The following is a 57,008-nucleotide window of genomic DNA, read 5'->3' as shown; positions in this document are numbered from 1 at the left end:
CTGGACCTCGAGGAACTCGTCGTCGTCGAGGATGCGACGGATGACCTCGTGCATGTCGTACGGCTGGTTGGCCGAATCCGGGATGAGTGTGTCGAGTTCGATGTCCTCGGCGGTCAGGCTTTCTTCGATCGAACCGACGATGGGGTCGGTGATCTCGCCGCGGGGAGCTGCTGCCTGGTTGTTGGACGGCAGGTAGCTGAGCAGGTCCTTGACGTAGTCGAGTGCGTCCTGCTCGCCGGAAGCGACGTAGTGGGCGACACCGGACTTGACCATGTGGGTGCGAGCACCGCCGAGGTCTTCCATCGTGACGTCTTCACCGGTGACCGTCTTGATGACGTCGGGGCCGGTGACGAACATCTGGGAGGTCTCGTCGACCATGACGACGAAGTCGGTCAGCGCGGGGGAGTAGACGTGGCCGCCGGCGGCGGGCCCCATGATCAGTGAGATCTGGGGGATGACACCCGAGGCCTGGACGTTGCGGTGGAAGATCTCGCCGTAGAGGCCGAGAGAGACGACGCCTTCCTGGATGCGCGCGCCTGCACCTTCGTTGATGCCGACGAGGGGGCGACCGGTGCGGATCGCGAGGTCCATGACCTTGACGATCTTCTCACCGTAGATTTCGCCGAGCGATCCGCCGAAGACGGTGGCGTCCTGTGAGAAGACACAGACGTCGCGGCCGTCGATGGTGCCGTAACCGGTGACGACGCCGTCGCCGACCGGGCGGTTGTCAGCGAGACCGAAGTTCACACTTCGGTGCCGTGCCAGTGCGTCGAGTTCGACGAAGGAGCCCTCGTCGAGGAGGGCGGTGATGCGCTCGCGGGCGGTCAGCTTGCCTTTGGCGTGCACCTTGTCGATAGCGGCTTCGCCGCTCGGTGCCTGCGCCTGGGCTTGGCGATTCCGCAGGTCCGCGAGCTTTCCCGCGGTCGTGTGGATATCGGGTGCGGCCGCCGCCTCCGGCGCGTTCGGCTCTTGGACAGTGGTCATGGACGTGAGCTTAACGAGAGTGTGTGGGGGGCTTCGAAGGCAGGTCCGATTGTCGCGGTTTCGCGGGCTCAAGCTACTGACCAGTACATTCTCGCCGTCGTCATAGGCTGGGGCTATGTGGACCGACTTGAACCGACCGCCCCTCGACGGCAATGCCCTACGCCGCGCACTCGTGCGCAGCGACAACGACGACGCGCGCGTTTTCTGGAACCGCCTCGACGTGGTCGCGGAGACCGGTTCGACGAACGCGGATCTCCTTGCGCGAGCGGCAGATCCGGATGCCGACCGTCATGTTCTGATCGCCGAATATCAGGCGAGTGCGCGCGGCCGGCATTCGCGCACTTGGGTGAGTCCGCCGCAAGCGCAGATCTCGATGTCGGTTCTGTTGTCGATGCCCGGAATGAATCTCGCAGACATGGGCTGGCTCCCGCTGCTGTCGGGAATCGCGGTCGTCGACGCACTGCGCAACGTGGCGGAAGTGCCCGCAGAACTCAAGTGGCCGAACGACGTTCTCATCGGTGACAAGAAGGTGGCCGGAATTCTCGCCGAGGTGGCCAGGACGGCGCCCGATCCCGCGGTAGTGGTGGGCATCGGACTGAACGTGAGCTTGGGTGTCGAGGAACTGCCCGTCCCGACCGCCACATCGCTCCTGATCGAAGAAGCATCGACAGTCGACCGTGACACCCTCGTTCGAGCAATCGCCCGCGAGTTGGCGACTCAATTCCGTGCTTGGGAATCATCGAAATGGGATACATCTGTGTTGGCTGCCGAGTACCGGCAGCGCTGCGGGACGCTGGGTAAACGAGTCCGCGCGGTTTTGCCGGGCGACAAGGAGGTGTTCGGTATCGCGACCGACGTCGACACTTCCGGCCGCGTCGTCATCGAAATCGAGGGAGCAGAAGGAGAGACCTTTGCGGTCGCAGCGGGTGACATCACACACCTTCGGGCCGCCCCGGTAACCGAATCGTGAGCCTTGCCGGATTTTCTGGCACCAAAGTGCTAATTTTTGGCCCGGACCTGTTTCGAACCAACCGTCCGTCCTTCATTTCACTCGACTGCGGGATTTACTTAGCTGCCTAGGGGCGTCATGACCACACCGATCGTTGTTCCGACCGAAGCCGAGACGGCCGAGAGCGCCCGCCGCGTACTCACCGGCGTGACGGTGCTGCTCGGTGTCCTCACATTGGGCCTGGGTATCGCGGTACTCGCGTGGCCGGATGCCACCCTGTTCGTGGTGGCGGTCGTCATCGCGATTCAGCTGTTCGGATTCGGACTCGTCCAGATCATCCGTTCGTTCGCAGACGTGACGGCTACGGGTGGAACCCGGACGTTGGTCGCGATCTCCGGAGCGTTGGCAGTGCTCCTCGGATTCCTCGTTCTCCGAAGCCCGTTGCAGACCGTGGTCCTGATCGCATTGGTGATCGGCGCGTGGTGGGTGTTCCGAGGCGTGCTCGACCTGGTCGATGCAGCATCCGGCCACACGGTCGATCGCGGCCTGTCGATTGTGCTCGGAGTCATCAGCATCGTTGCCGGTGCAATCGTCCTGTTGCAGCCGGAACTTTCGCTCGACGTCTTCCGCATCGTGGTCGGTGTGTGGATGGTGCTCTACGGCATCATCATCGTCGTGACCCCGCTGGTGCTGCGAAAGATCGCGCAGCCCTGAGCATCAGCCCGAAAGTCGGTGTGCCTGAAAGTCGGTGTGCCTGAAAGTCGGTGCGGGATGGCAGACTTCCGGTCATGGGATATCCCGAAGACGCCCTCGCTCAGGACGAGGAACTGATACTGCATCGCCATCCTCATTGGAAGATGTTGGTGCTTCCGGCGCTGACGTTCGTGCTTGCCACGGCCGTCGCCGGGTTCTTGTTGGGCCTCGCTCAGACGAGATTGGACGGCACGGCTCGGGCCGTGTCGTCCATCGCCGTCGGAATCGTCTGGCTCGCCGTCGTGGCGTGGAGATCGATTGCGCCGTTCACGGTCTGGAAGTTCACGCATTTCATCGTCACCGATCGACGTGTACTCATCCGCCACGGAGTGCTCACGCACACCGGTATCGACATTCCCATGGGGCGGATCAGCAATGTTCAGTTCCGCCACGGCCTGGTCGATCGAATGCTCAAGACCGGAACTCTGGTCATCGCTTCTGCCAGTGACGATCCGCTCGAATTCGACGACATTCCGGATGTCGAGCACGTTCACGCCCTGCTGTATCACCAGGTTTTCGATTCCACGCAGCAGCCACCACCGCCTCCACCACAGCGGCCGCCAGGTGAAAGCGACGACCCGAACGATCGAAATGGCTGGTAATCAACGTGCAAAGGCGTGTTGTCCGTAGTCTGTTCGTGTGACTGCCGTATTGCTAGCCGAAGACGACGAGGCCATTGCTGCACCCCTCTCCCGCGCATTGGGGCGTGAAGGGTATTCGGTGACGGTCGAACCGACCGGACCCGCTGCGTTGCAGCAGGCGCTCGAAGGTGATTTCGATCTGCTGATTCTCGATCTCGGCCTTCCCGGTATGGACGGCCTCGAAGTGTGTCGACAGATTCGTGCGCATCGCACCTCGCTCGCCGTGCTGATGCTGACCGCCAGAACCGACGAAGTCGACTTCGTGGTCGGCCTGGACGCTGGCGCTGACGACTACGTCAGTAAGCCGTTTCGTCTCGCCGAGTTGATGGCACGTGTGCGAGCACTCTTGCGTCGCCACGGTGGCCGCGAGGACACGATCGTAGAGGTCGGTGGCATCAGGCTCGAGCCGGCGGCGCGTCGCGTACTCGTCAACGGCTCCGAAATCGCCTTGGCCAACAAGGAATACGAACTTCTGCGAGTCCTCCTCGAGCATGCCGGGGAAGTAGTCTCGCGCGATACGATCCTTCGCGAGGTGTGGGGCGACGTCGAGCTACGTGGATCGAAGACACTCGACATGCACATGTCGTGGCTGCGCCGAAAGATCGGTGACGAAGGCCCGGCCGTGGAACGCAGAATCGCCACCGTCCGCGGTGTCGGTTTCCGAATCAACACCGATTAGCTTCTCGAGAATCAGGAACTGCCGGCATGCGGCGTCGCATATTGCAGTCGATTCTCGCTGTCGTGATCATGACGGCGTTGCTGCTGGGGGTTCCGCTGATCTACACGGCGTGGCTCTGGGTGGAGGACGTCACGCGGAGTGATCTCCGGGTGCGACTCGACCGGATGGCCGCTGAGGTCATTGCGCAAGAGGGGACCAACGGACTCGTCGAAGGTGCGTTGAACACCGATTCGCTCAAAGTCCTCACTCCCAACGACGGGCGCCTGGTTGTCGTGTATCCGACTGCCGTCGACGGCGCCGCGCGTGTCGACGTCGGCGAGGCGACGGTCAAGAACGCACTCGTCGAATCGCTCGCGATGGGCACCTCCGGCTCGTTGCGCCTCGAGGTGCCGTCGGAGAACCTGCGCACCCAGCAGAAGCAGGCGGTGATGGCGGTCGGCGTACTCGTGCTTCTGTCCATCACGGCAGGCACCGTGGTCGCCGTGGTCACCGCGCGTCGGCTTGCCGATCCGCTGCAGGATGTAGCAGACAGGGCGGCGCGCCTCGCCGAAGGTGACTTCCGTCCAGATCCTCGTCGGCACGACATCCCCGAACTCGACCGCGTTTCCGACGTCCTCGACGCGGCAACCGTGGAGATCTCCGTGCGGCTGCAACGAGAGCGCGCGCTGGTCGCGGACGTCTCGCATCAACTGCGCAGTCGACTGACCGCGGTGCGGCTGCGCCTGGACGAGTTGTCCGTTCACGAAGATCCTGACGTTGTGAACGAGGCAGAGGAAGCCATGGCTCAAGTCGACAGGCTCACCGACGGAATCGACGATCTGATTCGCTCGTCGCGTACCAGCGGGTCATCGGCGAGTTTGGTCTCGGTAGTCGGCGAGCTGGAACAGGTGACCCGCGACTGGCAGGCTCAGTTCGACGGAGAGGGGCGCAGGCTCCGCCTACGAGGCGACCGCACGGTGATGGCCGCGACCACCGGTTCGCGTCTGCGTGAAGCTGTTTCCGTTCTGGTCGACAACTCGTTCGAACACGGTGAAGGCACATGCACGGTGTCTGTCCGATTGATCGACGGTGCAGGGCGCAGTTCGTCTCGTCGTGACTCGATGGTGTGCGTCGAGGTCACCGACGAAGGCGCCGGCGTGGAAAACGATCTTGCGCCCCATATCTTCGACAGAGGATTCTCGGGCGCCGGGTCCACCGGCGTCGGGTTGGCGCTCGCACGCGCTCTGATCGAAGCCGACGGGGGGCGATTGGAACTGCAGCGGCGTAAGCCTGCCTTGTTCGCGGTCTTCCTGCCGGTGGCCAACACTGCTCCGCCCGCGGACGTCGTTCCGCACCGCGAACCGCGTTGACCGAAAACTCAGGAGTGTCCGAGTTCCTCTTCGGCATCCGGAATTACCGGGTCAGGCGCGGTGGTTTCCGATAGCGCTGTGGTTTCGGACAATCCTGTGGTGTCCGACAGTTCGAGCGGTTCCGGATTCTCGTCGGGAAACACGAACTTGCGGAAGGCCCAGAATCGGAACGCCATCTGCAGCAGGTTGCCGATGACGTACGCACTGATGAAGTCGGCAATGTTCTCCGTCGCCAAGCTCACTTCGGGTACGCGCAGGTTGAAGACGTAGCTGGAGATGTACAGCGGGATGAAGCTGATGACCACACCGATGGCGCTGATGATGAAGAACAGCGCAGCTTCGTGCGCTGGTTCACGGCCGCCGCGGTTCTTGAACGACCACTCGCGGTTGAGAATGTACGACGCGATGACCGCGACGACGCCGGCGATGATCTTGGCCGTGATCGGCTTGGATTCGAGGATCGACAGCTTGAGTGTGTAGAAGATGCCGGAGTCGATCAGGAAGGTCGTGCCGCCGACGATCGCGAATTTGATCAGCTCGCTGTGACGCAGAGCGATGTCACGAAACGGTTGGGGTATGCGGGCAATGACCCCGTCGACAAATGGCACAACAGATGAGTTTACGAAACGAAACCGCGTTACCACCAATTTGCCGCGGAATCATCAGCAGAATCACAGATTGGGAACGCTGAATGAACGGGCGAACGCGGCACATGACAACATAGAGAGCCGTGACCGGCAACAACGATCCCGCGCAGATCCCCGCCCGCCCGACCACCCCTCGACCGGCAAAAGCATCCATGCCCGTCGTCACCATGATCGGTGGCGGACAGTTGGCCAGGATGACGCACCAGGCGGCGGTGGCCCTGGGCCAGACGCTCCGAGTGCTCTCCGGGACCGCGGACGAACCGGCAGCTCAGGTCAGCCCCGACGTCGTACTGGGCAGCCACACCGACCTCGATGCTCTCCGCCGTGCAGCGGTCGGTTCCAATGCACTCACGTTCGACCACGAGCACGTGCCGACTGAGCACCTCGAGGTTCTTGTTGCCGAAGGCGTGAACGTTCAGCCGCCGCCGCAGGCTCTGATCTTCGCTCAGGACAAACTGCTCATGCGTCGCAAACTTGCCGAACTGGGCGCACCCGTACCCGCGTACGCCGAAGTGACGTGGGCGGAAGACGTCGTGCGTTTCGGCTCCGAACACGGTTGGCCGCTCGTCATCAAGGCAACACGCGGAGGCTACGACGGCCGCGGCGTCTGGATCACCGACGATCAGGACGAAGCAGAAGCCATCGTCACCGAGCAGCTCAACAAGGGTGTACCGCTGATCGTCGAGGAAATGGTCTCGATGCGTCGGGAGCTGTCCGCCATGGTGGCGCGGTCGCCGTTCGGACAGGGCGCTACGTGGCCGGTCGTGGAAACGGTTCAGCGCAACGGCCAGTGCGCCGTCGTGATCGCACCTGCCCCCGAGCTTTCGAGTGCCGTTGCCGAGGAAGCCGAACAGTTGGCGCTGCGCATCGCGTCGGAGCTCGGTGTGGTCGGCTCGATGGCCGTCGAACTGTTCGAGACGACCGACGGCACTCTCGTGGTCAACGAGTTGGCGATGCGCCCGCACAACTCCGGCCACTGGACGATGGACGGCGCCCGCACCTCTCAGTTCGAGCAGCACCTGCGCGCGGTTCTCGACTACCCGCTCGGCGATACGTCGCCGATCGCGCCGGTCACCGTGATGGCCAACGTTCTCGGTGCGCCGGAAGCTCCCGAGATGACGATGGACGAGCGCGTCCATCACCTGTTCGCGCGGATGCCTGACGCGAAGATCCACCTGTACGGCAAGGGTGAGCGCAAGGATCGCAAGATCGGGCACGTCAACATCGTGGGCGGCGCCGGATCCATCGACGATCCGAATTACGTTGCCGCAGTTCGGGAACGCGCCGAGCGCGCAGCACATTGGCTTTCGTACGCAGTTTGGACCGACGGATGGGATGTACACGGTGAGTGAGAGCGCGCAGGTCGGCCTGATCATGGGCAGCGATTCGGATTGGCCGATCATGGAAGCTGCAGCCGAAGCTCTTGCGGAGTTCGGTATCCGCTTCGAGGTCGGTGTGGTCTCGGCGCACCGCACGCCTCAGCGGATGCTCGACTACGCCAAGGAAGCTGCCGGCCGCGGAATCAAGGTCATCATCGCCGGTGCCGGCGGCGCCGCGCATCTTCCGGGCATGGTTGCATCGGCTACGCCGTTGCCCGTCATCGGTGTTCCGGTGCCGCTCAAGTACCTCGACGGTATGGATTCGCTGCTTTCGATCGTCCAGATGCCGGCCGGCGTCCCGGTGGCGACAGTGTCGATCGGTGGCGCTCGCAACGCCGGTCTGCTGGCTGCTCGGATTCTCGGTGCTTCGGATCCCGCACTGCAGCAGCGGATGGTGGCGTTCCAGGAGAGCCTCGAGTCCATGGTGCTCGACAAGGACAAGGCGCTCCGCGAAAAACTGCTGGGCTGATCTTCTCGTGTGTGCACGACGCGGGCTGCCGCTGATCCGAGCGAGTCGGGGCAGCGCGCAGTCCGCGTTCGTCACCCGCGTCGCCCTGCTGTACGCCAGGATTCTCGGCGCGGACATCCGCTTCGACGACGAGTCCGGAATCTTTGTCGCCTCCGGACTGCGCCGCGGGTTCGCCAGAGGCGGAACAACTCTCGGTGGTGTATATCTCACCCGACGGAACACGACTCGATCCGTCCTTCGGCACGAGGCCGTTCACGCAGACCAATGGGCCAGGTACGGAATCGCATTCGGGTTGTTGTACCTGCGTGAGGAACTGCGTCACAGGGGGCCGCGGAACCGATTCGAAATCGAGGCCGGACTCGAAGACGGCGGTTACCGCGCCTGAGTTGAAGTTGCCGAAGCTGAGTAAAAGCTACTGTTGGCGGCATGGCTCGTTTTCCGACTAGTGAGCGCTTCGTCCGTTGGAGCGCGGATCATGCTCGCGGTGTGGACATCTGCATTGCGACGGTTGCCGCACTCTTCAGCGTTGTCGTTGCGGTCGAGGCGAGTCCGCTTGCGGTGTTCATCTCGCTGGGCATGACCGTTCCGCTGGCATGGCGACGCTCACGGCCGGAACTCTCGGGGATGGTCATCGCGGCGTTCGCGGTTCTGCACGTGATCGTCATCGGCAATACGCTGCTCGCGTCCGCCGTCGTAGTTCCCATCTCTCTGTATGCACTTGCTGCCTACGGCGCACGGTGGAGTTCCCTCACAGGCCTGGTGCTGGCATTGCTCGGGTCGATCGCCGGGAGTGTTCGATACTTCAGCTACGACCGAATCACCGTGTCTTCGCAGGTCATGCAGTCCGTGGCCGTCATGATCTTCATGCTTGCTGTCTGGGCGTTCGGCGATCTGCGCCGAGTGCGCACCAAACAGTTGGAAGGTCTGACCGAGCGTGCTCGGCTTCTCGAACTCGAGCGTGCGCAGGAAGCGGAAATTGCGACGATCAGCGAACGGTCGAGGATTGCGCGCGAGATGCACGACATCGTCGCCCACTCGTTGACGGTTGTCATCGCCCAAGCCGACGGCGGACGCTACAGTGCGGCCAAAGATCCTCAGGCTGCAATTCAGGCACTCGAAACCATCGCCTCGACCGGGCGCCAGGCGTTGACCGACATGCGATCGCTTCTGTCCGTCCTGCGTGAGGACACACCACGCGATTTCTCGGTGATCCCGGGCGCCGGCGACATCGACAGTCTCTTCCACGAGTTGCGCAGCAGCGGACTCGATATCACCGTCAGGGTCAGCGGGGAACCGCGTGAACTCTCCGCCGGCGCGGGGTTGACGGCGTACCGCATCGTTCAGGAATCGCTGACGAACGTTCTCAAACATGCGGGGCCTGGAGCACAGGCGAGCGTCGAGATGACGTGGGCTGAAACCGAACTCGTTCTCGGTATCGCCGACGACGGACGAGGCGGCAGCGCCGCGCTGGTCGAATCGTCACCAGGCGGACAGGGACTGATCGGGATGGCCGAGCGAGCCAAACTGCACGGAGGCAAAGTAACCGCCGGACCGAAATCGGGCGGCGGATACAGCGTCCGGGCCGTCCTGCCGTACGAACGAACGTCTGGGTAGGTCTTGAAACGTCCGAAGGTCTTAAGGTGAGTGGCATGGACGAACACGTGGCTCCGATCGCAGTGGCACTGATCGACGATCAGCAGCTGGTCCGCGCAGGTTTTCGAATGGTCATCGACTCACAGCCGGATCTGTCGGTGGTTGTCGAGGCTTCGGACGGTCAGCAGGCGTTGACCGAGTTGGCCGCCCGTCATGTAGACGTTGTCCTGATGGATGTCCAGATGCCGAAGATGGACGGCATCGAGGCGACTCGTCGGCTCCTGGCCGACCCCGATGCGCCGAAGGTCGTGGTGCTCACCACCTTCGACAACGACGAGTACGTGATGTCGGCCATCAGGGCGGGCGCCAGTGGTTTCCTGCTCAAGGACGTGCCACCGGAGCAGTTGCTCGACGCCATCCGCACCGTGCACCGCGGGGACGCGGTGATCGAAGCCCGGGCCACTCGGCGACTGCTTCAGCACGTCGGACCGCTCCTGGAAGGCTCGGCGCCCGAAGCGCAGTTGCCCGAAGAGTTGACACCGCGCGAGGTCGAGGTGCTCGAGGCCATGGCGTACGGGCTGTCCAATTCGGAAATCGCCGCGAAATTCCACGTCTCCGAGACGACAGTGAAAACCCATGTCGGACGGGTTCTTTCGAAGACCCATTCACGCGATCGTGTGCAGGCGGTCGTCTTCGCTTTCCAGATCGGACTTGTCCGGCGCGCGGATCTCCTCGGTACCGAGGGCTGACGAGCAGCTCTTTTCAGTCCTACCTCGGGATGACTCCGGGCTTTCCAAGATCGCCCCGCGCTCCGACGCGGAGACCACTTGCGCTGCAATAACGTCGATTCCGTCATAGCGAGAAGCTTTACGGAGGGCAAAAGAATGCATGCGCACACCACGACGGAACCAGCCGAAGTGCCGGCGATCACTGCCCGCGGCGTCACCAAGGTGTACGGCACCGGTGAAACCACGGTGCACGCGCTCGGCGGAGTCGACGTGGACTTCGGGCGCGAGCGCTTTACCGCGATCATGGGCCCGTCCGGCTCCGGAAAGTCGACGCTCATGCACTGCCTTGCCGGACTCGACACGGTCTCGGGTGGGCAGGTTTTCCTGGGCGACACCGAGGTCACGAAACTCGGCGACACCGAACTCACCGAACTGCGGCGCGAGCGAATCGGGTTCGTCTTCCAGGCGTTCAACCTGCTACCGGTGCTCACTGCTCGGGAAAACATGCTGCTGCCGATGAAGTTGGCGAGCAGTGAGCCCTCGCCCGAGTGGATGGACGAGGTGATCGGCAAGCTGGGCCTGTCGCAGCGTCTCGATCACCTTCCGCACGAATTGTCGGGCGGTCAGCAGCAACGCGTAGCCGTCGCCCGCGCACTACTGCCGCAGCCCGACGTGATCTTTGCCGACGAGCCCACTGGCAACCTGGATTCTCGTTCCGGGACAGAGGTTCTGGGGCTCTTGCGCACCAGTGTCCGGGAGACCGGTCAGACCGTCGTCATGGTGACGCACGATCCGGTGGCGGCGTCGTACGCGGACCGCGTCGTGTTGATCGCAGACGGGCGCATTGCCGGCGAGATCGACGCTCCCACTGTCGACTCGGTGATCGGTGCCATGCGAGCCCTCGGTGCCGACGACCTGGCCGATGTTCCCGCAGCTTCGGGCGCACTGCGATGAAGGGTCTGGCGTTTGCCCAGGCGCGGGCGCATGCCGGGCGCTATGTGGCGTCGATACTTGCCGTGGTGATCGCGGTCGGATACATCGTCGCGACTTTGACATTGAGCTCGACGGTTGACGCGAGTGTGAGTAAATCACTTGCGTCGCAATACGAAACCACGGACGTTGTCGCCTCCGGTCCAGGCGTGACGGAAGCCCTCCTGAGCGCAGTGCCGGGTGTCTCGGCGGTGGCCGAGGACGTGTCGACGTACGTTCGTGTCGATTCCGAGGCGAAGGGTGCGTCCTACGGGGATGCGCTCTCGATCGCCGACAACCCCGAATTGCGTTGGGAGAAGCTGTCGGAGGGTTCGCTCCCTGTCGGTCTCGGTCAGGCGATGGTGAGTGCGGACTCCGGTATACCGGTGGGTGCCCGAATCACTGTCACGGCACGGGATTCGACGGTCGGTGCCGCAGCACCCACTGCGCAGGTTGTCGGACTGGTCGATCTCTCCGGTTCGGCGCAGCGCCTGGGCGGGATGAAAGTGTTCACCACTGCCGAGCAAGTGAGCGCGTGGGCCGGAGACAGCGCCGCACGTGAATTCCGCGTAGCCGGTGACGGCTCTCGCTCGCAGCAGCAGTTGGTGGATTCGGTTGAGAGCGCGTTGCCTGCGGACACCACGGTGCTGACCGGCGAAGAAGCTACCGACAACGCGGCAGCGAAGTACATGGGCGGCACCAAGATCCTCAGCACGGTACTGCTCGCCTTCGGCGCTATCGCCGTTGTTGTTGCCGCGCTGGTGATCGCCAATACGTTTGCCGTGCTCCTCGCGGCGCGCACTCAGGAACTCGCGTTGCTCCGGTGCGTCGGCGCCACGGCCAAGCAGGTTCGCCGGAGCATTCGCAGCGAAGCCGCGGCGGTCGGCGTGATCGCCTCGGTGATCGGCGTCGGGCTCGGTATCGGACTCGCCTGGGCGATCGGTCGCGTGGCCACGGCTGCGGATGTGCCGGTTCCACTTTCGTCACTCAGCGTCACTCCGTTGACCGTGGTGGTCGGCCTTGCGGTCGGCATCGTGATGACGTTGCTCGCTGCATCTGCGCCCGGTCGGGCGGCAACGAGGCTCTCCCCGTTGGCAGCACTGCAGCCGATGGAGTCCAAGCCCGAGAGCGTTCAGGTATCGGTGGTCCGACGGGTTCTCGGCATAGTGATCCTGCTCGCGGGCATCGCGATGACCGTCTTGGGCGTGACGAATCAGCAGGTGCTGGCGGCAACCGCCGGTGGACTGTTCTCGTTCCTGGGGATTGCAGCCCTGTCCGGTCGAATCGTGCCTGCACTGATCAATGCAGCCGGCGGAGTGTTGGCGAGGGTGATCGGTCCGGTGGGAAGCCTGGCAGCAGGCAACGCCGGCCGGAATCCACGCCGGACCTCGGCAACTGCCACGGCGCTGCTGATCGGAGTCGCATTGACGAGCACGCTCGTCGTGGGAATCGCGACGGTCAAGGAAGCTGCACCCGCGGCGATGGACAGCCAATTCCCCGTCGACGTGATGGTGAGCAGTTCCGGTTCGGCGCCCCTTCCGGCCGGTTTGGGGACCGACATCGCCGCCGTCAACGGGGTCGGCGCAGTGAGCGGTCTGGAGAAAGCCGAGCTGACGATCGACGGGCGCGGCTCGTTGGCCGGATTCGGTGTCGACGCTGCCCAGGTGAAAGATGTTCTGCGTACCGAGATCTCGGTACCTGCTGCCGGTCAACTGGTGCTCTCTCCGGCCGATCTGAGCGGATACAACCTCTCGGCGGGCGATACGGCAACGGTGCGCGGGGATCGCGGCGCCGTGAACGTCAGCGTGATCGAAGGGGTGAAAGGTCAACCAGCACTGCTGGATCGAGGGGATCTCGGTGCAGCGGCCTCCGCGCCCACCACCGATTCGTACTGGGTCAGGTTGGGCACGGACACTGACGAACAGGCTTTGGCCACCACCGACCGCATCACCGAACTCGCACGCCAGGAAGCTCCGGGGAGCGATGTTCAGGGAATGACCGAAATGCGTTCGGCCCTCGATTCGATCCTCGACACCATGCTCATGGTGGTTGCCGGGTTGCTGTCGGTAGCGGTGTTGATCGCCTTGATCGGCGTCGGAAACACCATGGCGCTGTCCGTTCTCGAACGGCGCCGCGAATCCGGACTGCTTCGCGCACTCGGACTGACCAAGAAGGGAATTCGAGCCATGTTGATCTGGGAAGCACTGCTGGTGGCAGGAGTTGCATCGGTGATCGGAGTGCTGTTCGGGATGGTGTTCGGTGTAGCCGGTACCGCTTCGGTGTTCGGGATCGAGGACGTCGCCCTCAGCGCAGTCCCGTGGGTGCAGTTGGTGGCCATCGTGTTGATCGGCGGAATCTGCGGGGTGATCGCGTCACTGCTCCCCGCTCGGCGGGCGGGATTGGCCTCGCCGGTGACAGCTCTCGCGAGCTGACACTCAGAACTGCTTCGTGACCTTTTCGGTGCCCACTCGGCGCGCGGTAGCTTCCGCGTCCGGGTGGGCCACCTGCACGAGTGAGGCGCCTGCAGCGAGAACTGCCAGAAGTCCGTCGATCATCTCGTCGGCCGTCTCCCACGTGCGGCTCGAGAGGACACGATCTGTCGATGCCAGTGCGGAGTTCTTCGCCGATTCCCGGGCCGCATCGATCGTGTCCGCGACAGACCGGCCTTCCAGTGCCGAACCGGCTCCGGCGCTACGGAATTGGTCGCCGTGTACTCGAATGGAGGTCGCGTAGTCGGCAACACCGAGCGGAAGATCGCTCAGGCCCTTGCCGAACGCGTCGAGCGAGAGCGCGGCGACTTCGGGTACGTCCGCAACATCTTCCAGGCGGTCGGCAGTGACAAAAGCGAGTTCGGCATCAGCGTCGGGGGAGAGGACCACCTCGCCGCCTGCCCACCACACACCCAACAGCACAGCGACGCTCTGCCAGTGCGCGGGAAGCAGCACGGCAACCTTGCCGCCGGGCTCGAGAGCGAACTCGTCTCGAACCATGTTCGCTGTCTTTGCCGCCCAGTTGGCCAGCGTGCTCGCAGACAATTCGATGCGCTCGCCGGTGGCGTCGTCGTAGTAGGTCACGCGAGGCCCGGCCGGGTCGGCAGTCAAGATCGGTCCGAGAAGGGCATCGGTCAGGTTGTCTACAGGCGAAGGCACCCGATCAGCTTACGCAGCGGTTCAGTTAACGCAGCGCGGGCCGTTGGAGGCTGCGTCGATCGGGGGACCGGGAGGGGCCGGGGTGGGGCTGGTCTCGGTGGTGCTCGCCGATTCAGTGGTGGTTGACACCCCGCCGGACGGGGACACCGCGTCCGCGGACTGCGGTCCGCTGTAGTCCTCGGCGATGACAACACGAACCTTGCCGGAGGACAGTGACGAATCGGCCTTGACCGTCAGGCCGCCGAGTGCCTCGGCGACTGCGAGTGCAGCGTCGTCGTCCGCAGACTTTGCGAACACCGTGGACTCGGTGACGTCCGCTCCGGTGTTGTTGCCGACCTGACCCTGCTTGTACCCGAGGGCGCTCAAGGCCTCGGAGACCCCACTGGCCAATCCTGCGATGTCACTGGCGTTTGCGACGTCGACCGTGATCGAGGACGCATTCACCGTGGTCGGTGCCTCGGAGGTCTCGTCCGAGTCCTCGCTGTCGGCGCCGACCAATCCGGCGATGTACTTCTTGACGGCCTTGGGGTCGACCTTGACGATGGACTCGCCGTAGTCCGTCATGCCGTTGATGTCGAGGACGGGAATCGTCTCGAACTGCACCTTGCCGCCGGCCAGATTCTGCAACTGCTTGGCGAATTCGATGATGTCCCAGTCGTCGTCGATCACGACGGAACGCTGAACGGCAGAGGTCAACTGACTGAGCTTGCCGGGGTCACTGAGGGTTTTCGCGCTGAGCACCTTGCTGACGAGGGACGCCATGAACACCTGCTGGCGCACGATCCGGTCGAGGTCGCCGCGGGGGAGGTCGTGTCGTTGACGGACGAAGCTCAGCGCGTCGGCACCGTCGAGTGTCTGTTTCCCGGCTGCGAAGTTGGCTCCGGACATCGGTTCGTCGACCGGCGCGTTGAGGCAGACGTCGACTCCGCCCACTGCGTTGGTCAGCAGGACGAATCCGAGCAGACCGACTTCGGCGTAGTGATCGACGGTGATTCCGGTCAGATTCGCCACGGCTCCGATGAGCGCGGTCCGGCCGGCTTCCGTCGACTTCTTGTCGGCGTCGCTGTCGGACGACCCGTTGTTGACTAACTTCAGTCGCTCGGTTTCCTTGGTGGCACCGAACGCGGCGTTGATCTTCGACATACCGATACCGGGGACGTTGACGTACGCATCGCGGGGAATCGAGATCGCGGTCGCGGAACTTCCGTCGTTGGGGACGCGGATCAAGATGATGGTGTCGGTGTTGGACGCAACTTCCTCGCCAGCGCGCAACGAGTCGAGTTCGATTTGTGAGAGCGGGTTGCCGTGTGCGTCGGTGCGACTGTCGGTTCCCACCATCAGGATGTCGATGGCGCCGTCCTTGCCGCCACCGAGGCCGAGGCCGCTGGCAGTGGCAAGGCTGTTCCTCAACGAGTCCACACCCCGCCATGCGAACCCGGTGACCAGCAGTACGAGCACGGAGAGCACCGCGACCGCTATGCGAGCCGGGCTCGTCTTGGTCCGAATCGGCGCAGGTCGTGGACGCGCGCGGCGCTGCGGTTGCTGGTGGGACACCCCTTCAGGTTACTGGTCCGATGCTCGGCCGCGGGTACCTCGACGCGGCGTGCCAGACTGAACCGTGTGACGAATATCCTGCTCACCGGCGCCCGAGGGCAGCTCGGGACCCGTGTCGAAACCCTCGCTACCTCGGCGGGTCTTCCCGTCACGGCCGTCGGATCCGACGAGCTGGACATCACCGACAGCCATGCCGTCGACGAATTCGTCTCGCCCGGTTCGGTGCTGATCAACTGCGCCGCGTACACGGCCGTCGACGCCGCCGAGACCGACCAGGAGGCAGCGAAGGCCGTCAACGAGATCGGACCGCGGAATCTCGCGCAAGCCTGTGCGCGGGTGGGTTCGCGATTGATCCACGTCTCGACCGACTACGTGTTTCCCGGCGACGCGAGCACACCGTACGACGTCGACGCAGCGACCGGTCCGGCGACGGTATACGGACGAACGAAACTGGCCGGCGAGGTAGCTGTCCGGGAGTCCGGGGCAGACGTGGCGGTTGTCCGTACCGCGTGGGTGTATTCCGGTGTCGGCTCGGATTTTGTCGCCACGATGCGAAGGCTCGAAGCCGAACGTGAATTCGTGAACGTCGTGGACGATCAGGTCGGGTCACCTACTTACAGCTTCGACCTGGCGGGCGGGATCGTCGAACTCGCGCTGCGGGACTTCACGGGTTCGTCGACATTCCACGTGACCAATGGTGGGCAGGCAAGTTGGTACGAGTTGGCGCGAGCTGTTTTCGAGGAGATCGGCGCAGACCCTGCTCGGGTGCGCCCGTGCAGCAGCGCGGAGTTCGTACGCCCTGCCCCGCGCCCGGCATATTCGGTCTTGTCCGAGCGCGCGTGGGTTACCGCGGGAATGACACCGCTGCGTCCGTGGCGAGAGGCTCTGCACGCCGCTCTGGCGTGAGCATTGTTCGGGGCAGTGGCCGCGGACGGCTAGGCTGACCGGCGTGAGTCCCAAGCTGGCCGTGGTAACGGTGACCTACTCGCCAGGCGAGCATCTCGAGAATTTCTTGAGCACGCTCGCTGTGGCGACGACAGAAAAACCCCAGGTCATCATGGCCGACAACGGGTCGACCGATGGTGCCCCCGAGGCCGCCGATGCCAAGTACGAGCATGTCCGTCTGCTTCGAACCGGCGGAAACATCGGGTACGGGGGAGCGATAAATCGGGCTGTAGCGGAGATCGATACGTCGATCGAATTCGTCGTGATTTCCAACCCGGACGTCCAATGGGCACCCGGTTCACTCGACGAATTGGTGGCTGCGGCAAATCGGTGGCCAAGGGCCGGTGCACTGGGGCCGAAGGTCCTCGAACCGGACGGCAGTGTCTATCCGTCGGCGCGAACGGTGCCCGACATCACCTCGGGCGTCGGGCACGCGTTGCTCGGTACCGTGTGGCCGAAGAACCCGTGGACTGCTCGTTACCGTCAGGAGAACGAGGCCGTCACCGAGCGTGCAGTGGGATGGCTTTCCGGGTCGTGCCTGCTGGTGCGACGCGACGCCTTCGACACCATCTCCGGTTTCGACTCTCGTTACTTCATGTACATGGAGGACGTGGACTTCGGTGACCGCCTCGGAAAAGCCGGGTGGCTCAACGTATTCGTCCCCTCTGCCGTCGTCACCCATGCCAAAGGCCATGCGGCAGGACGTCATCCGGAACTGATGTTGCCCGCCCATCATCGCAGTGCGTACCAGTTCCAGGCTGATCGCCATCCGCACTGGTGGCAGGCTCCGCTACGACTCGCGTTGCGCGGTGGCCTGGCCGTGCGGTCCAAGATCGCCGTAGCTTCTGCTGTTCGCGAGCGCGCTCGCACTGACAACTCCACCGACAACCCATCAGTTTCGAACCACGGGGGAAAATGATGTCCGATCCGAATCCGACCGACGCCGTAATCCTGGTAGGCGGCAAGGGCACTCGGCTGCGTCCGCTGACGCTGTCGGCACCCAAGCCGATGCTTCCGACCGCCGGCCTGCCGTTCCTGACACACCTGCTCGCCCGTATCGAGGCGGCCGGTATCAAGCACGTGGTGCTCGGAACGTCTTTCAAGGCAGAGGTATTCGAGGACTACTTCGGCGACGGCTCCAAGATGGGCCTCGAGATCGACTACGTCTTCGAGACCGAACCGCTGGGCACCGGCGGCGGAATTCGCAACGTTCTGCCGAAGTTGCGCGGTGACAACGTCATGGTGTTCAACGGCGACGTGCTCGGTGGCACCGATCTGAACGCCATTCTCGCGACCCACGAGAAGACGGACGCCGACGTCACCCTGCATCTGGTTCGCGTGGGAGACCCACGTGCATTCGGTTGTGTTCCGACCGACGAGGACGGACGAGTCTCGGCATTCCTGGAGAAGACCCAGGATCCGCCGACGGATCAGATCAACGCCGGCTGCTACGTCTTCAAGCGCGAGATCATCGAGCAGATCCCCGAGGGACGACCGGTGTCGGTCGAGCGCGAGGTGTTCCCGAATCTCCTGGCCGAGGGCAAGCGGGTGTTCGGCCACGTCGACTCGTCGTACTGGCGCGACATGGGAACCCCCGAGGACTTCGTCCGCGGTTCCGCCGACCTGGTGCGAGGTATCGCGCCCTCACCCGCTCTCGAAGGTCCGCGCGGCGAGTCGTTGGTGCACCCCGGAGCCGGAATCGCACCCGGCGCCGTCCTGATCGGCGGCACGGTTGTCGGTCGAGGCGCAGAAGTCGGCGCAGGTGCGCGCCTCGACGGTGCGATTCTCTTCGACGGCGCCGTAGTGGAGGCCGGTGCGGTGGTCGAGCGATCGATCCTCGGATTCGGTGTCCGCATCGGACCCCGAGCGCTGGTCCGCGACGCCGTCATCGGTGACGGCGCGGACATCGGTGCGCGGTGCGAATTGTTGCGCGGCGCACGCGTGTGGCCGGGGGTGACGCTGCCGGACGGTGGCGTGCGCTTCAGCACAGATGTGTGATCGTTAGCTGACCTACTGGAATACTGGCGGGTATGACTTCTCTTCCGAGCCGTTACGTTGCCCTCGGTGACTCGTTCACCGAGGGCGTCGGCGACGCCGACGAACGATTCCCCAACGGTCTGCGCGGGTGGGCAGACCGAGTGGCCGAACAGTTGGCGATGAACAACCCCGAGTTCCGCTACGCCAACCTGGCGATTCGTGGTCGCCTACTCGGACCGATCATCGACGAGCAGGTGGAACCCGCTCTGGCGTTGAAGCCCGATCTGGTGACCATCTACGCCGGCGGAAACGACATGATGCGTCCCAAGCTCGACATCGACGCGGTTGTCGCCCGCTACGATTCGGCAATCGGCCAGCTCACGGCTTCCGGCGCGCGGGTTCTCATGTTCACCGCGTACGACACCGGATGGTCCGCCTTCTTCGGCAAGCTCCGCGGACGTCTGGCGATCTACAACGAGCTTGTTCGCGAGGTGGCGGACCGCCACGGCGCGACCCTCGTCGACTTCTGGCGATTCTCCGAATATCAGGACCTACGGATGTGGGACTGGGATCGCCTCCACATGTCGCCCGCCGGGCACGAGAACATGGCGACGCGGGTGCTCGACGTACTGGGCGTCGAACACGGATTGATCCCACCCGATCTGGGGCCGGCGCCGGTTCTCACCAAAGCCGAAACTCGCCGCGAGGATCGTCAATGGGCGCGAGAGTTCTTGGTGCCGTGGGTAGCTCGGCGAGTGAAGGGAACGTCCTCGGGTGACGGCGTGAGTGCCAAGCAACCCGAACTGTCTCCGTTTCAGTCCTGATTCTTGCGCTGATGTGCGAGCGCGACCAGGTGGTCGATGGTCTCGCGTTCGGCAGTCGGCGGCAGCGCGTCCACCGGCCACCATCGGAGGTCGGTGGACTCCGCGCTCCGGACGATATGCGAATTGTCCGGTGCCACAACAAGAAACCGTAGATCGAGATGGCGAGTCGGAACCCCGAGCGAGCACGTGATCGGATGTGTGTGGGCGGAGAGTAGGTCCGCGTCTATCCGAACGTCGTGGATACCTGACTCTTCGCGAGCTTCACGCAAGGCCGCATCGACCACCGACTCGTCGTCGGGCTCACAATGACCGCCGAGCTGAATCCACCTGCCCACCTTGGGATGCAGGGTCAACAGGACGTGGCAGCCACTCTCGTCGAGAACCAGAGACGACGCGGTGATGTGTCCCGGTGCATGGCGACGAAGGCATCCGTCCGGAGCCGAATCGAGGAACGCGAGCATCGTGTGCCGCAGTGACTCGTCCGCTTCGGAGGATGTCGCCCAGTCCTCCAGAACGCCCTTGGCCGAGGCGTGCAGCGATTCGGCTGACATGACTTACAACTCCACCAACGCGTCCCCGGGGGCGGAGACGGTGCGCGGAGTCAGGGGCTCGAGTGGGTGCCCGATTGCGACCGCGCCGAGTGGCTGCCAGTCCGCCGGGAGATCGAGCTGTTCTCGTACGAGTTCGGCGGCGAATATGGTCGAGCCGATCCAGCAGCTTCCCACGCCGCGTGTTGCCAGCGAGACCAGCAGGCCCTGCACTGCCGCGCCGGCGGCAACCGTGAACATCGTGGACTCCGAGGCGGTACGTCGCGCATCCGGATAACTGTGTGCGCCGTCGGGCACGCAGAAGGGAATGACGACCTCGGGGGCGTCGAACAGGATGTTTCCGCGTGCAACTCTGGCGTCGACGGATTCGGCACTGCGACCGTCGGCGCGGAGATCGGCGGCCCACTGCTCACGCATCTTCGCGAGGAGAGCCGTGCGGACGGACTCGGTACGCAGCCACACGAATCGAACCGGTCTCGTGTGGTGTGGTGCTGGAGCGGTCAGTGCCTCGGCGATCGAGCTGCGAATGATCTCCGCGTCGACGGGGTCAGCTGCGAACTGCCGAACCGACCGACGCAGCAGCAGTGCCTGGCCGCGGCCCATCACCGTGGCCTCCTCGGTGCCCAGCCAGAACAGATCGTCCGGGCCGCGGCGGATCAGATCCTGGCCGCTCGAACCGTCGTCCTCGAACCGAAGCCCGCGAACAACGGCGACGGGAACGCCGCCCAGCTTGCCCTTGACGAGATCGCCGGCAGCGGCGATCTCGTCCGCGATCGCGATCTCGGTGACGATCAGATCATTGCCCTGGCTGTCCTGTGCTCCGAGATAGCCGTGCAAGACCGCAATGCCGGACGAACCGATTGCGGCGTCGGTCTGCCCGTTGCGCCACGCACGACCCATCGTGTCGGTGACGACGACCGCGACGGACTTGCCCGAGCTCTCGAGGATCCGGGCGCGCAGACCCGCAGCGCTTGCATCGGGATCCACGGGGAGCAGAGCCAACTCGGCACCGTCGACGTTGGAGCCGTCGATGCCCGATGCGGCCTGCACGATCCCGAGTTTGTTCTCGGTGATCAGAGTGCGGCCCTTGCGCGCCACGACGCGGACGGCTTCCTGATCCACCAGGAGGCGCCGCGCTGCGTCGCGCTCTTCCGGATCGGTCGGCGAGGAAACGATGCGACCCTCGACTTTGGAGAACACCTTGCTCGTGACCACAACGACGTCGCCGTTCTCGATCCACGGCGTCGCGTCGACGACAGCGGCGGCCAAGTCGTCTCCGGGCCGGAACTCGGGAAGGCCGAGCACGGGAATGATTTCGATTGCGGCGCCGGGGGAGTGATCTCTGTCCTGGTTTGCTCGAGCTCCGGGTTCGGTCACAGTTCGACTCCGGCGATCTCGAAAGCAGTTCGAACCATTTTTGCGGTCTCTTCGGGGGACGTCATCAAAAGTGGGATGCTTCGCACGTCCACCCCGTCGATGTCGGCCGTGTCACCTTCGTCGACGAGCCAGCCGTCGAGAATGCCGTTGATCGAACGAGCTCCGTAGTGGCGGCCGATCGCCTCGGAAGTCGTGTCGACCCCGATTACGTCGAGGCACTCGTCAGCCATGCCGCGCAACGGTTTTCCGCCGATGACGGGGGAGAGCCCGACAACCTTCGCTGCAGTGGTTCGCAGGGCTCCGCGAATTCCGGGCACCGCGAGGATCGCGCCGACGCTCACGACGGGATTGGACGGTGCGATCAGCACGATGTCGGCACCGTCGATCGCCTCGACCACCCCTGGCGCGGGCTTGGCCTGCTCGGCGCCGACGTGAGCGAAGCTGTGAGTTTCCACCTGTGCTCGATGGCGTACCCACCACTCCTGGAAATGAATCGCCTTCTGCTCACCGTCTTCCGGATCGGTGATCACAACGTGTGTTTCGCTGCGGTCGTCGCTCACGGGAAGCAGTGCGACACCTGGATTCCAGCGATTGCACAACGCTTCGGTGATCGCGGACAACGGATATCCCGTTCGGAGCATCTGGCTGCGAATCAAATGTGTTGCGATATCGCGATCTCCGAGACCGAACCAGTCCGGCTTCGCTCCGTATGCCGCGAGTTCTTCTTTCGCATTCCAGGTTTCGCCGGCGTGCCCCCACCCGCGTTCGGTGTCGATACCGCCGCCGAGTGTGTACATACAAGTGTCCAGATCGGGACAGATACGCAGACCGTGCATCCAGACGTCGTCCCCGACGTTGACGACGGCCGTGATGCGATGTGGGCCTTCGTATTTCTCGAGGGATTCACCACCGACGATTCCGAGCGCATTTTGTACACCTTGAAGGAAACGGGCCCCGCCGACGCCGCCAACCAATACAGTCACGTTCACGACAACAGAGCCTAGGCGGTCGGCGCGTCGCCGTGTCTGGCGGGCAGAAGGTCCCGTCAATTGGGGGCCGGAATACTAATGGATTCATCTCGTTTAGCTTGACCGCGACACGCTGGACGTGTGTAATCTCAAATGTGTCATTCCAACCGCTACTTGTGAGTTCACTTGCAGCGGGGCCGGTTTCGAACACAGTTTCGAACGGTCGACGGGGTGGGGTTGAAGATGGAGTGAAAATTCTGCGCTATTACAGGTGAGGAGGCGGAACGATGCCCAATGAAAATGTCGAGATCAGTTCTCTCGCAATGACAGTAAGCGACGAACCGCAGACCGATTCCCGAGCAGGCGCAGCAGAAGGTGCCTGCAGCAGTGAGTTCGACGGTATGAGTACTCGGCCAGTGCTGAGTCTCGTCACCGGCTTCGAAGAATTGTTCGACACCATCGAGGATCAGTGGCAGGAGCGTGCTCTCTGCGCGCAGACCGATCCCGAAGCGTTCTTTCCTGAAAAGGGCGGATCGACGAGGGAAGCAAAACGGATCTGCCTCGGTTGTGAAGTTCGTGACGAGTGCCTCGAGTACGCGCTCGCGAACGACGAACGGTTCGGAATCTGGGGAGGGTTGTCCGAGCGCGAGCGTCGGCGACTCAAGCGGGGGATCATCTGATCTGCTGCTGAATCGGTTCTGTCAGCGTCGGGGCTGACGGGCGGTCTTCGAAAGTCTGACCTGCAACGGGGAATTGCAGGTCAAGCAACGACTGTTTTGTTCTTCGTGTGGATTTACATCTTCGTGTGACATCAGTTTTTTCGTCTGACAGTGCGTCAGTCCTCGTCGGGCAGTATTAGTCCTGTTCAGGAAGTTTCAGTCCTCGTCGGGCAGTGTGGGGTCGATGACCTGTGGGTCGACGCCCAGATATGTGCCGACTTGATGGACCAACACGTCGTGCACCAGATCCGTGAGTTCTTCCGGATCCTTCGCACGCTGCTCCAGCGGGCGGCGAAACAGCACAATTCTTGCGCGAGTGGTATTTCCGTGACGGTCGATTCCGGCCGGAATCAGTCGTGACAGTGGAACCGGGCCGTCTGCGATGACCTCCGGTGGCCACGTCACGGACTCCGGATCGTGCGCGTGAATCTTCGGGACTTCGTCGACTGCGATGTCGAGTTTCGTCAACCGGTCGTGCCACGCGAGGTCGACTGGCGAGAAGGCGTCGAGCACCAGGAGATCGAACTTCTCGGCCCGGGTACGCCGTGCGGGCACCTCCGGGGGAAGTAGCGGTCCGCGCAGGCCACGGCCGTGTCGCTCGATGGAACGAGTGGTGACCGAGCGTCGGCGGCGGGCTTGTGGCATGGCGCCCAGATTACGACAGAAGAAACTGCTCGGTGTGTCCGAGTAGGTTCCGGACGTGGGGAGGGCTAGGCTCCGTACCTGTGAGATCTCTGCGTCGCTGCTGCCGCCCCGGGTGCAAGAACCCCGCCGTCGCGACGCTTACGTATGTCTACTCGGACTCCACTGCGGTTGTCGGGCCGCTGGCAACCGTCGCCGAGCCTCATTCGTGGGATTTGTGTGACACGCACGGTTCGCGAATCACTGCCCCGAAGGGCTGGGAACTCGTCCGCCACGAAGGCGGATTCGCGTCGAGCACTCCCGACGAAGACGATCTGACCGCTTTGGCCGAAGCTGTACGTGAAGCCGGTCTCGGAGATCGCAGCAAGTCCAACGTCGACGCAGATGAGGACATACGTCCCGCAGCTCCGAGTACTGCCCGTACAGGGCGTCGTGGACACCTCCGCGTTCTGCCCGACCCGTCCAACTGACGCGAGATTCGTCGCCGCAGACGCTAGGCTCGACCGAGTACTTCCACACCCGAGTACTGCGAATCTCCGGACGCTACGCGCCCGGACGTTCCCGTCTGTGAGGGTGCATGCACAAGGAGAGTTTTCAGTGGGGCGAACAGCCGAGTCGGTTGCTGCAATCATCAAGGCGTACGACGTGCGCGGCGTGGTCGGTGAGCAGATCGACGAAGATTTTGTCCGCGACGTCGGTGCATCGTTCGCCCGTCTGGTCCGCGACGAGGCCGGCGCCGCCACGACGGTTGTGATCGGCTACGACATGCGTGCATCGTCGCCCACACTGTCTTCGGCTTTCGGTGACGGCGTGCTCGCTCAAGGGCTCGACGTCGTCTACATCGGATTGGCGTCGACGGACGAGCTCTACTTTGCATCCGGTTTGCTGAACTGCCCGGGCGCGATGTTCACAGCGAGTCACAATCCGGCCAAGTACAACGGCATCAAGATGTGCCGGGCGGGCGCCAAGCCGGTCGGTCAGGACACCGGTCTCGCGACCATCTCCGCCGAGGTCGTCTCGGGTGTGCCCGCGTACGACGGACCGGCAGGCACCGCCAGCACCAAGGACGTCCTCGAGGAATACGCGAGCTACCTACGCGGATTGGTCGACCTGGCTGCGTTGCGTCCGCTGAAGGTCGCAGTCGACGCGGGCAACGGCATGGGTGGACACACCTCTCCGGCCGTATTCGGGCCGATGCCTCTCGAGGTTCTCCCGCTGTACTTCGAGCTCGACGGCACGTTCCCCAACCACGAAGCCAATCCGCTCGATCCGGCCAACCTCGTCGACCTGCAGGCCTACGTGCGTGAAACCGGAGCAGACATCGGCTTGGCGTTCGACGGTGACGCAGACCGTTGCTTCGTCGTCGACGAGAAGGGTGACCCGGTCTCGCCGTCCGCGGTGACGGCACTCGTCGCCAAGCGCGAACTCGCGAAGGAACCGGGCGCGTCGATCATCCACAACCTGATCACGTCACGGGCAGTGCCCGAACTGGTCGAAGAACTCGGCGGCGTCGCAATTCGTACCCGAGTCGGCCACTCGTTCATCAAGCAGGAGATGGCCGAGACCGGTGCCGTCTTCGGCGGCGAGCACTCCGCTCACTACTATTTCCGCGACTTCTGGGGCGCCGACTCCGGCATGCTCGCGGCGTTGCACGTACTCGCTGCGCTGGGCGAGCAGGACCGCCCGCTGTCGGAGTTGATGGCGGAGTACACGCGCTACGCGGCCTCGGGCGAGATCAACTCCACGGTGGCGGACGCAGCCGATCGCACGGCCGCCGTCCTGGCAGCATTCGCGGACCGCACCGAGTCGGTGGATCGCCTCGACGGAGTCACGGTCAGCCTCGAGGGAAATGCCTGGTTCAACCTGCGCGCGTCCAACACCGAACCCTTGCTGCGACTCAACGTCGAAGCACCCACGTCCGCCGATGTCGACGCATTGGTGAACGAAATTCTGGCGATCGTCCGGGCTTGAATCCGAGTCTGATCGGTTTGTCGGTGAGCCGAAGCCCTGGGATAGTTGAGGGACTGTTTCGGGAACGACGGCGTCGGGAACGAAGGCTTTGCCACCACGAACCGCGTAGAGCTGGAATGCTGGATGGTGCGGGAACTGCTAACGGAGAAGGGGGTGCGGTGAGATGACAGCGCCGATGCCGCTTCTCGACCTCGACGACAGCGAGGGTTTGTCGGCTGCCGATTCGGAGGGGCTGCTGCGGTCTGTAGCCATGGGGGGCGCACAGATTCGAGCCACCGCGTCGGCCGTCGGGGAGGGTTTGATCTCTCGGCTCGCCGGTCTGCGTCCGCGCAGCGTCGTGCTGATCGCCGGCGCCGGTGGCGCTCGACACGGAGCCAGGATCGCGCTCGCCCTCGTCGGAGATTCGATCGGGTGTCCGCTCATCGTGCTCGACCGGACGCCGTCGTGGGCCGGACCGTTGGACGTGATCGTCGTCGCCGGTGACGATGCCGGTGATCCACGCCTGGTCGAATCGGTCGACAGTGCCGTTCGCCGTGGCGCCGAAGTTGTTGTCGCCGTTCCGGACGAGGGGCCCATGCGAGCTGTGGCGGCCGGGCGCACCATGCCGTTGCCGCCGCGGCTCTACGCCTCGCCGAGGCACACGATGACGCGGTTCCTCGCCGTTTTCCTCGCGGTTGCCGCCGAAATCGAGGGCAAGGGATCGATCGAGGACCGTTCGGCGGTGCTCGGTCGAATCGCCGACGCGGTTGACACGGAAGCGTTGCGGGACGGGCCGGCCAACGAGGTATTCCACAACCCGGCCAAGTCGTTGGCCACCAGAATGAGCGGTCGACGCGTCGTTCTGTGTGGAAGTGGTTCCGTGACAACAGCACTCGCAGAGTTTTCGAGTGTTTCGCTGATGAGCTCGGGCCTGAACGCCGCTGCCGCCGAGATGTCGGAGGTGATCCGTTCGGCACGAGCGTTGTTCGCGCCCGACGCAGCTTCGCGTGATTCGGTTTTCCACGACCCGTTCTTTCACGATCCGCAACTGGACGGCGCACTGCCGACCGCGCCGGCGCGGGCGTTCGTTTTCGCGACCGAATCCACGCGCGGGGAGGCGAAACGGCGGATGGACGCACTGGCCGACGCGGATCTGGTGGTGGCGGCAGACGAAGACCAGACCAACGTGGTGATATCGGAGATGGAGCAGGTGTTCGTGTTGGCGTCTCGAGTAGACATGGCTGCGGCGTACGTGCAGTTGACGGGTGGTGCGAAGTAAGTGCGTGAACTCGAAGGTGCACTTCGTTCTTACGCGTGGGGTTCGCGAACGGCAATTGCCGAACTGCGCGGCCTCGCGACCCCGTCGAATCATCCCGAAGCGGAGTTGTGGTTGGGCGCGCATCCGGGTGACCCGGCGCGCGTGATCACCGAATCCGGAAGCGAGTCGTTGCTCGAGGTCCTGCACCGCGAACCCGAGCGTGAACTCGGGCGTGAGAACCTCGAGGCTTTCGGTGAGCGACTCCCGTTCCTGCTCAAGTTGCTTGCGGCGGAAGAACCGCTGTCGCTTCAGGCTCATCCCAGTGCGGTTCAAGCCGACGAGGGCTTTCGTCGTGAGAACGCTCTCGGCGTTCCCATGGAATCGCCGATTCGCAACTACAAGGACGGCAGTCACAAGCCCGAACTCGTTGTCGCGCTGAGCAGATTCGAAGCTCTTGCCGGATTCCGTGAGCCGACGCGCACTGTCAAATTGCTGCGCGCTCTGGCCGTCGACGAGTTGGAGCCGTACATCGGTCTGCTCGAAGGCCAACCCGATTCCGACGGGCTCCGGGCGTTGTTCACCACATGGATCACGCTGCCGTCCACGGTGCTCGGGACGTTGCTCCCTGCCGTACTTGCCGGGTGCATCACCTACGTCGCGCATCACGACGCCGAATTCGTGACCGAGATCCGCACCGCGTTGGAATTGAGCGAGGCATACCCCGGCGACGCCGGCGTACTGGCGGCCCTGCTGCTCAACCGCGTCACACTCGAGCCCGGACAGGGACTGTTCCTCGCTGCCGGCAATCTCCATGCGTATCTCCATGGACTCGCGGTGGAGATCATGGCCAACTCCGACAACGTGCTACGCGGGGGACTGACGCCCAAACACGTCGACGTGCCCGAACTGCTGAGGGTCCTGGACTTCGTCGGGGCGGACATCGAAGTGCTCGATCCGGCCCCGTCATCAGGATCAGGTCAGTCAGGTTCGGGTAGATACGAGTACGTCACGCCGGCGCCCGAATTTCGTCTGACGCGTCTGGAGTTCGACTCGAATTCCACCGACCTCGTGGTCGATTCTTCCGGCCCGCGGATTCTGATCTGCACCGACGGCGCGGTCACTGCGACGTGCGGCGCCGACACTCTCGACCTCGATCGGGGCCGAGCGGCGTGGATCGCGGCCGACGAGCCCGCGATACACCTGAGCGCACGGACTCCGACTGCGCAGGTTTTCAGTGCAGTAGTCGGGAACTAGGAGAGCGTGTGTCGGCTCATGGTGGCAAGAAGGCAATTCTGGCGGCTCTCGCAGCCAACGCCGGAATTGCCGTAGCGAAGTTCGCCGGATTCTTGATCACCGGATCGTCGTCGATGCTCGCCGAATCGGTGCACTCGGTGGCCGACACGTCCAATCAAGGTTTGCTGCTCCTGGGACAGAAGAAGGCAGAACGTGAGGCAGATCAACTGCACCCGTTCGGCTACGGGCGTAACCGATACTTCTATTCGTTTGTCGTGGCACTGGTGCTCTTCACCCTCGGCTCGCTGTTCGCGATCTACGAAGGTATTCACAAGATTCAGCATCCGGAAGAACTCAATTCGGCCTTCGTGGCAATTGCGATTCTTGTCATCGCGATTTGTCTGGAGGGCTACAGCTTCCGGACCGCAGCGAAGGAATCACGACCGCTCAAGGGAAACGCGTCGTGGTGGAACTTCATCCGAACCTCTCGTAGCCCGGAACTTCCGGTTGTGCTGCTCGAGGACACCGGCGCATTGATCGGTCTGGTCCTTGCACTCGGCGGCGTCGGCCTCACGATGGTGACCGGAAATCCGGTCTTCGACGGCATCGGAACTCTGTGCATCGGTGTCCTGCTCGGCATCATCGCGATCATTCTGATCATAGAAATGCAGTCGCTCCTGATCGGTGAGGGCGCAACGGCGGTGGAGACCGAACTGATCCTGAACGCCCTGGTCGACGGAACTCGTATCGAACGCGTCATTCATTGCAAGACGCAGTACCTCGGTCCCGAGGAGATTCTTGTTGCTGCCAAGGTTGCGGTGCCGGTCGGATCGACGATCTCGGATGTGGCGACGGCGATCGACGAGGCCGAGTCTCGCGTGCGCGCTGCCGTACCTGCGGCGCGGGTGATCTACCTCGAGCCGGACCTGGATCGTCTCAGGACAGATCGACCTGGGACAGATCTACAGGCTCCCGACAAACCCTGAACAAAGCCGCGCCTGCGGGCTTAGGCTGATGCCATCTCTCTACTTGCCCATAGTGGGACCTGCTGGTCCCCAGCAAGGAGGCGGCAATGGCTGTCAAGGACGAGCAGGCCGGATCTGGACGGTCGAAGCTGTTTCGAACGAAATCGATCGAGCAGTCCATCAAGGACACCGACGAACCGGAAACCAAACTCCGGAAAGAACTGAACTCGTGGGATCTCACCGTGTTCGGTGTCGCGGTGGTCATCGGCGCGGGCATCTTCACACTCACGGCTCGGACGGCGGGAAATGTCGCCGGGCCGTCGGTCTCCCTGGCGTTTGTCATTGCCGCCATCGCCTGCGGACTGGCAGCGCTGTGTTATGCCGAGTTCGCATCGACGGTGCCGGTCGCCGGGAGCGCCTATACATTCTCCTACGCGACGTTCGGCGAATTCGTCGCCTGGATCATCGGCTGGGATCTCATCCTCGAATTCGCCTTGGCGTCTTCGGTGGTCGCAAAAGGCTGGTCGCTGTACCTCGGCGAAGTGATGGGCTCACGCAGTCCGATCGTCGAGTTGGGGCCGATCTCCTTCGACTGGGGAGCGGTGCTGGTGATCGTGGTCATCACGGTGCTGCTCGCGACCGGTACCAAACTCTCGTCGAGGGTTTCGCTGGTGATCACGGCGATCAAGGTCGCGGTGGTGTTGCTGGTGATCATCGTCGGTCTCTTCTACATCGACACCGACAACTACTCGCCGTACATTCCGCCGTCTCAGCCGGGATCGACGGGGGAGGGCATCCACCAGTCCTTGTTCTCGTACGTGACGGGCGCAGGTGGCAGCACGTTTGGGTGGTACGGATTGCTCGCGGCGGCCAGTCTGGTGTTCTTCGCGTTCATCGGCTTCGACGTCGTCGCCACGACGGCGGAGGAGGCGAAGGAACCGCAGAAGGCGTTGCCACGCGGCATCCTGGGCTCTCTCCTGATCGTCACGGTTCTGTACGTGGCGGTGACACTCGTGCTGACGGGGATGGTGAAATACACCGAACTCGAGGGCGATACCTCCAACCTGGCAACGGCATTCGCCTTCCACGACATCACGTGGGCGAAAAACGTCATCTCGTTCGGTGCGTTGGCCGGCCTGACGACAGTGGTGATGGTGCTGATGCTCGGTCAGACCAGGGTGCTCTTCGCGATGGCACGCGACGGTCTGATGCCGCGACGCCTGGCGCCGACCGGCAAGCACGGAACGCCGGTGCGGATCACCGTGTTGGTCGGTGTTGTGGTCGCGGTGCTCGCCGGAGTGTTTCCGATCGGAACCCTCGAGGAAATGGTCAACATCGGCACGCTGTTCGCGTTTGTTCTCGTGTCGTTGGGGGTTCTCGTGCTTCGTCGGACGCGGCCGGATCTACCCCGCGGTTTCAGGGTGCCGCTGGTCCCGCTGGTCCCGATCCTGGCCGTACTCGCGTGTCTTTGGTTGATGTTCAACCTGTCGGTGGAGACCTGGATCAGGTTCGTGGTCTGGATGGCCCTCGGTGTGGTCATCTACTTCGCCTACAGCAGACAGCATTCGTTGATCGGAAAGCGTGAACGCGGCGAAATAGAGTAATTGTACAAAGTTTGCTATTTGTCTATCACTTGTACAAAGCAAGTAGTAATGTCTACCTCATAGTGAACTGACTCACAGTTGTCGAGTCGGTCCGAATCAAGGAGGTAGACCGTGTCGACGCACGTGAACTCGCACTCCGGGCAAACGCTCCCGCCGGAGCAGTGGCGGGACAAGAAGAGGTATCTCTGGCTGCTCGGCCTGGTGCCGCCGACGGCAGTTTTCATCGCCGTCGGATTGGTCGCGTTGTTCAACAGCCTCGGCTGGAATGCGGTCGCCCCGGTGTGGTGGTGGATCGGGCCACTGCTCGTCTACATCCTGCTCCCGATCCTCGACATCTTCTTCGGCCCCGACGGTGAGAATCCGCCGGACGAGGTGATGGAGCGTCTCGAGAACGACAGGTACTACCGGTATTGCACGTACATCTACATACCGTTCCAGTTGGCCAGCCTCGTCCTGGCCTGCTATCTCTGGTCGGCGACGGATCTGGCCTGGCTCGGAATCGACGGGGGACTGGGGCTGATCTCCAAGATCGGTCTGGCGATCAGTATCGGTTGTGTCGCGGGAATCGGGATCAACACCGCACACGAGCTCGGTCACAAGAAGGACGATCTCGAGCGCTGGTTGTCGAAGATCACTCTGGCGCAGTCGTTTTACGGCCATTTTTACATCGAGCACAACCGCGGACACCACGTGCGTGTCGCCACGCCCGAGGACCCGGCGTCGTCTCGCTTCGGTGAGAGTTTCTGGACCTTCCTCCCGCGCAGTGTGTGGGGATCTCTGCGCTCGTCGTGGTCACTGGAAAAAGCCAGACTGGATCGACTGGGTAAGAAGCCGTGGACAATTCGCAACGACGTCCTGCATTCGTGGATGATGTCCGTTGTACTCTTCGGTGTCCTCGTCGCCGCCTTCGGGCTCTCGGTGCTGCCGTTCCTGGTGCTGCAGGCCGTGTTCGGGTTCTGCCTGCTCGAAACGGTCAACTACCTCGAGCACTACGGACTGAAGCGTCGTCGTTTGGACAGTGGGCGGTACGAGCGCGCTGCACCGGAGCACAGTTGGAACAGCGATCACATCTGCACCAACATTTTCCTGTATCACCTCCAACGTCACAGTGACCATCACGCGAACCCGACGCGTCGATATCAGACGCTACGAAGCATGGGCGGTGCGCCGAACCTGCCCAGTGGGTACGCGAGCATGATCATGCTCGCCTACGTTCCGCCGTTGTGGCGAAAAGTCATGGACCCCAAAGTGCTTGCCCATTACGACGGTGACATCACCCGAGTCAACGTTCAGCCGTCCAAGCGCGATCGCATCCTTGCCCGATACGGGGCAGCGTGATGAGCAGCTACCGATGCCCGGTGTGCGAATACGTCTACGACGAGTCCAAGGGTGCACCACGAGAAGGGTTTCCGGCGGGAACGCCGTGGGATGCCGTTCCGGACGACTGGTGCTGTCCGGACTGCGGCGTGAGGGAAAAGCTGGACTTCGAGCCGATGCCGGCAACGGCGGGGAGTGAATCATGAACGACTACAAGCTGTATCAGTGCGCGCAATGCGGATTCGAGTACGACGAGGCGGTCGGCTGGCCGGAGGACGGTATCGAACCGGGGACTCGCTGGGACGACATTCCCGAAGACTGGAGTTGCCCCGACTGTGGGGCGGCGAAGAGCGACTTCTTCATGGTGGAGGTCGAGCGGCAGTGAGATGCGTCGGCGTCGAACGGACCTAGGTGCGGCGGTAATGTCGTCACCATGACTTCGACGCCCACCCGCCTGCCGCAGAAAGAAGCGTCGCGACTGCTGCTGCGTACCTCGGTGCTCGATTCGATGCGTGAATTGTTGACCGAACGCGACTGGTCCGAGGTGACCCTGACTGTTCTGGCCAAGCATGCCGGTGTGAGCCGTCAGACGCTCTACAACGAGTTCGGTTCGAGGCAAGGGCTCGCCGAGGCGTACGCGCTCAGGCTCGCCGACGGCTTCGTCGACGCGGTCGACGAGGCCATGGTGGCGCACGAGGGGCGTGCAGTCGAGGCATTGATGGCGGGCTTCGGCTCGTTTTTCGCCTCCAGTGCCACCGACCCGCTGGTGATCTCGTTGCTCACCGGTGAGGCCAAACCGGACCTGCTTCGCCTGATCACGACCGACAGTGCGGTCATCATCGAGCGGGCGTCGTCGAGGCTTGCGGAGAGTTTCCAGCGAGGGTGGATTCAAGCGTCACCCGCTGATGCCGGGATTCTGGCGAGGGCGATTGCGCGCCTCGGGCTGAGCTACATTTCGATGCCGCCGGAGTCCGGAGCTTCGGTCGCGGAGGATCTGGGTACTTTGCTCGGACCGTTCATCGACGTGGCGCGCGCGGGCCGCGCAGTAGAGGGGCGGGCGGGAGAGGGCGTCTAACCGATAGCCTGGTACACCGATAGGCTTGTGCAGAGTATGCACGTCAACCAGGAGAGGCAGATGACGACCTCAGTTTCAACAACGCCCGTGGCCGAGAGCCGTAACGGCATCGACTTCAAAGTTGCAGATCTTTCGCTCGCGGAGTTCGGTCGCAAGGAAATCCGTCTGGCAGAGCACGAGATGCCCGGCCTCATGGCGCTTCGTCGCGAATACGCAGAGGTGTTGCCGCTCAAGGGCGCTCGCGTTTCCGGCTCGCTGCACATGACCATTCAGACCGCAGTTCTGATCGAGACGCTGACCGCGCTCGGTGCCGAGGTGCGCTGGGCTTCGTGCAACATCTTCTCCACGCAGGACCACGCTGCCGCCGCTATCGTCGTGGGTCCGCACGGCACCCCGGAAGAGCCCAAGGGCGTTCCGGTTTTCGCCTGGAAGGGTGAAACCCTCGAGGAATACTGGTGGGCAGCGGAGCAGATGCTGACCTGGCCGGGTGAGCCTGCCAACATGATTCTCGACGACGGTGGCGACGCCACCATGCTGGTGCTCAAGGGCGCACAGTTCGAGAAGGCCGGCGTCGTGCCGCCGACGGACGACGACCAGGATTCCGACGAGTACAAGGTCTTCCTTGCACTTCTGCGTCAGTCCCTCGAGTCCGGCAAGGGCAAGTGGACCGCGATCGCCGAGTCCGTCCAGGGCGTCACCGAGGAGACCACCACGGGCGTTCTGCGTCTGTACCAGGTTGCCGCTGCCGGTGAACTCACGTTCCCCGCGATCAACGTCAACGACTCGGTCACCAAGAGCAAGTTCGACAACAAGTACGGCACGCGCCACTCCCTGCTCGACGGCATCAACCGCGGCACCGACGTTCTGATCGGTGGCAAGGCTGCGCTGGTCTGCGGTTACGGAGACGTCGGCAAGGGTTGTGCCGAGGCACTTCGTGGCCAGGGCGCTCGCGTCGCGGTCACCGAGGTCGACCCCATCAACGCCCTTCAGGCGCTCATGGACGGCTTCGAGGTCAAGACGGTCGAGCAGGCCATCGGCTGGGCCGACATCGTGATCACGTCCACCGGTAACAAGGACATCATCACGTTCGAGCACATGAAGGCCATGAAGCACCAGGCCATCCTGGGCAACATCGGACACTTCGACAACGAGATCGACATGGCCGGCCTCGAGAAGTCCGGCGACGTCACGCGGATCAACATCAAGCCGCAGGTCGACGAGTTCACGTTCGCCGACGGACACTCGATCATCGTGCTGTCCGAAGGCCGCCTGCTCAACCTCGGCAACGCGACGGGCCACCCGTCGTTCGTGATGAGCAACAGCTTCTCCAACCAGGTCATCGCGCAGATCGAACTGTGGACGAAGCCGGACGAGTACGACAACGAGGTCTACCGCCTCCCCAAGCACCTCGACGAGAAGGTCGCCAAGATCCACGTCGAGGCACTCGGTGGCACGCTGACCAAGCTCACCAAGGATCAGGCAGAGTACATCGGCGTCGACGTCGAAGGCCCGTACAAGCCGGAGCACTACCGCTACTGACCCGGTGATTCATCGCTGAGGATGTAGTGCCCGCCGTCCCCCGGTCTGCGCAAGCAGGCCGGGGGATAGGCTTGTCCGCCGTGGGAACACTGGTGGCATTGGAAGGTCTCGACGGAGCTGGAAAGCGGACGTTGATCGGCAAAGTGGAGGGCGAACTCCGCCGCGGCGGCACGTCGATCGCGACTCTGGATTTTCCGCGGTACGGAAAGTCGATCCACGCGGATCTTGCTGCTGAGGCGCTCAAAGGTTCACACGGAGACCTGGCCGAGTCCGTGAACGCGATGGCAGTACTGTTCGCCTTGGACCGCGCCGGTGCTGCAGGTCAGATCTCGGAACTGTTGTCCACCAACGACATTGTTCTCCTCGATCGCTACGTGGCGTCCAACGCTGCCTACAACGCGGCGCGGGTGCATCAGGGTGTGGACGGCGAGATGGTCGCCTGGGTCCGTGAATTGGAGCTGGGCCGACTCGCTCTCCCTTCTCCTGATCTGCAGTTGTACCTCGACGTACCGGTAGCGCTCGCCGAGCAGCGCGCCCGCTCCCGCGAGGCCGAGGACGCGTCGCGTCAGCTCGACGCGTACGAGCGTGACGGCGGCCTGCAGGCCCGAACCGGTGAGCTGTACACCCAGTTGGCAGCGACGGACTGGGTCTCACCCTGGTGGATCGTGGGGCCGGAGACGGACCCGGCCGACCTGGCGCGCAGGCTCGCGGATTTCGCGTGATCGGTCACCCTTGCGGCCGGGATTCGAACTTTCCGGCACAGTAGAGGGAAAGACGCGGCACGCCGCACGGCCTCGTAACGGTCTGATTCATCGCTCCGAGATGCAACGATAGGGATATGAAACCAAGGATTCTGGTTGTCGACGACGACACGGCACTCGCCGAGATGCTCACGATCGTGCTGCGTGGTGAGGGTTTCGATCCCTACGTGGTAGGCGACGGAACCCTGGCGCTCGCGGCAGTGCGTGAGACTCGCCCCGATCTCGTCCTGCTCGATCTCATGCTTCCCGGAATGAACGGGATCGACGTATGCCGGGTTCTGCGTGCGGATTCCGGTGTGCCCATCGTGATGTTGACGGCCAAGACCGACACCGTCGACGTCGTGCTCGGCCTCGAATCCGGTGCGGACGACTACATCATGAAGCCGTTCAAGCCGAAGGAATTGGTGGCGCGGGTGCGCGCTCGTCTGCGCCGCACCGAAGAGGAGCCCGCGGAGCTGCTGAGCATCGCCGACATCGTGATCGACGTTCCGGCTCACAAGGTCAGCCGCGGCAGCGAGCAGATCTCGCTCACACCACTCGAATTCGACCTGCTGGTCGCATTGGCGCGCAAGCCGCGCCAGGTGTTCACCCGTGAAGTCCTTCTCGAGCAGGTGTGGGGATACCGCCACGCCGCCGACACCCGTCTGGTGAACGTGCACGTTCAGCGTTTGCGCGCCAAGGTCGAAACTGATCCCGAGAATCCCGAAGTGGTTCTGACGGTCAGGGGGGTCGGCTACAAGGCCGGACCGCCGTGAGCGGAGTTTCCAGGTGGCGTCGTCGTCTCAACCGACGGCTGACGCCATTTCTGCGGTGGTGTCACTCGATGAGCAACACCCTCGCGCACACGTGGCGACGCTCGCTCCAGTTGCGAGTGGTCGTCTCGACTTTGACGTTGTCTCTGATCGTCATCGTCATTCTCGGTGTCGTGCTCACCAGCCAGATCACCGATCGGCTGTTGGAAACGAAGATCACCGCAGCGACCGAGGAAATGGACCGTGCCCGCGGCATCGTCGAAGACCAACTGGCGGGCGTCGACGATTCGACGGCGCTCAACGTCCAATTGGAAAGCGCTGCGTCCGGACTGACGAGTCGTAGAAACCAGACCTCGGGCCAAGCCTCCGGGTCTGCCGGCACCTTCGACCCGGTACTGATCGTCCCAGGGGACGGGCCGCGCCAGCCCACCAGTTCGGGACCGGTGGAGCAGATCCCGGACAACCTCCGCGAGTTCGTCAAGCGAGGCCAGATCAGCTACCAATTCGCGACGGTGTCCAATCCGAACGGTTACTCCGGTCCCGCGCTGATCATCGGCAGTCCCACCGCGTCGTCGATCTCGGGTCTCGAGCTGTACCTGATCTTCCCGCTCGCCAGCGAAGACCGGAGTCTGTCGCTCGTTCGAAGCACCCTGCTGATCGGTGGAGCAGTCCTGCTTGTGCTCCTCGCTGCGATTTCGCTGTTGGTTGCCAGGCAGGTCGTGCTCCCCATCCGCTCGGCCTCACGAATCGCGGTGCGCTTCGCAGACGGCCGACTCAAGGAGCGAATGCCGGTCCGCGGCGAGGACGACATGGCGCGCCTGGCCATGTCCTTCAACGAGATGGCCGAGAGTCTGTCCAAACAGATCACCCAGCTAGAGGAGTTCGGCAGTCTCCAGAAACGCTTCACGTCCGATGTCAGCCATGAACTCCGCACACCGCTGACCACGGTCCGAATGGCCGCCGACCTGATCTACGACGGCAGCGAGAACCTCGACCCGATGCTGCGCCGGTCGTCGGAACTGCTTGTCGCCGAACTGGACAGGTTCGAAGGGCTCCTGGCGGATCTCCTCGAGATTTCCCGACACGATGCCGGTGTCGCGGAGTTGGCGTCCGAACAACTCGACGTGCGGATGTGTGCGCGAGCGGCCGTTTCCACGGTTCGCCATCTCGCCCGCGAATCCGGCACCGAACTGATCGTGGACATGCCCGACGAGCCGGTCATGGCAGATGTCGATCCGCGCCGCGTCGAACGCATCCTGCGAAATCTCCTGGCCAACGCCATCGACCACGGTGAGGGGAAGCCGATTCTGCTTCGCCTTCGCGCCGACGACAATGCCCTCGCCTTCATCGTCCGCGACAGTGGCGTCGGGTTGCGTCCGGGCGAGGAGAAGTTGGTCTTCAACCGGTTCTGGCGATCGGACCCGTCCCGTGTGCGCCGCAGTGGTGGCACCGGACTCGGCCTCGCAATCAGTGTCGAGGACGCGAATCTGCACGACGGCAAGCTCGAGGCCTGGGGCGAACCGGGAGTCGGCGCCTGCTTCCGGCTGACGCTCTCGCGCACCCGTGGCAAGAAAGTCGTGTCGAGTCCGCTGCCACTCAAGCCGACGACCACCAAATTCGTCCGCACGCCGAGCGAAGCCGACATCGTCGCCGATACCGTCGGCGAGGTCACATCGTCCTTGCCGACTCCGCGCGAAACTGACTCACGGAACGAGTCCAACGGTGGGGATCGATCATGATCGGAACCCGCCGTCGTCTGGGACTTCTCGCAACAACCCTGAGCGTTCTGTTGCTGACCGGTGCATGCGCGAGTTTGCCGGAGTCCTCGTCGCCACAGGCAATCGGAACTCTGGCGACAGCCGTGCCCGGAACCTCCGTCGAATCACCGGCATCGGGGCGAGAGCCGGACCTGCTGGTACGTGACTTCGTCAAGGCAAGTACCGATCCGTCCAACCGGCACGCCGCAGCCCGTCAGTACCTCACCAAGGACGCGTCGGCGCGTTGGGACGACGCGGCAAGTGCTGTCATCGTCGACAAGGTCGATGTGCTCTCGGTTTCTCGCACCAGCACCGAAGCCGTCTACACGATTCGTGTGAACAAGGTCGGTCGCCTCGACCCGGGAGGACTGTACGTTCCTGAAGAGGGCAGCTTCGAAGCGAGGATGACCCTGGCGTTGACCGACGGCGAATGGCGGATCAGTGATCTGCCTCCCGGCGTGATCATGGAGCGTCCGCAGTTCCTCGGCGCTTACCAGCGGAAGTCGTTGTTCTTCCTCGACCCCACCAGCCAGACAGTCGTCCCCGATCTTCGCTGGATCTCCGGCGGGCAGGACCAGGTGGCGGCTCAGCTGATCGGTCTGATGATCGACGGACCGAAGGCAGCGCTGGCGCCGGCTGTGCGAAACGAACTGGGCAATGGCGTGTCGGTGATCGGTCCGATCACCAAGGCCGACGGTAAGCCGGGACAGGTCGGAGTCGGTCTCGGTGGTGTGCGCATCAACTTCCGCCTTGACAACCCGATGGATGCTGCTACTCGCGGTTTGTTTGCAGCGCAGGTCATTTGGACGCTCGCCAATGCCGATGTCGCGGGGCCGTACGTTCTGGAGATCGACGGCGAACCACTCGACGCCGCTCATGCGGACGGCTGGACCACTGCCGACGTCGCATCCACCAACCCGCTGGCCACCACCAGTGCGACCGTCGGACTGCATGCCTTGCGCAACGGTTCACTGGTGAGCGTCACCGAGCAGGAGGCGACTCCGGTGCCCGGTTTCGCAGGCAACGCGGGCAACCTCACGGCGGCTGCTCTCTCACGGGACGGCAAGTTGGTGGCAGCCGTTGCGGACACCGCTCGGCCGGATCCAGGCACCAGGTTCGACTTGTCACTCGGGACATACGGCGATGGTTCCGTTCCGGTACTCGAAGGCAGCGCCATTACCCGACCTTCGTGGGAGCTGGACAACAACGCGGTCTGGGCGGCGGTGAACGGCAATACCGTCGTTCGGGTCGTCCGCGAACCCGGGACAGGTCGAGTGTCGGTCACCAACGTCGATGTCGGGGCCCTGACGTCGGTCGGTTCGACGATCTCGGAACTGCGTCTGTCGCGGGACGGCGTGCGAGCCGCGATGATCATCGACGGCAAGGTTTACCTGGCTGTGGTCGTGCGCACCGCCAGCGGGGTCTACGCCCTGACGAGTCCACGCGCGGTGGCCTCTGGCTTGGGAAGCACCGCGCTCTCACTCGACTGGAGCAACAGCGACACCATCGTCATCGCACGCAGTGGCGCTGACATACCGGTCGTCCAGGTTGCGATCGACGGTTCCCGAATGGACGCGCTGCCGAGTGGAAACCTGACCGCTCCCGTCACCTCCGTGGATGCGTCGCCGACTACCGAGTACGTCGCCGACGCGCGTGCGGTGTTCCAACTGAACAACAACGACCCTGCAGGCGATCGTCGTTGGCGTGAAGTGACTGTGCTGACCGGACAGAAAGCGATTCCGGTTCTACCTGGCTGACTTGTCGGTGTTCTTGTTCATGTCGGTGCTCTCATTCATGATTCGGCCATGGGGGACAAGAAATTCGGTGCCGGCCTGCTCGATCTGTTGTTGCCACGCGAGTGTGGTGGGTGCGCCCGCAGCGGGACTCTGTGGTGTCGTGAGTGCGCGGAGCTGCTGAGCGACCATCCGGTTCAACTGAGTCCGCGCGTCGATCCGGGCGCACCGGTGTGGGCACTCGGCCGCTACGACGGCCCCAGGCGTCGCAGTGTGATCGAGATGAAGGAACGCGGTCGCCGCGATCTCGCGATGCCTCTGGGGGCCGCTGTGGCCGGTGCACTGGCCATGCTGGAACGGTGGGGCGAGCTCGGTGGCGGAAATCGTGCGCCAATCGTCCTGGTTCCGGCTCCCACGCGCGCCCGGGCGGCGCGATCTCGCGGAGGTGACCCGGTTCGCCGGATAGCTGAAAGTGTGCGAGACAAGCGCAGAGTGGAAGCGTGGGAAACCGGTTGTGTCGAGGGGCGCCCGATACAAGTCTGTCCGATTCTCCGGATGACGCGAGGCGTACGTGACTCGGTCGGACTGTCCGCGGCCGACCGAGTGACCAATGTGAACGGTCATGTGTCTCTCGACACCACTGCGATCCGTTCCATTGCGGGGGACAGCGCCATCGTCCTGCTCGACGACGTCCTGACGACGGGAGCGACTGCGGCAGAGTCGGTTCGGGCTCTCTCGCTCCGTGGGATTCGGACAACTGTCGTGCTCGTACTTGCAGGGGCTTAGATGAATTTCGTTGGAACAGTGGCACTCGCGCGCGTTACGTACTAGCGTCGGCGGCACACCCGAAAATACTGGTAGGAGGTGGTACTTCGATACTGGTGCCGGGCGGATCCCCTCTCGGTACTTGCAGAATTTGCCGCCGCCCACCGTGGGGCGGGGCCGTAATTGGGAGGTACGAGTGACGACCCCTTCGCAAGCCTCGTTTTTCATCGAGGACGCCACCATCGAGCGTTCCGAGAATGCCGCAGCTCCGAGATCCGACGTCGTAGTCAAGGGACGAAATGTCGAGATCCCCGATCACTTCCGAATCTACGTTTCGGAAAAGCTGGCGCGACTCGAACACTTCGACCCCTCCATATTCCACTTCGACGTGGAACTCCAACATGAACGCAACCGACGACAGGCCAAGAGTTGCCAGCGCGTCGAGATCACCGCTCGAGGTAAAGGCCCGGTGGCCCGAGCCGAAGCGTCCGCAGACAGCTTCTACGCCGCCTTCGAATCGGTGATCGACAAGCTCGAGAGTCGCCTCCGTCGAACCAAGGACCGCAAGAAGGTCCATTACGGTGACAAGCGACCGGTGTCCGTCGCGGAGGCAACCGCCTCTCTCGTCGACGCAGACTCACTCGGAGTCACACCGGACATTTCGCTGAACGGTCAAGAACCGGACGAGTACGACGGCCCGGGACGCGTGGTCCGCACGAAGGATCACCCAGCCGAGCCGATGACCATCGACGACGCTCTCTACGAGATGGAACTGGTCGGACACGACTTCTTTCTCTTCCACGACAAGGAGTCGGACAAGCCGTCCGTCGTCTACCGTCGTCACGCTTTCGACTACGGATTGATCCGCCTGACATGACCCAATCGGTGGTGGGTTTGCTCGCTCGCCGCCGGTAGCGCCTACCATGGAATCCGGCCGGAGTTTTCGGACCCCGGCCGGATTTTCAGTGTGTGACCCCCTGTCGCCGAAGATTGAGGACGAAGAAGACTGTGCCGTCGCTGTCGCTATCGAAGCTGCTCCGTGTTGGTGAAGGTCGCATGGTCAAGCGGCTCAAGCACATCGCCGAGCATGTGGAATCTCTGTCGCCCGATGTCGAAGGCCTGACAGACGAGCAACTCAAAGCCAAGACCACCGAGTTCCGTGAGCGCTACGCCGCCGGGGAAACTCTCGACGAGTTGCTGCCCGAGGCTTTCTCCGTGGCCCGTGAGACGTCGTGGCGCGTGATCAATCAGAAGCACTTCCACGTGCAGATCATGGGTGGCGCGGCCCTGCACTTCGGCAACGTCGCCGAGATGAAGACCGGTGAGGGCAAGACCCTGACCTCGGTTCTTCCGGCCTACCTCAACGCGATCGCCGGCGACGGCGTTCACGTCGTCACGACCAACGATTACCTCGCCAAGCGCGACTCCGAGTGGATGGGCCGCGTTCACCGCGCCCTCGGCCTCGAGACCAGCGTGATCCTCTCGGGCATGACGCCGGCCGAGCGCCGCGTCGCCTACGCAGCGGACATCACCTACGGCACCAACAACGAGTTCGGCTTCGATTACCTGCGTGACAACATGACGCATTCGTTGGACGACCTGGTCCAGCGTGGCCATGCGTTCGCCATCGTGGACGAAGTCGACTCGATCCTCATCGACGAAGCCCGAACCCCCCTCATCATCTCGGGCCCGGCCGACGGCTCCAGCAAGTGGTACAGCGAGTTCGCCCGCATCGCGCCGCTGCTGAAGAAGGACGTTCACTACGAGGTCGACATCCGCAAGCGCACCATCGGTGTGCACGAGGCGGGCGTCGAACTGGTCGAGGACCAGCTCGGTATCGACAACCTGTACGAAGCCGCGAATTCGCCGTTGGTGAGTTACCTCAACAACGCGATCAAGGCCAAAGAGCTCTACACCAAGGACAAGGACTACATCGTCCGCGACGGCGAGGTCATCATCGTCGACGAGTTCACCGGCCGCGTGCTGGTCGGTCGCCGCTACAACGAGGGCATGCACCAGGCGATCGAGGCCAAGGAGAAGGTGGAGATCAAGGCCGAGAATCAGACCCTCGCCACCATCACCTTGCAGAACTACTTCCGTCTGTACGACAAGTTGTCGGGCATGACGGGTACCGCCGAGACGGAAGCTGCCGAGCTTCACCAGACCTACACCCTCGGCGTTATCCCGATCCCGACCAACCGTCCGATGGTCCGAGTCGACAACGGCGACCTCATCTACAAGACCGAGGAAGCCAAGTTCGATGCCGTGGTCGACGACGTCGTCGAGCGCCACGAGAACGGCCAGCCCGTTCTGATCGGTACCACCAGCGTCGAGCGCTCGGAGTACCTGTCCAAGCAGTTCACCAAGCGTGGCGTTGCCCACAACGTCCTCAACGCGAAGTTCCACGAGAAGGAAGCGACCATCATCGCCGAGGCCGGCCGCTCCGGTGCGGTCACCGTCGCGACCAACATGGCCGGCCGCGGTACCGACGTCGTGCTCGGTGGTAACCCGGACATCATCGCGGACATCGCGCTGCGCAAGAAGGGCCTCGACCCCGTGACGACGCCGGACGAGTACGAGGCAGCCTGGGACGCCGTCCTCGACGAGGTCAAGGCTGAAGTGAAGGAAGACGCGGAGAAGGTCCGCGATGCCGGTGGCCTGTACGTCCTGGGCACCGAGCGTCACGAATCGCGTCGTATCGACAACCAGTTGCGTGGTCGTTCCGGACGTCAGGGTGATCCCGGCGAATCGCGGTTCTACCTTTCGCTCGGTGACGAGCTGATGCGCCGCTTCAACGGGTCGGCACTGGAGTCGATCATGACGCGCCTCAACCTGCCTGACGACGTCCCGATCGAAGCCAAGATGGTCTCGAAGGCCATCAAGAGCGCTCAGACGCAGGTCGAGCAGCAGAACTTCGAAATTCGCAAAAATGTCCTCAAGTACGACGAGGTCATGAACCAGCAGCGAACGGTCATCTACAAGGAGCGCCGCCAGATCCTCGAGGGTGAGGACATGGAGGGCCAGGTCGAGCAGATGATCACCGACGTGGTCACCGCCTACGTGGACGGCGCCACCGCGGAGGGCTACGTCGAGGACTGGGACCTCGAGCAGCTGTGGACGGCGCTGAAGACGCTGTACCCGGTCGGTATCGATCACAAGGCGTTGGCGGGGGAGGACGGTGCAGGTATCAACAGCGACCTGAGCCGTGACGACCTGCGCACCGCGTTGCTCGAAGACGCCCACGCGGCGTACAAGAAGCGCGAAGCCGAGATCGACGCGATCGCCGGCGAAAACGGTATGCGTGAACTCGAGCGTCGTGTCTTCCTCTCGGTCCTGGACCGCAAGTGGCGTGAGCATCTCTACGAGATGGATTACCTCAAGGAGGGAATCGGCCTGCGTGCGATGGCACAGCGTGACCCACTGGTCGAGTACCAGCGCGAGGGCTACGACATGTTCATCGGCATGCTCGACGGACTGAAGGAAGAGTCCGTCGGATTCCTCTTCAACCTGCAGGTCGAGGCAGCTCCGGCACAGCCCGCGAGCGGAATTTCCGTCACGGCGGGCTCGGCTGCTGCGGCTTCCGCCACGGCGCCCAAGCCGCTCCCGACGCAGGAAGCCGCGGCCAGGACAACCGGCACGGCTGCCCCGACGGCGTTGCGCGCCAAGGGACTTGACGACGAAGGTCCGTCACGATTGACGTACACCGGCCCGGACGAGGACGGCAAGGCGAAGGCAACCCGCGACTCGGCCGCCGACTCCGGTGACGGGGCAGCCTCACGTCGCGAACGTCGTGAAGCAGCGCGGACGCAGTCGAAGAGCAACCGAGCTCCGAAGTCCAAGCGCAAGCGCTGAGTTTTCAGTACGGACAGTTCTCGACAGGCTGGACGGTCACACCACGTGTAGTGCGGTGACCGTCCAGCCTGTTCCGTCTGTGTGGTCGATCCGACCTGCGACGGCAAATGTCTGCTTGCCTCGTGTGTACGTCGCACAGACTTCGGCGGTGCGCTCCGAAACCGCTTGAACGTGGGTGCGGTGAACGGCCGCGCCGCCCATCTTTCGGGCCGAATAGTCTGAAGCGTAAAGTCGCGCAACAACTTCCAGGACTCCTGGCGTAAGTACGCCGCTGAGCTGGCGTGGATTTCGTCGTCGGTCGACGGTTTCGAGAACCAGACGCAGTGATCGGTTCCAGAAGATGTCGGCACCTGCCAGCCGCGGTTCCGGAGCGTGAGTGAACCCGGTACTGGGCGATGTTCCGTTGTGTGGCGTCTTTCGCGGGCGACGCAGCGTCCGGTCTGTTCGGCACTGCGTCAGGTCTGGTCGGCACTGCGGCCGCGACAGCACGACGGTGTGCGCGTGAGGCTCGAATTGTGGTGCCGGCTCGAGAACAATTTTGCAGTCCTGCTCCATGACATCCCCCCCGGATGATCGTGCGTCCGAGTTGGACGACTCGGACTTTCGCTCCCCCGAGCGATGGTGAGAAGCATGACACGAAATGCTCGAGATGTCGCCGTGATCACCATCGCGACTTAGGGTGATGGCGTGCGGGGACTTCTGTTGGATGTCGGTGGCGTGCTGTTCGGTCCGGGATCGGATCTCGAGGGCTTGAGCGCGCTCGTGCGCGCTGTGAGGGCCCGCGGAATCGTGACGGGAATCGTCAGTAACGATCCCGGCGGCGCCAGTGCTCAGTGGTTGCGGGATCTCGGCGACGGGGTCTTGGTCGACGACGTGATCCTGTCCGGTGACGTGGAGATGGCGAAGCCGGATGCCGAGATCTATCTGCTGGCGGCGAGTCGGTTGGGCGTCGACCCGGGGGACTTCGTTTTCGTGGACGATCTCGAGGTCAACGTGCGCGCGGCGGTGGCCGTCGGGATGGTCGGCGTCCATCACGTCGGCTCGGAATCCACGATCGAGGAGTTGTCGATTCTGTTCGATCTGGGCGAAGGAGGGGACACGAAGCCATGGTGAACAGACTGACCACTCAGGACGCGGCTTTCTACTTCCTCGAAGCCGGGACGACGCCGATGCATGTCGGCTCGTTGGGGATTTTCAGGCAACTGCGAAACGGGATCGATCACGAGGAATTGCTTCGTCTGGTCGAAGATCGGCTCGGATCGGTTCCGCGGTACCGCCAGAGGGTTCGTGAGGTGGCGTTCGGCTTGGCCCGCCCGGTGTGGGTGGACGACTCGGATTTCGACATCACCTACCACGTACGCCGATCGGCTCTGCCGAAGCCCGGTTCAGACGAACAGCTGATGGATCTGATCGCCCGGCTGACGTCCAGACCGCTCGACAGCACGAGGCCGTTGTGGGAGATGTACCTGGTCGAGGGGCTGACCAGAAACAGATTTGCCATCTTCACGAAGTCTCATTCGTCGTTGGTCGACGGCGAAGCGGCTCCCGAAATCAGCCAGGTGATCTTCGATCCGGAGAAGAATCGAGCGCCCGGCCCAGAGGAACTGTGGATGCCGGCCAGGCCGCCGAGCGACACCAGTTTGTTGGTCAGTGCACTGGCAGACCTCGTGACGAGCCCGGGGGAGGGGATCGCACGGGCGCGTGCAACGTTCAACGACGTGACCACGTCTGTCACCGAGGCGGTCAGTGCACTCGGAAAACTTGCAGAAGTGGTTCGAACGGCGACGCAAGTGGCCCCGTCGAGCCCGCTCAACGCCACGATCTCGCGTAATCGACGCCTCGCGGTGGCCAAGACGTCTCTCGAGGACTACCGACGTATTCGGGCGAGGTACGGGTGCGAGATCAACGACGTGATTCTGACCGTCATCGCAGGTGCGATGCGGAACTGGCTGCTCTCGCGCGGCGAACCGGTGACCGAGGCGACCATTGTGCGGGCGATGGTTCCCATGTCGGTCTACACGGACGGCCCCGAGAGTCCCGACGTCGACGATCCGCAGGCGCCGGGACATGTTTCCTCGTTCCTGATCGACCTGCCTGTCGGTGAACCCAACGCGGTGGTTCGGCTCTCGCACGTTGCGCATGCGACGGAGGCGTTTGCACGCCAGGGCCGGCGGGTGACCGCACAGACGATGGTGCGGATGTCCGGGTTTGCGCCGGCGACGCTGCATGCGATGAGTTCACGCGCGGCCAGCAGTCTCTCGCAGCGAATGTTCAATCTGATGATCACCAACGCACCGGGTCCGCAGTTCCCGCTCTACCTCGGCGGGGCTCGGATGCTGGAGATGTATCCGGTGTCGCCACTGCTCAAGAATCAGACACTCAGCATCGCCCTGACGTCGTACGACGGAAATGTCTACTACGGTTTGAATGCCGACCGTGACGCGATGTCGGACGTCGACGTCGTTCGTTCGCTGATTTTCGAGTCACTCGAGGAATTGACGGATGCGAGTCGGTGACGAACGAACGAGCAGGGACGAACGAGCATGAAGGTGGTCTCATGAGGGTGTACGTGCCGGCGACGGTCGAGATTTTGCAGAAGTTGGTCGCAGATCAGGAGTTCGACCCGATGAGCCGGACGGCTTTTGCGGTCACCCCGACTCTTCGCGAGTCGTATGCGGCGGGGGACGACGACGAGTTGGCCGAGGTCGCGATGGGTGAGGCGGCGCGTGCGTCGCTGCGATTGATCGCCGGAACCGAGGGTGACGTCACCTTCCGTCGGGCCGTCGTCGCTGCCGACGTCGACGATGCGGACGTGAAACTGCGGCCCGATCTCGACGATTCGGTGGTTCGACTGGCAGGTCCTGTCACGATGGCTCAGGTTGCATCTGTGCATGTCGACCTCGAACAGGCAGAATCGGACATCGAGCGCGCTGCTGGCATAGTCGACGCGGCGGATCTCGGTGATGCCGATGCCGAGTTCACGCTCGGCGACGCGGAGGACCACGAGTTGGCGTGGTATGCCGCGCAGGAGTTGCCGTTCTTGCTCGACCTGCTGTGAATGTGCTTACTGTTAAGTAACCTACGGTACCGTAACCTGATAACCTACGGTACCGTAGGCAGTGGGTTCGGAAGGTGAGAGGTGGAGGTCTGATGGGTCTGAAGGACTGGATCGAGGCACCGGCAGCGTCGGTGGTTCCGGCAGCGCGGTCGAAGCTCAATCTGCTTCGCGGTGCGGCGGCTCGGCTGACCACACCATTGCTTCCCGACGACTATCTCCACCTCGCAAATCCGTTGTGGTCGGCCCGCGAGTTGCGTGGTCAGATCGTCGAAGTACGGCCCGAGACCACGGATTCGGCGACCATCGTCATCAAGCCGGGTTGGGGATTCGACTTCAACTACCAGCCGGGGCAGTACATCGGTATCGGCCTCCACATCGACGGTCGTTGGCATTGGCGCTCGTACTCCCTGACTTCTCCGCCCAACTGGGAGAACAAGCGCATCTCCATCGCGGTCAAGGCCATGCCCGAGGGCTTCCTGTCGAGCCACCTCGTCAGTGGCGCGGTCCCGTCGGGAACCATCGTTCGACTGGCCACGCCGTCCGGCAACTTCGCTCTGCCGGATCCGCCGCCGGAGAAGATCCTGTTCATCACTGCGGGCAGTGGCATCACTCCGGTCATGGGCATGTTGCGGACGATGAACCGTCGCGGGCAATTGCCCGACGTCATGCACATCCACTCGGCTCCGACGGAATCCGACGTCATGTTCGCCGACGAACTCACGGCGCTGCACGTCGAGCACGAGGACTTCGTCAGGCACGTCCAACTCACACGGCGTGACGGAAAGTTCAAACTCAGCTCTCTCGACACGGTCTGCCCCGATTGGCGCGAGCGCCACACCTGGGCGTGCGGACCGCTTCCGTTGCTCGACGAACTCGAGGATGTCTGGAAGGCGGAAGGTATCGAGGATCGCCTCCACATGGAGCGATTCGCGGTATCGCGCATCGACGCTTCGGCGGACGGCGGCACGGTCACGTTCGAGAAGTCGGGTAAGACGATCACCGTCGACGGCGCGACGACGCTTCTGGAGGCCGGCGAGCAGTCCGGTGCGTTGATGCCGTTCGGTTGCCGCATGGGCATCTGCCAGACGTGTGTCGTACCTCTCGTTGCCGGTCACGCGATCGATCTACGCTCGGGGAAACAGCACGCGGAGGGTGAGCGCATCCAGACGTGCATCTCCGCCGCCGCGGGCGACTGTACGCTGGACGCATAGCTTCTAGGCACACGGAGGACCACGGTGGCCATCACCGATATCAAAGAGTTTTCGCACCTCACCGAGGCCGATGTCGAAGCTCTCGGACGTGAACTCGATCAGATTCGACTCGACATCGAAGACTCTCGCGGAATCCGGGACGCCCGCTACATTCGTCGCGTCATTCGCGTGCAACGCGCGTTGGAGCTCGGCGGGCGTATCGCGCTGTTCGGCAGTCGGTATCGACCGGCGTGGCTGGTCGGTACAACCCTGCTGAGCCTGTCGAAGATCATCGAGAACATGGAACTCGGGCATAACGTCATGCACGGGCAATGGGACTGGATGAACGATCCCGAGATTCACTCGGTCTCGTGGGAGTGGGATCAGACCGGTCCTTCCGAGCACTGGAAGCGTGCACACAACTACCAGCACCACACGTACACCAACGTCGTAGGGATGGACGAGGATCTCGGTTTCGGGATTCTGCGTATGACGCGTGACGAGCCGTGGAAGCCGATCAACCTCTTCCAGCCGATCGCCAACGTGATCTTGGCGGCCACGTTCGAGTGGGGTATCGCGCTGCACGACCTCACAGCGGCAGCCGAGTTGGAGGGCGCGGAGAAGGGCCAACTGAACTCGCAGGCGAACAAAGACTTCGCGCGCAAGATCTTTCGTCAGGTCGGCAAAGACTTCATCTTGTTCCCGGCGCTGACGGGGCCGGCGTGGAAGTCGACCATGACGGCCAATGCCACCGCGAATCTCGTGCGCAACCTGTGGGCGTACGTCGTCATCTTCTGTGGCCACTTCCCGGACGGCGCGGAGAAGTTCACAGTTGCCGAATTCGAGCAGGAGACTCGTCACGAGTGGTACCTGCGCCAGATGCTCGGAAGTGCGAACTTCAATTCCGGCAAGCTCATGGGACTCATGAGTGGCAACCTGAGCTACCAGATCGAGCACCACGTGTTCCCTGATCTGCCGAGCAACCGCTACCCCGAGATTGCCGTGAAGATGCGTGCGCTGTGCGAGAAGTTCGATCTCCCGTACACCACCGGTTCGCTCTTCAAGCAGTACCTTCTGGCACTGCGCACGATCCACAAGCTGGCATTGCCGGACAAGTGGCTCACTGCGACCTCGGACAATGCTCCGGAAACGTCCTCGGAACTACGTTTCCGTGACTCGGGGTTCCGGGATGCAGCCATGGCGATGGTCGAGGACCTGCGTACCGATCCGGTCACCGGTAAGCGTCTGGGATTGTTGACTGCACTCAAGTCGCAGGCCCGTTCCCGCATGCCGAAGCGCCGGAAGTGATATAGGTTACATCGGGAAAAACCTAACCTACGGTGCCGTAAGTTACGCTACAGTAGGTGCAGTTGATCTGAACGATTCGAAATCATGATCGTTCTGCACTTACTACTTTGCGCCTAACTCACTGCTAGGAGGCTTTCCATGGCGATTGCAGATGTCAAGGAATACGCACATCTCACGGACGCTGACATCGAGGCGCTCGGCCGCGAACTCGACGCGATTCGTCGCGACATCGAGGAGTCGCGCGGCGAGAAGGACGCGCGCTACGTGCGCAACGTCATTCGCCTGCAGCGTTCGCTCGAAATCAGTGGCCGCGCAGTGCTTTTCGCCAGCCGTCGCCGTCCGGCGTGGCTCGCCGGAGTGGGCCTGCTGACGCTCTCGAAGATCATCGAGAACATGGAACTCGGGCACAACGTGATGCACGGGCAGTGGGACTGGATGAACGACCCGGAGATCCACTCCACCTCGTGGGAGTGGGACGTCACCGGCCCGTCTGCGCACTGGAAGCAGACCCACAACTACCTGCATCACAAGTACACCAACGTCCTCGGAATGGACGACGACGTCGGATACGGGCTCCTCCGCGTCACCCGCGATCAGCGGTGGAAGCCCTTCAACGCCGGCAACCTGGTCTACAACACCCTGCTCGCCCTGTTCTTCGAGTACGGCATCGCTGCTCAGCACCTCGAGCTGGGCAAGGTGGCCAAGGGCCGCGCCGACAAGGAAGAGACGCAGCGCAAGCTCCGTGAGGTCGGCGAGAAGATCGGCAAGCAGGTCCTGCGCGACTACGTCATCTACCCGGCCATCACCGGCCCGGCGTGGAAGAGCACGTTGTCGGCCAACTTCACCGCCAACACCCTGCGGAACGTGTGGACCAACGCGGTCATCTTCTGCGGCCACTTCCCGGACGGCGCCGAGAAGTTCACCAAGGAAGACATCGACAAGGAAACGCAGGCTCAGTGGTACCTGCGCCAGATGCTCGGCAGCGCCAACATCGAGGGCAGCGCGCTCATGGACTTCATGACGGGCAACCTGAGCTACCAGATCGAGCATCACCTGTTCCCCGATCTGCCCAGCAACCGCTACAAGGACATTGCGGTCACGGTGCGTCAGCTCGCGGACAAGTACGACCTGCCGTACACGACGGGCCCGCTTGCCGTGCAGTACGCCAAGTCGTGGCGCACCATCGCCAAGCTGTCGCTGCCCAACAAGTACCTCAAGGACACCGTCGACAATGCGCCCGAGACGGCGTCGGAGCGGATGTTCGACGGGGATCCGACGTCGACTGTGGATCCCGTGACCGGGCGTCGTAGCGGCCTCAAGAGCGCCATCGCACGTAAGCGTAAGAGTGGAAAGCTGCGCAGCCTCCTCGGCCTGCGCTGATTCCCGATTTCGCTGACAAGAGGCCCGACACCATTCGATGGTGTCGGGCCGCTTTTCTTGCGCGGTCTTGCTCAGTACTGATCGTTGGACTTGATCGCTTCCAGCAGTTGTCGCACAGCGACGACGCGCCGTGCGGATTTGCCCTCCAGTAGGTCGAGCTTGCATTCGGGATCCGCCGGCGGACCCAGGTGCGTGCATCCGCGCGGGCAATCCTCGATGGCCGCGGCCAGGTCCGAGAACGCCGCCACCACGTTCTCGGGTGAGATGTGCGCCAGACCGAACGAACGGATGCCGGGGGTGTCGATCACCCAGCCGCCACCGGCTAGGGGGAGCGCCACCGATTGGGTCGACGTGTGCCGCCCCTTGCCGACGCCGGACACGATGCCGACCGCCCGATTGGCGTCGGGGACAAGGCGATTGACCAGTGTCGACTTTCCGACGCCGGAATGCCCGATCAGGGCGGTCAACTTGTGCTCGAGGATCTGGGTCAGTTCGTCGAGGGGGTCGTCACGGCCGGCGACGACCACTTGGATGTCGAGGTCGGCGAAAGTGCTCGCGAATTCCTCGGGTGGTTCGAGGTCGCTCTTGGTCAGGCAGACGATCGGCGTCAGGCCACCCACGTAGGCGGCGACCAGTGCGCGCTCGACAAAGCCGGTGCGCGGTGGGGGATCCGCGAGTGCCACGACGATGAGCAACTGCTCGGCGTTCGCGACGACGATGCGTTCGAAGGGATCGGTGTCGTCGGCTGTTCGGCGCAGAACCGTTGAACGCTCGGAGACCCGGATGATGCGAGCGAGGGTGTCGGTTTTGCCCGACAGGTCGCCGACAATGTCCACCTGATCGCCGACGACGATGGGGGTGCGGCCCAGCTCGCGGGCGCGCATCGTCACGATCAGCCGGTCGGGATCGCCGCCCAGGACGCAACCCCAACGGCCACGATCTTTCGAGACCACCATTCCCGATTCAGCCGATAGGTGTTCGGGCCGAGTCTTCGTACGGGGGCGTGATCCGCGTCCAGGGCGTACCCGGACGTCGGACTCGTCGTACTGCCGCGGAGTCAGAAGCTTGCCTTCGGCGTCGCGGTCGAACTTTCGAGCATGTCGACCCACATGTTCTCGAAGCCGGGCAACGTCTTGGCGGTGGTTCCGACGTCGTCGACCTCGACGCCGTCGACGACCAGGCCGATGATGGCACCGGCTGTCGCCATGCGGTGGTCGGCGTACGAGAGCCATTGTCCGCCATGGAGTTCCGTGGGGACGATGGTCAGTCCGTCGTCGGTTTCGGTGACGGAGCCGCCGAGCTTGTTGATCTCGTCGGCTAGGGCGGCCAGACGGTCGGTCTCGTGCCCGCGCAGGTGCGCGATACCTCGTAGGTGCGAGGTGCCCTCGGCGAGAGCGGCCAGTGCCGCGACGGTGGGGGTGAGTTCTCCCTCGTCGTGGAGGTCGATGTCGATGCCGCGCAATTTCTCCGGACCGCGAACAGTCAGCACGCCGTCGGCAAGAGTGACGTCGGCGCCCATCGACGCGAGGATCCCGCGGATCGCATCACCAGGCTGTGTCGTCGACGACGGCCACATCGGGACACTGACGGTTCCTCCGGTGACTGCGGCAGCGGCCAGGAACGGTGTGGCGTTGGAGAGATCGGGTTCGATCGCCCAGTCCACGGCGCGTACGGGCCCCGGTGCCACTCGCCAGGTGTCCGCGTCGCCACCCGTGGCGGGCGTCGTCACGGAAATGCCGGCCTGCCTGAGCATTTCGACGGTCATGTCGATGTGCGGCATGGAGGGAACCGGCTTGCCGTCGTGATGGACGGTGACACCCTCCTCGAAGGCGGCGGCTGAGAGGAGGAGACCGGAGACGAACTGCGACGAACCGGATGCGTCGATGGTGACCGTCCCGCCGCGTAGGGATCCGGTTCCGGAAACGGTGAACGGGAGTGCGTCACCCTCGATGTGTGCGCCGAGTCCGCGCAGTGCCTCCAGGATGGTGCCGAGAGGTCGTGTGCGTGCCTGCTCGTCGCCGTCGAAGTGGACGATTCCGTCGGCCATCGCGGCGAGCGGCGGCAGGAAGCGCATGACGGTGCCGGCGAGTCCGCAGTCGACGTCTCCGCCGCGGAGGGGACCGGGAACTACTCGAAGTGTGGTCGGATCGCCGGCTTCCTCGACGCCGATACCGAGGTCGCGCAAAGCGGCGATCATCAGGTCTGCGTCTCGACTGCGGAGTGCACCCGTGATCGTGGAGGGGCCATCCGCCAGCGCGGCCAGAATCAGAGCTCGATTGGTGATGGACTTGGATCCGGGCAGCGTCACCACTGCATCGACGGGTGCTTGGGCCCTCGGGGCGCTCCACAGACTCAGACTCACATGGTCCATCTTCTCTCATCGGTGGGGGAATGGTCGAAACCGTGCCACCCTGGGTGTCATGTGCGGAAGGTATGCGACCACAGCGGACCCGGCCACCCTGGCGGTGGAACTCGATGCGCTCGACGAGACCGACCACTCGGCGCCCGTCGAAGCCGACTACAACGTGGCTCCGACGACCGAGGTGTTGACCGTCGTGGAACGCCACGATCGGGAAAACCCCGACAGCGATCCGACCAAGAGGATTCGGCGGATGCGCTGGGGATTGGTGCCCTCGTGGACCAAGGAACTGGGTAAAGGCCCAGTCCTGTTCAACGCGCGTGCCGACTCGTTGGCGGACAAGCCCGCGTTTCGGACCGCGTTCAAGTTCAAGCGTTGCCTGGTCCCGATGGACGGGTGGTACGAGTGGCAGACCGAGGCCACTGGCGGGAAAAAGGCAGCGAAGATTCCTTACTACATGCACCCCGACGACGGATCACGGCTGTTCATGGCTGGTGTGTGGTCTGCCTGGCGAGACCCGAAGGTCGAGAATGCGAGCCCCGTCCTGAGCTGCTCGATCGTCACAGTCGACTCACTCGGTCATCTGGAGCAGGTTCACGACCGGATGCCCCTAGCCCTGCCTCGTGACCGCTGGGAGGCGTGGCTCGATCCCGACAACACCGTCGATTCGGCCCTGCTCGAACCGACCCCGGACCTTTTCGAGCGGATCGACATCGCTCGAGTCCGGCCGCTGGTCAACAGTGTCAAGAACAACGGACACGAATTGATCGAGCCGGACATCGACCGTGCCGGAGAGCAGATCAGTCTGCTCTAGCGGTCAGCCGAGAGACCAGGTGACGGTCACTTCGAACGAAACCTGCTGGGTTCCCGGGGCGAGAACGATGTCGGACATCGAGGCGTCGCCGGGAGCGCGCATGGTCTGGCCACCGCTCGTGTCGTGCGCCTCGGTGATGGTCACGACGTTCTTCAATGACGTACCCGACAGATCCGCGTACTGCTCGGCACGGTTCTTCGCGTCCTCGAAAGCCCGAGTGCGTGCGTCGGCCAGAAGCTGGGAGTTGTCGTCGATGGCGAAGGCGACGTTGCCGAGTCGCGCTGCGTTTCCACCCGCCGCGATACCGGCGTCCAGGACACCTGAAGCCTTGTCGAGATCGCGGACGACGATCCGTACCGAGTTGGTTGCCCGGTAGCCCGTCACGTTGCCGCCGACGAACGGCCCACCACTGGCGTCGTACTGCGGCTGAACCGACAGATCGCTTGTCTGCACGTCCTCGGCGGCCACGCCGGCATCGACTATCGCGTCGATCATCTGGCGGGCCTTGTCATTCGACTCGGAAACCGCTCCCGATACATCCGCGGCGACAACCTCGATGCCGATGTCCGCATTGAGGATGTCCGGCGCCCCGCGGACCTGTCCTGATCCGACCACCGTGACTTCCTTGCCGGCGCTGTCGGAACTCCCGCAGGCCGTCAACGAGACGGTGAGGGCAGCGGCTGCAGCGGTCAGTGCAAAAATTTTCACGGGTGGACGCTTGGTTTGTGGACGCATGAACAGACCGTAGCGACCGGATCCTCAGCCCGCGGTGATTTGTGCGGTGACCGCGCCGCTCAGCTGAGCAAGGTCGGCCGGAGCCAGTTCGATTTCGAGGCCGCGTCGTCCGGCACTACAGAGAACCCGATCCCAGTCGAGAGCCGAGGCGTCGATCACGGTCGGCAGCTTCTTGCGTTGGCCGAGCGGTGAGATACCACCGAAGACGTAGCCGCTCGAGCGCTCGGCTTCGGCGCGATCTGCCATGACGGCTTTGCTTGCGCCGAGGGCAGCGGCCGCAGCTTTGAGTGAGAGTTTGTCCGGTACCGGCAGAACCGCGACGGCGAGCTTGCCCGTGTCGAGTTTGACGACCAAGGTCTTGAAGATCTGGGCGGCCTCGACGCCTACCAACTCGGCCAGCGCCGTGACCGCCTCGTCGCCGAACGATTCGGCGCGGGGGTCGTGGTCGTAGCTGTGAACGCGGTGCGGTGTCTTCGACTTGCCGAGCAGTGCGGTTGCAGGGGTCGCTGTTCCAGCCATGACGAAGACCTTAGGTGGACCCCTCTATAAGGACTCCGACCAGGCCGGGAACAGAGTCGCAGACTCCCGTGTTGGTAACAGTTGATGAAACTTGTCCCGAGAAGCGAAGGAGCGACCGTGCTGGCTGTGTGTGAGCCACCACCGGCCCGTGGGTCGGATCTTCAGTTGGCGGTAACCTTGATCCCTACGGCTAGTGAAGGGATCAGAGTGCTGGAACACGACCGGCCCAAGGACGAACCGTCGGAGGTTTCCGAACCTGTCGATGGTGCGGTGTCCGAAACGCCCGAAACTGCGGATGAGTTGATTGCCCGGTTCGAGCGTGACGCGCTCCCGTTGCTCGACCAGTTGTACGGCGCTGCACTGCGCATGACGAGGAACCCGGCTGATGCCGAAGACCTGGTGCAGGAGACGTACGTCAAGGCGTACACGGCTTTCCGATCGTTCCGTGCCGGTACCAACCTGAAAGCCTGGCTGTACCGGATTCTCACCAACACCTACATCAACTCGTACCGCAAGAAGCAGCGCCAACCCGCGCAGTATCCGACGGACGAGATCACCGACTGGCAGTTGGCCGCCACCGCAGAGCACACGTCCACCGGGCTGCGTTCGGCCGAGGTGGAGGCTCTCGACGCGCTGCCGGACGACGACATCAAGGCGGCGCTGCAGTCGCTGCCCGAGGAATTCCGGATGGCGGTGTACTACGCCGACGTCGAAGGATTCCCGTACAAGGAGATCGCGGAGATCATGGGCACACCCATCGGAACGGTGATGTCACGGCTGCATCGTGGTCGTAAGCAATTGCGTGGTCTCTTGGCCGATGTCGCCAAAGATCGTGGATTCAATCGGGACGGCGCAGTCGACACGGCCACGGCCGGCGCAGCCACCGAGGCGGAAGGTGTCAAACGATGAGTGAGCAGGACGAATTCGAAAGGCTCGACTGCTCGGCAGTCATCGCCGACGTCTGGTTGATGCTCGACGGTGAATGCGACGATTCCAGTCGCGCTCGTCTGCAACGTCATATCGACGACTGCGGATCGTGCCTCGAGGCCTACGGGATCGAGGAGAAGGTCAAGAGCCTGATCAACCGTAAGTGCGGCGGGGATCACGCACCGGAAAGCCTGCGTCAGCGGCTCACCGTCGAATTGCGTCGGACCATCGTCATCACGACTACCGAAACCGACAGCTAGCCCGTCAGCGAAGATCTGAGGGGCAGTAGTCGGAAGGCAGTAACGCCGAGGGGC

General features: G+C 63.3%; 57 protein-coding genes (1 of these 57 running past the window's edge). 44 read left to right on the top strand and 13 right to left on the bottom strand.

Features of this window, described 5'->3' with window-relative positions:
• Nucleotides 1-984: the 5' portion of an acyl-CoA carboxylase subunit beta gene (locus ACFQ6H_RS21070; protein WP_378544939.1), read on the bottom strand. The gene continues 657 nt to the left of window position 1, outside the view; 984 of the gene's 1,641 nt are visible here — the first part of the coding sequence; the start codon lies at nt 982-984; its stop codon lies beyond the left edge, outside the window.
• 115 nt (nt 985-1,099) lie between these two features.
• On the opposite strand from ACFQ6H_RS21070, the gene ACFQ6H_RS21065 reads away from it, so the two are divergent.
• The 5 genes from ACFQ6H_RS21065 to ACFQ6H_RS21045 all read left to right on the top strand — a co-directional run bounded on the left by ACFQ6H_RS21065 (nt 1,100) and on the right by ACFQ6H_RS21045 (nt 5,355).
• Nucleotides 1,100-1,954, top strand: coding sequence for a biotin--[acetyl-CoA-carboxylase] ligase (locus ACFQ6H_RS21065; protein ID WP_378447640.1), 855 nt, complete (start codon nt 1,100-1,102; stop codon nt 1,952-1,954).
• 117 nt (nt 1,955-2,071) lie between these two features.
• Nucleotides 2,072-2,647, top strand: a complete 576-nt coding sequence (locus ACFQ6H_RS21060; RefSeq protein ID WP_230812521.1) for an HdeD family acid-resistance protein — start codon at nt 2,072-2,074, stop codon at nt 2,645-2,647.
• A 74-nt stretch (nt 2,648-2,721) separates the two neighbouring features.
• The gene (locus ACFQ6H_RS21055; RefSeq protein WP_378636174.1) at nt 2,722-3,288 is read left to right on the top strand and encodes a PH domain-containing protein; all 567 of its coding nucleotides are present in this window, start codon (nt 2,722-2,724) and stop codon (nt 3,286-3,288) included.
• 37 nt (nt 3,289-3,325) lie between these two features.
• Nucleotides 3,326-4,006: a response regulator transcription factor gene (locus tag ACFQ6H_RS21050; protein WP_003940916.1), complete on the top strand. Its 681-nt coding sequence runs from the start codon at nt 3,326-3,328 to the stop codon at nt 4,004-4,006.
• Nucleotides 4,007-4,032: 26 nt separating this feature from the next.
• Nucleotides 4,033-5,355: a HAMP domain-containing sensor histidine kinase gene (locus ACFQ6H_RS21045; protein ID WP_283303545.1), complete on the top strand. Its 1,323-nt coding sequence runs from the start codon at nt 4,033-4,035 to the stop codon at nt 5,353-5,355.
• An 8-nt stretch (nt 5,356-5,363) separates the two neighbouring features.
• Here the strand turns inward: ACFQ6H_RS21045 and ACFQ6H_RS21040 are convergent, their stop codons facing one another.
• Nucleotides 5,364-5,963 (bottom strand): GtrA family protein, encoded by a 600-nt coding sequence (locus tag ACFQ6H_RS21040; RefSeq protein ID WP_007731156.1) that lies wholly within the window; start codon nt 5,961-5,963, stop codon nt 5,364-5,366.
• 191 nt (nt 5,964-6,154) lie between these two features.
• Between ACFQ6H_RS21040 and ACFQ6H_RS21035 the strand changes: the two genes are divergently transcribed.
• The 7 genes from ACFQ6H_RS21035 (at nt 6,155) to ACFQ6H_RS21005 (ending at nt 13,572) form a co-directional block, all read left to right on the top strand.
• A complete protein-coding gene (locus ACFQ6H_RS21035; protein WP_378447830.1) occupies nt 6,155-7,354 on the top strand; it encodes a 5-(carboxyamino)imidazole ribonucleotide synthase in 1,200 nt (399 codons plus the stop codon).
• On the top strand, nt 7,338-7,850 hold the full coding sequence (gene purE, locus ACFQ6H_RS21030; protein WP_378648331.1) for a 5-(carboxyamino)imidazole ribonucleotide mutase: 513 nt from the start codon (nt 7,338-7,340) through the stop codon (nt 7,848-7,850). The genes ACFQ6H_RS21035 and purE overlap by 17 nt, the downstream gene beginning before the upstream one ends.
• Nucleotides 7,851-7,857: 7 nt before the next feature.
• On the top strand, nt 7,858-8,235 hold the full coding sequence (locus ACFQ6H_RS21025) for a hypothetical protein (protein ID WP_378648329.1): 378 nt from the start codon (nt 7,858-7,860) through the stop codon (nt 8,233-8,235).
• Nucleotides 8,236-8,276: 41 nt separating this feature from the next.
• Nucleotides 8,277-9,464 carry a histidine kinase gene (locus ACFQ6H_RS21020; protein ID WP_378648328.1) on the top strand — a complete coding sequence of 396 codons (1,188 nt, stop codon included), beginning with the start codon at nt 8,277-8,279 and terminating at the stop codon, nt 9,462-9,464.
• Between the two features lie 35 nt (nt 9,465-9,499).
• Nucleotides 9,500-10,192, top strand: coding sequence for a response regulator transcription factor (locus tag ACFQ6H_RS21015; protein ID WP_003940960.1), 693 nt, complete (start codon nt 9,500-9,502; stop codon nt 10,190-10,192).
• Between the two features lie 135 nt (nt 10,193-10,327).
• Nucleotides 10,328-11,125 (top strand): ABC transporter ATP-binding protein, encoded by a 798-nt coding sequence (locus ACFQ6H_RS21010; RefSeq protein ID WP_378648326.1) that lies wholly within the window; start codon nt 10,328-10,330, stop codon nt 11,123-11,125.
• A complete protein-coding gene (locus ACFQ6H_RS21005; RefSeq protein ID WP_378648324.1) occupies nt 11,122-13,572 on the top strand; it encodes an ABC transporter permease in 2,451 nt (816 codons plus the stop codon). The genes ACFQ6H_RS21010 and ACFQ6H_RS21005 overlap by 4 nt, the downstream gene beginning before the upstream one ends.
• A 3-nt stretch (nt 13,573-13,575) precedes the next feature.
• Here the strand turns inward: ACFQ6H_RS21005 and ACFQ6H_RS21000 are convergent, their stop codons facing one another.
• Both ACFQ6H_RS21000 and ACFQ6H_RS20995 read right to left on the bottom strand, forming a co-directional pair.
• Nucleotides 13,576-14,289 (bottom strand): TIGR03089 family protein, encoded by a 714-nt coding sequence (locus ACFQ6H_RS21000; protein WP_378648322.1) that lies wholly within the window; start codon nt 14,287-14,289, stop codon nt 13,576-13,578.
• A 21-nt stretch (nt 14,290-14,310) separates the two neighbouring features.
• Nucleotides 14,311-15,795, bottom strand: a complete 1,485-nt coding sequence (locus ACFQ6H_RS20995; RefSeq protein WP_378648342.1) for an LCP family protein — start codon at nt 15,793-15,795, stop codon at nt 14,311-14,313.
• A gap of 114 nt (nt 15,796-15,909) precedes the next feature.
• Between ACFQ6H_RS20995 and rfbD the strand changes: the two genes are divergently transcribed.
• From rfbD to ACFQ6H_RS20975, 4 genes are read left to right on the top strand one after another with little or no spacing between them, the layout of a single operon-like run.
• On the top strand, nt 15,910-16,749 hold the full coding sequence (gene rfbD / locus ACFQ6H_RS20990) for a dTDP-4-dehydrorhamnose reductase (RefSeq protein WP_378648320.1): 840 nt from the start codon (nt 15,910-15,912) through the stop codon (nt 16,747-16,749).
• Nucleotides 16,750-16,792: 43 nt separating this feature from the next.
• Nucleotides 16,793-17,707: a glycosyltransferase family 2 protein gene (locus ACFQ6H_RS20985; RefSeq protein ID WP_378648318.1), complete on the top strand. Its 915-nt coding sequence runs from the start codon at nt 16,793-16,795 to the stop codon at nt 17,705-17,707.
• Entirely contained in the window at nt 17,704-18,786 is a 1,083-nt protein-coding gene (locus tag ACFQ6H_RS20980; protein WP_378648316.1) for a sugar phosphate nucleotidyltransferase, read from the top strand. The genes ACFQ6H_RS20985 and ACFQ6H_RS20980 overlap by 4 nt, the downstream gene beginning before the upstream one ends.
• 32 nt (nt 18,787-18,818) lie before the next feature.
• The gene (locus ACFQ6H_RS20975; protein WP_378648314.1) at nt 18,819-19,589 is read left to right on the top strand and encodes an SGNH/GDSL hydrolase family protein; all 771 of its coding nucleotides are present in this window, start codon (nt 18,819-18,821) and stop codon (nt 19,587-19,589) included.
• Here the strand turns inward: ACFQ6H_RS20975 and ACFQ6H_RS20970 are convergent.
• Genes ACFQ6H_RS20970 through cofD form a run of 3 tightly spaced genes read right to left on the bottom strand, consistent with a single transcriptional unit; the run spans nt 19,580 to nt 22,503 of the window.
• Nucleotides 19,580-20,140 carry an NUDIX hydrolase gene (locus ACFQ6H_RS20970; RefSeq protein ID WP_378648312.1) on the bottom strand — a complete coding sequence of 187 codons (561 nt, stop codon included), beginning with the start codon at nt 20,138-20,140 and terminating at the stop codon, nt 19,580-19,582. The genes ACFQ6H_RS20975 and ACFQ6H_RS20970 overlap by 10 nt on opposite strands.
• Nucleotides 20,141-20,143: 3 nt before the next feature.
• Nucleotides 20,144-21,514, bottom strand: a complete 1,371-nt coding sequence (locus tag ACFQ6H_RS20965; RefSeq protein ID WP_378648310.1) for a coenzyme F420-0:L-glutamate ligase — start codon at nt 21,512-21,514, stop codon at nt 20,144-20,146.
• A complete protein-coding gene (gene cofD / locus ACFQ6H_RS20960; RefSeq protein ID WP_378447627.1) occupies nt 21,511-22,503 on the bottom strand; it encodes a 2-phospho-L-lactate transferase in 993 nt (330 codons plus the stop codon). Before cofD ends, ACFQ6H_RS20965 begins: the two co-directional genes overlap by 4 nt.
• Nucleotides 22,504-22,883: 380 nt before the next feature.
• Between cofD and ACFQ6H_RS20955 the strand changes: the two genes are divergently transcribed.
• Complete coding sequence (locus ACFQ6H_RS20955) at nt 22,884-23,162, top strand: WhiB family transcriptional regulator (RefSeq protein WP_020907098.1); 279 nt, start codon at nt 22,884-22,886, stop codon at nt 23,160-23,162.
• A gap of 195 nt (nt 23,163-23,357) precedes the next feature.
• Here ACFQ6H_RS20955 and ACFQ6H_RS20950 read toward each other — a convergent pair whose 3' ends face one another.
• Nucleotides 23,358-23,846 (bottom strand): metallopeptidase family protein, encoded by a 489-nt coding sequence (locus ACFQ6H_RS20950; protein ID WP_003940797.1) that lies wholly within the window; start codon nt 23,844-23,846, stop codon nt 23,358-23,360.
• Between the two features lie 80 nt (nt 23,847-23,926).
• Here ACFQ6H_RS20950 and ACFQ6H_RS20945 point away from each other — a divergent pair, with 80 nt between their 5' ends.
• The 18 genes from ACFQ6H_RS20945 to secA all read left to right on the top strand — a co-directional run bounded on the left by ACFQ6H_RS20945 (nt 23,927) and on the right by secA (nt 44,404).
• A complete protein-coding gene (locus ACFQ6H_RS20945) occupies nt 23,927-24,313 on the top strand; it encodes a DUF3499 domain-containing protein (RefSeq protein ID WP_007731177.1) in 387 nt (128 codons plus the stop codon).
• 127 nt (nt 24,314-24,440) lie between these two features.
• Complete coding sequence (locus tag ACFQ6H_RS20940) at nt 24,441-25,814, top strand: phosphomannomutase/phosphoglucomutase (protein WP_230812563.1); 1,374 nt, start codon at nt 24,441-24,443, stop codon at nt 25,812-25,814.
• A gap of 163 nt (nt 25,815-25,977) precedes the next feature.
• Nucleotides 25,978-27,072 carry a tobH protein gene (locus ACFQ6H_RS20935; protein ID WP_378648308.1) on the top strand — a complete coding sequence of 365 codons (1,095 nt, stop codon included), beginning with the start codon at nt 25,978-25,980 and terminating at the stop codon, nt 27,070-27,072.
• Nucleotides 27,073-28,305 (top strand): mannose-6-phosphate isomerase, class I, encoded by a 1,233-nt coding sequence (manA, locus tag ACFQ6H_RS20930; protein ID WP_378534071.1) that lies wholly within the window; start codon nt 27,073-27,075, stop codon nt 28,303-28,305.
• Between the two features lie 8 nt (nt 28,306-28,313).
• Complete coding sequence (locus ACFQ6H_RS20925; RefSeq protein ID WP_378544914.1) at nt 28,314-29,270, top strand: cation diffusion facilitator family transporter; 957 nt, start codon at nt 28,314-28,316, stop codon at nt 29,268-29,270.
• 86 nt (nt 29,271-29,356) lie between these two features.
• On the top strand, nt 29,357-30,853 hold the full coding sequence (locus ACFQ6H_RS20920; protein ID WP_378648306.1) for an amino acid permease: 1,497 nt from the start codon (nt 29,357-29,359) through the stop codon (nt 30,851-30,853).
• A gap of 111 nt (nt 30,854-30,964) precedes the next feature.
• Nucleotides 30,965-32,191 (top strand): alkane 1-monooxygenase, encoded by a 1,227-nt coding sequence (locus ACFQ6H_RS20915; protein ID WP_378648304.1) that lies wholly within the window; start codon nt 30,965-30,967, stop codon nt 32,189-32,191.
• Nucleotides 32,191-32,376: a rubredoxin gene (locus ACFQ6H_RS20910; protein ID WP_003940827.1), complete on the top strand. Its 186-nt coding sequence runs from the start codon at nt 32,191-32,193 to the stop codon at nt 32,374-32,376. The genes ACFQ6H_RS20915 and ACFQ6H_RS20910 overlap by 1 nt, the downstream gene beginning before the upstream one ends.
• Nucleotides 32,373-32,555 (top strand): rubredoxin, encoded by a 183-nt coding sequence (locus tag ACFQ6H_RS20905; protein ID WP_317825444.1) that lies wholly within the window; start codon nt 32,373-32,375, stop codon nt 32,553-32,555. The genes ACFQ6H_RS20910 and ACFQ6H_RS20905 overlap by 4 nt, the downstream gene beginning before the upstream one ends.
• A 48-nt stretch (nt 32,556-32,603) precedes the next feature.
• Nucleotides 32,604-33,245, top strand: a complete 642-nt coding sequence (locus ACFQ6H_RS20900) for a TetR family transcriptional regulator (RefSeq protein ID WP_378534065.1) — start codon at nt 32,604-32,606, stop codon at nt 33,243-33,245.
• 60 nt (nt 33,246-33,305) lie between these two features.
• Complete coding sequence (gene ahcY, locus ACFQ6H_RS20895) at nt 33,306-34,784, top strand: adenosylhomocysteinase (RefSeq protein ID WP_378648302.1); 1,479 nt, start codon at nt 33,306-33,308, stop codon at nt 34,782-34,784.
• 80 nt (nt 34,785-34,864) lie between these two features.
• The gene (locus tag ACFQ6H_RS20890; protein WP_378534063.1) at nt 34,865-35,506 is read left to right on the top strand and encodes a dTMP kinase; all 642 of its coding nucleotides are present in this window, start codon (nt 34,865-34,867) and stop codon (nt 35,504-35,506) included.
• 116 nt (nt 35,507-35,622) lie between these two features.
• Complete coding sequence (gene mtrA / locus ACFQ6H_RS20885) at nt 35,623-36,300, top strand: MtrAB system response regulator MtrA (RefSeq protein WP_003941013.1); 678 nt, start codon at nt 35,623-35,625, stop codon at nt 36,298-36,300.
• Nucleotides 36,297-38,036: an MtrAB system histidine kinase MtrB gene (gene mtrB, locus ACFQ6H_RS20880; RefSeq protein ID WP_378648300.1), complete on the top strand. Its 1,740-nt coding sequence runs from the start codon at nt 36,297-36,299 to the stop codon at nt 38,034-38,036. The genes mtrA and mtrB overlap by 4 nt, the downstream gene beginning before the upstream one ends.
• Nucleotides 38,033-39,811 carry an MtrAB system accessory lipoprotein LpqB gene (gene lpqB / locus ACFQ6H_RS20875; RefSeq protein ID WP_378648298.1) on the top strand — a complete coding sequence of 593 codons (1,779 nt, stop codon included), beginning with the start codon at nt 38,033-38,035 and terminating at the stop codon, nt 39,809-39,811. The genes mtrB and lpqB overlap by 4 nt, the downstream gene beginning before the upstream one ends.
• A 48-nt stretch (nt 39,812-39,859) precedes the next feature.
• Nucleotides 39,860-40,573, top strand: a complete 714-nt coding sequence (locus tag ACFQ6H_RS20870) for a ComF family protein (protein WP_378544899.1) — start codon at nt 39,860-39,862, stop codon at nt 40,571-40,573.
• Between the two features lie 175 nt (nt 40,574-40,748).
• Nucleotides 40,749-41,429: a ribosome hibernation-promoting factor, HPF/YfiA family gene (gene hpf / locus ACFQ6H_RS20865; protein WP_003940893.1), complete on the top strand. Its 681-nt coding sequence runs from the start codon at nt 40,749-40,751 to the stop codon at nt 41,427-41,429.
• A gap of 131 nt (nt 41,430-41,560) precedes the next feature.
• Complete coding sequence (gene secA, locus ACFQ6H_RS20860; RefSeq protein ID WP_378636078.1) at nt 41,561-44,404, top strand: preprotein translocase subunit SecA; 2,844 nt, start codon at nt 41,561-41,563, stop codon at nt 44,402-44,404.
• Nucleotides 44,405-44,440: 36 nt separating this feature from the next.
• Here secA and ACFQ6H_RS20855 read toward each other — a convergent pair whose 3' ends face one another.
• Nucleotides 44,441-44,959, bottom strand: a complete 519-nt coding sequence (locus tag ACFQ6H_RS20855; protein WP_378544893.1) for an Rv3235 family protein — start codon at nt 44,957-44,959, stop codon at nt 44,441-44,443.
• Nucleotides 44,960-45,091: 132 nt separating this feature from the next.
• Here ACFQ6H_RS20855 and ACFQ6H_RS20850 point away from each other — a divergent pair, with 132 nt between their 5' ends.
• The 6 genes from ACFQ6H_RS20850 (at nt 45,092) to ACFQ6H_RS20825 (ending at nt 51,340) form a co-directional block, all read left to right on the top strand.
• Entirely contained in the window at nt 45,092-45,517 is a 426-nt protein-coding gene (locus ACFQ6H_RS20850; RefSeq protein WP_378544890.1) for an HAD-IA family hydrolase, read from the top strand.
• Nucleotides 45,511-46,920, top strand: a complete 1,410-nt coding sequence (locus ACFQ6H_RS20845) for a wax ester/triacylglycerol synthase family O-acyltransferase (RefSeq protein WP_378447610.1) — start codon at nt 45,511-45,513, stop codon at nt 46,918-46,920. The genes ACFQ6H_RS20850 and ACFQ6H_RS20845 overlap by 7 nt, the downstream gene beginning before the upstream one ends.
• A gap of 41 nt (nt 46,921-46,961) precedes the next feature.
• Nucleotides 46,962-47,462, top strand: coding sequence for a DUF6912 family protein (locus ACFQ6H_RS20840; RefSeq protein ID WP_020969223.1), 501 nt, complete (start codon nt 46,962-46,964; stop codon nt 47,460-47,462).
• Between the two features lie 92 nt (nt 47,463-47,554).
• The gene (locus ACFQ6H_RS20835) at nt 47,555-48,673 is read left to right on the top strand and encodes a ferredoxin reductase (protein WP_378648296.1); all 1,119 of its coding nucleotides are present in this window, start codon (nt 47,555-47,557) and stop codon (nt 48,671-48,673) included.
• Between the two features lie 24 nt (nt 48,674-48,697).
• Entirely contained in the window at nt 48,698-49,960 is a 1,263-nt protein-coding gene (locus tag ACFQ6H_RS20830; RefSeq protein WP_020907111.1) for an acyl-CoA desaturase, read from the top strand.
• A 138-nt stretch (nt 49,961-50,098) separates the two neighbouring features.
• Nucleotides 50,099-51,340, top strand: coding sequence for a fatty acid desaturase family protein (locus ACFQ6H_RS20825; RefSeq protein ID WP_378447609.1), 1,242 nt, complete (start codon nt 50,099-50,101; stop codon nt 51,338-51,340).
• Nucleotides 51,341-51,411: 71 nt separating this feature from the next.
• Here ACFQ6H_RS20825 and rsgA read toward each other — a convergent pair whose 3' ends face one another.
• Both rsgA and aroA read right to left on the bottom strand, forming a co-directional pair.
• Entirely contained in the window at nt 51,412-52,449 is a 1,038-nt protein-coding gene (gene rsgA / locus ACFQ6H_RS20820; RefSeq protein ID WP_378447608.1) for a ribosome small subunit-dependent GTPase A, read from the bottom strand.
• A complete protein-coding gene (aroA, locus tag ACFQ6H_RS20815) occupies nt 52,398-53,711 on the bottom strand; it encodes a 3-phosphoshikimate 1-carboxyvinyltransferase (protein ID WP_378648294.1) in 1,314 nt (437 codons plus the stop codon). The genes rsgA and aroA overlap by 52 nt, the downstream gene beginning before the upstream one ends.
• 49 nt (nt 53,712-53,760) lie before the next feature.
• On the opposite strand from aroA, the gene ACFQ6H_RS20810 reads away from it, so the two are divergent.
• Nucleotides 53,761-54,513 carry an SOS response-associated peptidase gene (locus tag ACFQ6H_RS20810; RefSeq protein ID WP_378534046.1) on the top strand — a complete coding sequence of 251 codons (753 nt, stop codon included), beginning with the start codon at nt 53,761-53,763 and terminating at the stop codon, nt 54,511-54,513.
• Between the two features lie 3 nt (nt 54,514-54,516).
• On the opposite strand, the gene ACFQ6H_RS20805 is transcribed toward ACFQ6H_RS20810, so the two are convergent.
• Together ACFQ6H_RS20805 and ybaK are read right to left on the bottom strand one after the other, a co-directional pair.
• Nucleotides 54,517-55,248, bottom strand: a complete 732-nt coding sequence (locus ACFQ6H_RS20805) for an SIMPL domain-containing protein (RefSeq protein WP_378648292.1) — start codon at nt 55,246-55,248, stop codon at nt 54,517-54,519.
• Nucleotides 55,249-55,272: 24 nt separating this feature from the next.
• Nucleotides 55,273-55,767: a Cys-tRNA(Pro) deacylase gene (gene ybaK / locus ACFQ6H_RS20800; protein ID WP_378447604.1), complete on the bottom strand. Its 495-nt coding sequence runs from the start codon at nt 55,765-55,767 to the stop codon at nt 55,273-55,275.
• 207 nt (nt 55,768-55,974) lie between these two features.
• Here ybaK and ACFQ6H_RS20795 point away from each other — a divergent pair, with 207 nt between their 5' ends.
• Both ACFQ6H_RS20795 and rsrA read left to right on the top strand, forming a co-directional pair.
• Nucleotides 55,975-56,676, top strand: a complete 702-nt coding sequence (locus ACFQ6H_RS20795) for a sigma-70 family RNA polymerase sigma factor (protein ID WP_378447603.1) — start codon at nt 55,975-55,977, stop codon at nt 56,674-56,676.
• Nucleotides 56,673-56,954, top strand: coding sequence for a mycothiol system anti-sigma-R factor (gene rsrA, locus ACFQ6H_RS20790; protein WP_003940722.1), 282 nt, complete (start codon nt 56,673-56,675; stop codon nt 56,952-56,954). Before ACFQ6H_RS20795 ends, rsrA begins: the two co-directional genes overlap by 4 nt.
• Nucleotides 56,955-57,008: the final 54 nt, after the last annotated feature.

Origin of the sequence: Rhodococcus sp. NPDC056506 (assembly GCF_042794945.1) — a bacterium.
GTDB lineage: Bacteria > Actinomycetota > Actinomycetes > Mycobacteriales > Mycobacteriaceae > Rhodococcus_F.
The sequence above is the reverse complement of the archived record's forward strand: the minus strand, read 5'-3'. Positions and strand labels throughout refer to the sequence as shown.

Bases quoted from the DNA above. Each gene is read 5' to 3' on its own strand.
- ahcY (WP_378648302.1), top strand. From the start codon at position 33,306: ATGACGACCTCAGTTTCAACAACGCCCGTGGCCGAGAGCCGTAACGGC.
- ACFQ6H_RS20935 (WP_378648308.1), top strand. From the start codon at position 25,978: ATGACAGCGCCGATGCCGCTTCTCGACCTCGACGACAGCGAGGGTTTG.
- ACFQ6H_RS20980 (WP_378648316.1), top strand. From the start codon at position 17,704: ATGATGTCCGATCCGAATCCGACCGACGCCGTAATCCTGGTAGGCGGC.
- ACFQ6H_RS20910 (WP_003940827.1), top strand. From the start codon at position 32,191: ATGAGCAGCTACCGATGCCCGGTGTGCGAATACGTCTACGACGAGTCC.
- ACFQ6H_RS20810 (WP_378534046.1), top strand. From the start codon at position 53,761: ATGTGCGGAAGGTATGCGACCACAGCGGACCCGGCCACCCTGGCGGTG.
- ACFQ6H_RS20975 (WP_378648314.1), top strand. From the start codon at position 18,819: ATGACTTCTCTTCCGAGCCGTTACGTTGCCCTCGGTGACTCGTTCACC.
- ACFQ6H_RS20840 (WP_020969223.1), top strand. From the start codon at position 46,962: ATGAGGGTGTACGTGCCGGCGACGGTCGAGATTTTGCAGAAGTTGGTC.
- ACFQ6H_RS20970 (WP_378648312.1), bottom strand. From the start codon at position 20,140: ATGTCAGCCGAATCGCTGCACGCCTCGGCCAAGGGCGTTCTGGAGGAC.
- rsrA (WP_003940722.1), top strand. From the start codon at position 56,673: ATGAGTGAGCAGGACGAATTCGAAAGGCTCGACTGCTCGGCAGTCATC.
- ACFQ6H_RS21020 (WP_378648328.1), top strand. From the start codon at position 8,277: ATGGCTCGTTTTCCGACTAGTGAGCGCTTCGTCCGTTGGAGCGCGGAT.
- ACFQ6H_RS20835 (WP_378648296.1), top strand. From the start codon at position 47,555: ATGGGTCTGAAGGACTGGATCGAGGCACCGGCAGCGTCGGTGGTTCCG.
- ACFQ6H_RS20870 (WP_378544899.1), top strand. From the start codon at position 39,860: ATGGGGGACAAGAAATTCGGTGCCGGCCTGCTCGATCTGTTGTTGCCA.
- ACFQ6H_RS20905 (WP_317825444.1), top strand. From the start codon at position 32,373: ATGAACGACTACAAGCTGTATCAGTGCGCGCAATGCGGATTCGAGTAC.
- ACFQ6H_RS21065 (WP_378447640.1), top strand. From the start codon at position 1,100: ATGTGGACCGACTTGAACCGACCGCCCCTCGACGGCAATGCCCTACGC.
- ACFQ6H_RS20955 (WP_020907098.1), top strand. From the start codon at position 22,884: ATGAGTACTCGGCCAGTGCTGAGTCTCGTCACCGGCTTCGAAGAATTG.
- ACFQ6H_RS20825 (WP_378447609.1), top strand. From the start codon at position 50,099: ATGGCGATTGCAGATGTCAAGGAATACGCACATCTCACGGACGCTGAC.
- ybaK (WP_378447604.1), bottom strand. From the start codon at position 55,767: ATGGCTGGAACAGCGACCCCTGCAACCGCACTGCTCGGCAAGTCGAAG.
- aroA (WP_378648294.1), bottom strand. From the start codon at position 53,711: ATGGACCATGTGAGTCTGAGTCTGTGGAGCGCCCCGAGGGCCCAAGCA.
- ACFQ6H_RS21010 (WP_378648326.1), top strand. From the start codon at position 10,328: ATGCATGCGCACACCACGACGGAACCAGCCGAAGTGCCGGCGATCACT.
- ACFQ6H_RS20845 (WP_378447610.1), top strand. From the start codon at position 45,511: ATGGTGAACAGACTGACCACTCAGGACGCGGCTTTCTACTTCCTCGAA.
- ACFQ6H_RS20805 (WP_378648292.1), bottom strand. From the start codon at position 55,248: ATGCGTCCACAAACCAAGCGTCCACCCGTGAAAATTTTTGCACTGACC.
- ACFQ6H_RS21045 (WP_283303545.1), top strand. From the start codon at position 4,033: ATGCGGCGTCGCATATTGCAGTCGATTCTCGCTGTCGTGATCATGACG.
- purE (WP_378648331.1), top strand. From the start codon at position 7,338: ATGTACACGGTGAGTGAGAGCGCGCAGGTCGGCCTGATCATGGGCAGC.
- ACFQ6H_RS20855 (WP_378544893.1), bottom strand. From the start codon at position 44,959: ATGGAGCAGGACTGCAAAATTGTTCTCGAGCCGGCACCACAATTCGAG.
- ACFQ6H_RS21035 (WP_378447830.1), top strand. From the start codon at position 6,155: ATGCCCGTCGTCACCATGATCGGTGGCGGACAGTTGGCCAGGATGACG.
- ACFQ6H_RS21060 (WP_230812521.1), top strand. From the start codon at position 2,072: ATGACCACACCGATCGTTGTTCCGACCGAAGCCGAGACGGCCGAGAGC.
- mtrA (WP_003941013.1), top strand. From the start codon at position 35,623: ATGAAACCAAGGATTCTGGTTGTCGACGACGACACGGCACTCGCCGAG.
- ACFQ6H_RS20950 (WP_003940797.1), bottom strand. From the start codon at position 23,846: ATGCCACAAGCCCGCCGCCGACGCTCGGTCACCACTCGTTCCATCGAG.
- ACFQ6H_RS21055 (WP_378636174.1), top strand. From the start codon at position 2,722: ATGGGATATCCCGAAGACGCCCTCGCTCAGGACGAGGAACTGATACTG.
- ACFQ6H_RS20920 (WP_378648306.1), top strand. From the start codon at position 29,357: ATGGCTGTCAAGGACGAGCAGGCCGGATCTGGACGGTCGAAGCTGTTT.
- ACFQ6H_RS21015 (WP_003940960.1), top strand. From the start codon at position 9,500: ATGGACGAACACGTGGCTCCGATCGCAGTGGCACTGATCGACGATCAG.
- ACFQ6H_RS21005 (WP_378648324.1), top strand. From the start codon at position 11,122: ATGAAGGGTCTGGCGTTTGCCCAGGCGCGGGCGCATGCCGGGCGCTAT.
- ACFQ6H_RS20900 (WP_378534065.1), top strand. From the start codon at position 32,604: ATGACTTCGACGCCCACCCGCCTGCCGCAGAAAGAAGCGTCGCGACTG.
- lpqB (WP_378648298.1), top strand. From the start codon at position 38,033: ATGATCGGAACCCGCCGTCGTCTGGGACTTCTCGCAACAACCCTGAGC.